Source organism: Alloyangia pacifica (genome assembly GCF_900116195.1).
Lineage (GTDB): Bacteria > Pseudomonadota > Alphaproteobacteria > Rhodobacterales > Rhodobacteraceae > Salipiger > Salipiger pacificus.
Genome location: NZ_FOZW01000009.1, coordinates 57,300 through 114,648, shown reverse-complemented (window position 1 = coordinate 114,648; position 57,349 = coordinate 57,300). Strand labels below are relative to the sequence as shown.

The following is a 57,349-nucleotide window of genomic DNA, read 5'->3' as shown; positions in this document are numbered from 1 at the left end:
CGAAGGCATAGATTGTGTCGGCGCGCAGGATATGCGCGATCGCCTCGTCGAGGACGCTGTCCGGTATACTCATGGCCTGGGCAATAGCATCATGTGCCCGCGCGGCGGTCTGATCGCGCAGCCCGGTGATCGAAGTGACGGGTTCCTGCGTCTTCAGGTAGCGTGCCCCTACTCGGATCGCACCCATGATCTGAAGCTTCAGATCCCTCAGGCCGTCGCATCCGACCCGGCGGCAGAAGCGGGTCACGGTCGGCGCGGATACCCCGATCCACGGCACGATTTCCTCGATGGGCTTTTCGACAAACCCGCTTGGGTCCTGGAGGATTGCATCGGCAATTCGCCTTTGAGTCCTCGAAAGTTCCGGCAAGAGATTGTGGATCCTTCCGAAAATATCCGGGATCTTCTTGCTGTCCTTCGAAGATGTCATCATCCGGAACTCCGTTATGCCGTGATCGCCCCGGGCAGGGCTTCCAATACCGCTATCACACCAAGAGGAGAGCTCCCAACCTGCGAATGGTTGAGTGAACTCGCGCTGGGTATTCGTTGCCACGGTGAGCCTTCGGAGCCATTGCCCGCGCTTCTGCCGGGCCTCACGCTCCGCCGGGAGCAGTCGATAAAGACTATTCTTTTTGGCCAACCGGCGCGCAACAGGCGCACCTTTGGCCTTCATTCTGGAGAGCCGTGGCCATCCTCGCGTCGGCGACAGGCGCGTCGCAGGCGGGGTTTTCTTCACAACCGCGGAAGTGCCGGAGCGAGAAGGGCGCATCTGCCCAGATGTTCGAAAGGCTGTTCGTGGACACACCTAAGAGGACGGCCCAGAATTTTGTAGATGCGGATTACATAATTCGACCTTGTCCGCCTCGAACTCGTGCCCAATTGCTGAACGCCCATCACCCCGCATGTGCCATGATGCGATCGCCGGGCGTGGAGCCCACGCCGTCATCCCGCTCCGTAAGAGCGCGAAGCCCTGGAGGGCCATCACCGCCGGAGCGCTCGCCACTGTCCCCGGACCAAGGGCGGGCAAAGGCTTGCCGCGAAGCGACGCCCTGCGTGCGGTCAAATACCTTGGCCGGGTGCTCTGGCGACGACCGAGCGGATACCACCGCCGAAGCCGCGTCGAGAGGAAGAAGCATTGCATGAAACTGCTGGGCCAGCGGCTCATGGCGCGGGGCTTGGGCCGTCAGGTCGCCGAACTTTAGGTCCGCATCGCCGTCCTGAACGGCTACGCCGCGCTCGGCATGGCTGTCACGGCAGCCGCGGGATAAGCCCGTCCGGGGAAAGCGGAGCCTTGGTCATCAGCCGAATTGTGCAACCGAGCCATCGACCACCCCGGCTCGCTTGAAAGCGCGCAGCGCGCAGCGAGCTAAACCACCTCTCGGTACGTCACTCAGTATCGCTGGGTTCGCGAAATGATTTTCCTCAAAATTTGACCAACAATGCCCTGTGTGCGCTGAAAACTTAGGCGCCCCGAGTTGAGGTCCAATGAATCTTGTGTCGGTCTACATTTTTCATTTGTGCTGTATACAGATCGACATTCAGAAATGTAGGCAGACAAAAATGCAGTACGGGCGCCCGCTCATGCTCCGCCTCACAAGCAGAACCTGGAGTACATTGATATGACAGAGACCAACCTGCGCAGCTCGCGTCGCGCATTCATGATGGGTGCCGCGGCCTCCGGCGTCGCCCTTGCCGCTCCCCGCGGGGTGCGCGCCGCCGGCAACGTCACGGTGACCCAGTTCATCTGGACCGGTGCTCAGGAGCCCGTGCCCCGCCGCATCGCCGAGGAGTTCATGGCGCAGAATCCGCAGGTGACGATCGAGATGATCGCGGGCACAAATGGCGCGACCTACCCCAAGCTTGAAGCCTCGCGCGACATCGATCCCGACAGCCCGCTGCTGAACCTCGGCTTCTTCAACATGGATGCCAGCGAGCGCGGCCGCGCCCGCGACCTCTGGCTGCCGATCACGGCCGAGACCGTGCCCAACGCCGGGCATATCCTTCCGGCCTACCGGCAGGCGGATGACCTTGGTGCCTTCTTCTGCATGGATGTTGGAGGTCTGGCTTACAACACCGAAGCCTTCGACAGCGCCCCGGACAGCTGGGAGATGATGTTCGCGCCCGAGTTCAAGGGCAAGGTCGCTTTCTTCGACAGCTTCTGGGCGGGCAACGGCTTTGCCGTGATGGCGCATCTGCACGGCGGCGCCGAGGCGGCGATGGAGATCTACGAGAAGGCCGCGCGCGATGGCCATATCCATTCGCTGGTGACCTCCAATGCGCAGCTGCAGCAGCTGCTCGTGTCGGGTGAGGTGGTTCTGGCGCCGCACTTCCGCGGCGTGGTCCTGCCCTGGGCGAACGAGGGCGCGCCGGTGGCCTACGCGGTGCCGAAAGAAGGTCAGGTGGCCTTCCCCGAGGGCTTCCAGCTGGTGAACGGCACGTCCGACGATCAGCTGGCCGTGTGCCACGAGCTGCTGAACCAGTCGCTGTCGCCCGAAAACGTGCTCGACTACTGCGAGACCGCCTGTGTCGTGCCGCTGATGGACAACGTCACCCTGCAGGGCGCGCTGGCCGAGGATCCCGCGATCCAGCCCGAGGCCATCGAGAAGGCCATCCAGCTCGACTACGCCGACATCGCCGCCAACGCGAAGTCCTGGGCGAACGAGTGGAACCGCCGCGTGAAGGCGAACCTCTGACAATACCTCGGGTGGGCCGTCACCGGCCTGCCCGCCCCAAATTCCTAGGAGACACCATGTCCGATGTCGCCCTTCGCGGGGTCGAGAAGTCCTATGGCGGCGAGCTTGCCGTGAAGGGCATTGACCTCGAGATCGAACGCGGAGAATTCTTCTCGCTGCTGGGGCCCTCGGGCTGCGGCAAGACCACCACGCTTCGGATGATCGCGGGCCTCGAGATGCCGACCGCGGGCGAGGTGCAGATCCGCGGTGCGCGGATGAACGAAGTGCCGATCAACCGGCGCCCGACCAACCTAGTTTTCCAGAAGATGGCGCTGTTCCCACACCTCGATGTCTTCGAGAACGTGGCATTCGGTCTGCGGATCAAGGGGATGTCGGAGGGTCAAATTCGTCGCCGGGTGGGCGAGATGCTCGAGGTGGTCAGCCTCGAAGGCTTCGAGAAGCGCCCCGCCCCGGCGCTTTCCGGCGGTCAGCAGCAGCGTGTGGCGATTGCGCGCGCGCTGGTGAACGAGCCGGCGGTGCTGCTGCTCGACGAGCCGCTCGGCGCGCTCGACCTGAAGCTGCAACTACGCCTGCAGCGGGAACTGCGACAAATCCAGAAGGCGACGGGGACCACCTTCGTCTACGTGACCCACAACCAAGCCGAGGCGCTGACCATGTCGGATCGGCTGGCGGTGATGAACGGCGGACTGATAGAGCAGATGGGCACCCCTGCCGACATGTATCTCAAGCCCGCGACGAGCTTCGTGGCGAGCTTCATCGGACGCACCAACCTCCTGTCCGGACGTGTCACCTCGGTCGAGGGCGGCACTGCCCGCGTCGATGCCGCCGGGCTGGAGCTGCTGCTGCCCGCCGAAGGGCGCAACATCGGCGAGCGGCTGGACCTGTCGCTGCGGCCCGAGCGCATCGAGATCGGCGCTGCCGGTGCCCCGGCGATCGTGCGCGAGGTGGAATTCCTCGGCGCGACCGTCCTTTACCGCTTCGAGACGAGCGGCGATCAGCGGCTGCTGGTGCAGACCCTCGCCGACCGCGCGCCGCTCGCGGTCGGCGAGAGCACCTGCCTGAGTTGGGCTCCCGGTGCGGCGGTGCCGATCGCCGCGACAACCGTGTCGGAGGAGCTCGCATGACCACGGCGGATCTCGGCGGCGCGCCGGGCCGGACGATGCCGCGCTGGCTGCGCCTGTCCTGGCTGATGGGGCCCGGTTTCGTGCTGGTGGTGCTGCCCTTCCTCGGGGCGATGATCATGCTTGCGGCCTACAGCCTGAATTATCGCGACGACAACGGCATGGGATTGGGCGGCTCGATCTGGCGCGAGTTCCTGACCGACCCGTTTAGCTGGCAGGTGCTGTGGAACTCGGTCCGGATCGCCGGGCTGGCAACGATCTTCACCCTGATCGTCGCCTATCCCACCGCGGCGGCGCTGCTGAAGGTGCGCAACCGTACCTGGCGCACCCTGGCCTATGTGGCGCTGTTCTCGCCGCTGCTGATGAGCGTCGTGTCGCGCTCCTACGGCTGGCTGCTGCTGCTCTCGGACAACGGCTTCGTCAACCAAATGTTCGGCGCGCTCGGCCTTGGGCCGTACCGGCTGATCTTCAACGAAACCGGGGTGATCATCGCCATCGTGCACGTCATCCTGCCCTACGCGGTGCTGCCGATCCTCAACATCATGACGCAGGTCCCGCCGATCTACGGCGAGGCCGCGAAGGACCTGGGGGCCGGGGGCTGGGCACTGTTCCGCCGCGTGACGCTGCCGCTGACCCTCCCCGGGGTGATTGTTGCCGCCGAGATCGTCTTTGCCCTGTCGATCAGCGCCTTCGTCACGCCCAGCCTGCTTGGCGGCGGGCGTGTGCTGACCCTCTCGCGACTGGTCTACGACAACATCGGCCTGGTCGAATGGGGGCTCGCGGCCGTGCAGGCCATCGTGCTTCTGGCCACGGCGCTGGCCGCGCTTTTCGTGCTGGAACGCATGAACCGCGCCACCCATGCCGGAAAGGGAGACTAAGACATGCAGGATTCCGCTCTCAAGCTCTGGGCGCTGCGCCTCCTGCTGGTGGCCGTGGTGCTGTTCATGATGGCGCCGATCGGCATCGTCATCGTCAACTCCTTCAACGCCTCGGCGTTCAATGCCTGGCCGCCGACCGGCTTCACGCTGGATTGGTACGCCAAGGTGCTGAGTGACCCGAACTTCCGCGCCGGTGCGGTGAACTCGCTGATCGTCGGCGTCGCCTCGACAGTGCTGGTTCTGCTGCTCGGCATGCCGATCGCCTACGCGCTGGCGCGGTTCCGCATGCGCGGTGCCGGGCTGCTGCGGGCGACGCTCTTCGCGCCCCTCGTGGTGCCCCGTGTGGCCATCGGTTTCGCCCTCTTCGTGCTCTTCGTGGTGGTGGGCGGAGGGCTCTACGGCAGCTATCTCGGCATCACCCTCGCGCATGCGATCCTGATGCTGCCCTTCGTGGTAACGATCCTCGCCTCGACGATCGGCGAGATCGACCCGCTGCTCGAGGAAGCTGCCCGCGATCTGGGCGCGACGCCGCTTCAGGCCTTCCGCCGCGCGGTGCTACCGCAACTCGGCGGTGCGCTGGTGGTATCGGGCATCTTCGCCTTCATCACCTCGTTCGATGAGGTCGAGACCACGATCTTCATCGTCAAGCCGGCGGTCAACACGCTGCCGGTCGAGATGTATCACTACATGGAACAATATCAGGACCCCACGCTCGCGGCGCTTTCGACGCTGCTGATCCTCTTCACCCTGCTCATCGCCCTTGTCGTGCCCTTCGCGGTGCGGGGCAACGTGCTGCTGAAGATGATGGGTTCCGGGAGACAGGTATGACCAAGACCCCAGCCTACCGCCTCGGCATTGACATCGGCGGAACCTTCACCGACCTCGCACTGGTCGACGAGGCCACCGGCGAGACGATGTCCTTCAAGACCCCATCGGTGCCCTCCGACCCGGCGCAGGCCGTGCTGAACGGCGTCACCATCCTGCGCGACGAGCACGGGATCGATCCGGCCTCGATCCGCTACTTCGTGCATGGTACCACGCTTGGCCTCAACACGCTGCTGCAGCGCAACGGCGATCGCACCGGGCTACTGGTGACCGAGGGATTCCGGGATCTGCTGGAGATCGGCCGCCTGCGCCTGCCCGATCCCACCAACTACTACGTCGAACGCATCCGGCCGCTGGTGCAGCGCCGCGACGTCCGCGAGATCCGCGAGCGCCTCGACGTCACCGGGCGCGTGCTGACGCCGCTCGACCTGCCGGCCGCGGAGGCGCAGGTCGCGGCGATGGAGGCCGAGGGGGTCCACTCCTTCGCCATCGTGCTGATGCATTCCTACCGCAACAGCGCGCACGAGGCCGCCCTCGTGGCGCATCTGCGCGCGCGTTTCCCCGGGCTCTACTTCTGCGCGAGCCACGAGGTGTGGCCGCAGCAGCGTGAGTACGAGCGCGGACTGGTCACCGCGATCAACGCCTATATCGGACAGCGAATGAAGGTCTACTTCGACCGGCTGCACGCCGGCATGGAAGGCATCGGCATGACCGCGCGGCTGATGACCACCAAATCGAACGGCGGCATCATGACCGCCGCCAGCGCCGGGGCCGCGCCGGTCGAGACTCTTCTGTCGGGGCCGGCCTCGGGAGCCATGGGCGCGCTCGCCTGCGGGCGGCAGGCCGGCTACGACCGGCTCATCGGGTTCGACATGGGCGGCACCTCGGTGGATGTGGCCATCGTCGAGGGCGACGTGCTCTATTCCAACGAAAGCCAGATCGGCGACTTCCCGATCATCATGCCGACCGTCGACATCTCGTCGATCGGGGCAGGGGGCGGCTCGATCGCCTGGCAGGACGCCTCGGGCATCCTGAAGGTGGGGCCGCAGAGCGCCGGGGCGCGTCCGGGTCCCGCAGCCTACGGCTTCGGCGGCACCGCGCCTACCGTGACCGACGCCTACGTGCGCATTGGCCTCTATGCGCCCGATCGGGTGCTCGGCGGCGGGCTGAAGCTCGACCACGCCAAGGCCGAGGCGGCGCTGGCCAGCCTCGCAGGCCCGCTCGGCATTTCGACGGCGGAGCTGGCGCAGGGCATTCTCGACGTCACGACAGCCAACATGTACGCGCAGTTCATGCCGCTGATGGCGCGCAAGGGTCTCGATCCACGCGATTTCAAGCTGCTCGCCTACGGCGGGGCCGGGGCGCAGCACGCCTTCCTGCTGGCCCGGGAGGTCGGCGTCGAGGCGGTGCTGGTGCCCGCCTCGCCGGGAACGCTATGCGCGCAGGGATCGCTCAGCGCAGACCTGCGGCAGGACTTCATCCGGACCATGCCGAGCGGTCAGCACGACATAGCGGCCGCGCTCGGCACTGCCTTCGAGGAGCTGTCGAAGGACGCCCGCGTCTGGCTCGACGAGCAGCCGGTCGAGGTGACCGAAACGCAGCTGCGACTTGCCGCGGACATGCGCTACCGGGGCCAGTCGTTCGATCTGACGGTGCAGCTCCCGGGAGACGGCAGCTTCTCCGAGGAGGCGATGGCGGCGCTGCATGACGCCTTCCACGAGGCCTACCGGACGATCTACGGCTTTGCCGACGAGAAGGGGGCGGTCGAGATCACCAACGCCCGAGTCACCGTGCTGGGCCTGACCCCGCGCGCCGCGAGCCCACAGGAGATCGCCCGGGTCGCCCCGGGCACCCGCCCCACGCCGCGGCTGACCGGCACGCTGATCGAGGACGGCGCGGCGGTCCCAGCGAGCTTCTACGATCGCACCACGCTTTGCGCAGGGCATGTGATCGACGGTCCGGCGGTGATCGAGGCGGCGGACACGACGATCTACCTCCCCGGCGACTTCACCGCCGAGATCGACGCGCATGGCAACCTCATCGGCCGGCTGCACGGCCGCGCCACCCAAAGCGAACAGGAGACAGCGGCATGAAGACCTCCGCCGTTCAGCTGGAAATCTTCCGCAACCGGTTCCAGGCCATCGTCGAGGAGATGGCCTCGGTGACGCTGCGCACCGGGTTCACCGTCTTCGTCAAGGAGACCTCGGACTTCGGGGCCTGCCTCGTCGCGCCCACGGGCGAGGTGCTCGCCGCACCCACCGAGGCCTCGGTCAGCCTGATGGTCGGCCTGCCGGGCTGGGAGGCGATCGGCGCCTTCGACAGTTACGAAGAGGGCGATGTCTGCATCGCCAACGATCCGGACACCACCCGCGGGCTGTCGACGCACCTGCCGGATCTCTGGGTCTGGCGGCCGATCTTCGTCGATGGCGAGATCATCGCCTTCGCGTTCAATTTCATCCATTCGTCCGATGTCGGCGGGCGTGTTCCGGGATCGATCTCGCCGGTCGCCAGCGACGTCTGGCAGGAGGGACTGCGCATCCCGCCGATGAAGCTGGTGCGCGCCGGCAAACTCGATGAGGACCTGGTCCGGCTGATCCTGCTCAACTGCCGCATTCCCGACGGCAACTGGGGGGACATCAAGGCCGAGCTCGCCTCGCTCGCGACCGCCGACCGCCGCGTGCGCGAACTTGCCGCCCGCTATGGCCGCGAAGAGGTCGCCACGGGGATCACCGACCTGCTGTGCAGCGCCGAGCAGCGGGCGCGGGCGATCATCCGCTCGATCCCCGATGGGCGCTACGCGGCCAGCGACTACATGGAGATCGAGGCCGGTGTGAGCCGCCCGGTGCGCATTGCCCTCGCCATGGAGGTGGACGGCGAGGAGATCCGGCTCGACTTCACCGGCACCGACCTGCAGGTGCGCGCAGCCTTCAACCTGCCGACCTACGGCCAGCCCGGGCACTACATGCTGTCGCTGGCGATGCTGAACTACTTCCGCACTCTGGACCCGGAGATTCCCTATAATTCCGGCCTGATCCGGCCCGTCGCCATGACGCTGCCGCAGGGCACCATCGTCAACCCCGACCCCGGCCGCGCCTATGGCGTGCGTGCGGCGACCTTCATCCGGGTGATGGACTGCATCATGGCCTGCCTCGCGCAGGCGCTTCCCGAAGCGACGCCGGCCGCCTCGGCCGGGGCGATCTCGATCGTCTCGCTGGCCAACACCGACCCCGAGAGCGGCGCTCGGCGCATCACCGTCGCGCAGCCGCTATCGGGCGGCTCGGGCGGGCGACCGCAGAAGGACGGCATCGACGGTACCAGCTTCACCGGCGGCTGGCTGCGCAACGTCCCGAACGAGGTTCTCGAAGCGGAGATGCCGGTCATCGTAGAGGAATACGGCTACGTTACCGACAGCGCCGCCCCGGGCCTGCGCCGGGGCGGGGCGGGCATCCGCTTCCGTCTGCGCAATCTGCAGGCCGGTACGGTGCTGACTGCGCGGGGCCTTGAGCGCTTCCGGTTCAACGCGCCCGGCAGCCAGGGCGGGCATCCCGGTAGCAACACCGAAGTGGTGCTCAATCCCGGCACCGGCGCGCAGCGGGACCTAGGGCAGATCGACTTGGTGGAATTGGCCCGCGGCGACGTCGTGTGCTTCACCTCGCCCACCGGCGGCGGCTTCGGCGACCCGCGGGTGCGCGATCCCGAAGCCGTGGTCGATGACGTCCTCGATGGCTATGTCAGCGCCGAGAAGGCGCAGGAGTACTACGGGGTGGTGATCTCCGGGAATGGGCTGGACATTGCAGCGACCGCTTCCCGGCGGCAGCAGATGCCGCCGCGCAGCGGAACGGACTGGGGCGCTCTGCGTCAGGAATATGAAGCCCGCTGGCCGGAGCCGGTCCAGTCAGCGCTCATCGCCGCTCTTCTCGCACGTCCGGCGGCGGTGCGCGACACGCTGAGGGGGCCGCTCGAGCAAGTCATTGCAGACCGCACGGCCGCGGGCGAACTCCTCGGAGGAGCTGAGATCGACGCCCTCATCACCGACATGCTGAAAGGAGACGCGGCATGACCCTGACAGAGCCGACGCTGAACCGCCTGCGGACGCTGATGCAGGAGCGGGGACTCGATGCGGTGATCGCCTGGGGCGGTGCCAACTTCCGCTACCTCACGGACTATCCGATCTATTTCGACAACCCCGGCGCGGCGCTGGCCCTCGTGCCCGCCGATCCGGCGCTGGAGCCGATGATCCTCGTCGCCGAATGGATGGCCGATGCTGCCGCCTCTGCGAGCCGTATACGCGACATCCGGACCTTTCCGCTGTGGCTCGAGATCGGCGACCGGGAGGCAATCCTCGCCGGGACCCAGCCGCAGGTGGACAAGCCCACGCCGCGCTACGACCTTGCCGGCAACATGCGCCTTCTGGCGGATGCGCTGGCTGAACGCGGCTTGTCGGGCGGGCGCATCGGCATCGAGAGGGGGCTGGTCTCGCTGACCGCTTTCGAGGCGCTGTCCGCGGCGGCCCCCGAGGTGCGCTTCGCCGAGGCGGCAGCGGTGTTCGCCGACTTGCGCTCGATAAAGACGCCCTGGGAGATTGATTGTCTCAAGGAGGCGACGCGGATCGCCGAGCACGGCCTGCGCACCCTCGCAACGACGCCGCTGCGCGGCCTCGACACCGCCGGGCTGAAGCGGATCTACGATGCGGCCTGTGCCGACTACGCCGCCACGCAGAGCCCCGACGGCTTTTCCGATGGCTATCTGGGCACCCGCGTCACCGCCTCTGTCGGCGGTGCCATCTCGCCCACGGTGGCGGGGGGGCCAAAGGTGACGGGCGAGGAGATGGTGTTCTTTGATTGCGCCGCCTCGGTCCATGGCTACGGCTCCGACACCGGGCGCACGCTCTGCTTCGGCCCGCCGTCGGATGAAGCACGGCGGATCCTCGATGCGGTCTGCGCGGGCATGGAGGCGGCCGAGCCGCTGCTCCGACCGGGCACTCCGATGTCGGAGATCTTCCATGCCGGACAGGATGCCGTGCGCCGCTGCGGGCTGCCCTGGTTCACCCGCGGTCACGTTGGTCACACCATGGGCCTCGGGATGGGCGAGCAGGGCCCCTATCTTGGCCCGACCGAGCACCGGCCGCTGCAGGCGGGCATGGTCGTTGCCGTCGAGACACCCCTTTACATCCGTGGGCTGGGCGGATTTCAGGTCGAGGACTGCTACGTGATCACCGAGACCGGCGCGGAAAAATTCACTACGCTGCCCCGTGATTTTCTCGATGCAATCCTATGAGGGTCAGCACAGTGACCGATGAAAGCACCGAAGAGCCAGCCCAGTCCAACGTCGAAAGAGTCTATGACCTTGTTCGCGATCTTGCGATCCGGTTCGAACTACGGCCCGGAGAGCGCGTGAACGAGGTTGCGCTGGCGCGCCAGTTGCAGGTCTCGCGCACGCCCCTGCGTGAAGCGCTGAACCGGCTTACCGCGGATGGCTTTCTCGACTGCCGTACCGGCAAGGGGTTCTTCCGGCGCAATCTGGAGGTGAAGGAAATCTTCGACCTCTATGAGTTTCGCCAGAAGATCGAGATTGCGGGCAGCGAGCTTGCCGCCGAGCGGGCCGACCCGACAAAGGTGCAGGAGCTGCGCGACTTCCTTGAGATCAGCCGCCGGGACGATCCGGAGCGGACGGTCGAGGACCTCGTGGCGCTCGACGAGCAATTCCACGAGATGCTGGCCGCGCTTTCCGGGAATGGCGAGATTGTCGAGACGTTGCGCCGCATCAACGCCCGCATCCGTTTCGTGCGCTGGGTGGCGATGGAAAACGACCGCCGCAGCCACACGCAATGCGAGCACGTGGCCATCCTCGACGCCGTTGCGTCCGGGCGGCCCGCGGAGGCGCGCCAAATTCTGCAGCACCATATCGATGCGCGGCTAGAGCAGATCACCGAGGCGATCCGCAACAGCTACGCGCAAATCTACATGAACGGGACCCGGGCGGAGGCCCAATGAACATCCACGCCAATCCCATAGGGCCAGAATAAGACGACCCAATCTGTGCGCGCGACTTGAAGCGCTACTCTCATGACCTGCGATGGTAGGGGCGGCGGCCCATCTCCTCCATCATCTTTTCTCGGAAGACCTCGGTCGGGGTCCTCCATCCGAGGCATTTGCGAGGTGTGTTGTTGAGCTCGTCGCAGAGTTGCTTCAGCTCGAGCTCTGTCATGGCAGCGACGTCACGCCGCCCTGGAAGCCAGAGCCGGAGCCGACGGTTGGTGTTCAGGGCTGTGCCATTCTGCCAGGGCGAGGAGGGGTCGCGGAGCCACGTTTGGGTTCCGAACTGGGCCTGCAGGTGCGGCCAGCGAACGAACCCCTTCCATCCGGTATCTTCTGTCAGGTGGCGGACATTAATATGTCTTCACGACATACCAAATTGCAAACTACTCATTTTGCCCACGGGCCGAGCTCGGCCATCCTCGATGTATTGGGGTCAACCCAGCATCCAAAGCGGCAATAAGGCCGCAGTTCATCCAACGGAGAGAAAAAATGAGGAAACTGGTGTCCACCCTTTGCAGTGGCGTCCTTTCTGCCGTCTTGTCTGCGGGTCTTCTCGCGGTTCCGGCCCATGCCAGCGGCGATCATATGAAAGAGGTTTTGGACCGCGGCACGATCCGCATCGGCGTCTTGGGAGCGTTGAAGCCATGGGCCTATCGGTCCGAAGACGGCAACATGCAGGGCTTCGACATCGACCTTGCATCGCGTATCGCGGAAAGTCTGGGCGTCGATCTGGAACTGGTCGAGGTCACTTCAGTCAACCGGATGGAATTTCTCCAACAGGGGCGCGTAGACATGCTGCTGGCCGGCATGTACGACAAGGCCGAGCGCCGCAAGATCATCGGCATCGTCGAGCCGGCGTATGGCGCTTCGGGGCCCTCCCTGATGGCGAAGAAGGGTCTCATCAGCTCTTGGGACGACATCAAGGGCAAGCCAGTCTGCGCGAAGCAAGGCGTGATCTACAATTCGATCGCAGAGACCGAATTCGGTGCAACCGTGGTGGCCTTCACTGGCAACGCCGAGGCCAAGGAAGGTCTTCGGTCGGGCAAGTGCGTCGCATGGTTCTATGACGATACGATCATCCTGCCGGAGCTCGCCTCGGGTGAATGGGACGGCTATGAGATGCCGGTCGAGGCGCTCAATTCCAATCCTATCGGCGCAGCAGTTGCGATCGAGGAGCAAGATGGCGCCTTGGGTGTCTTTCTGTCCGGCATGATCTACCGTTGGCACTCTGACGGGACATTCCTGGAACTGGAAGAAAAATGGAAGGTCGGCCCTTCGTCGTGGTACGCCAAGGAGCATGAGAAGCTTCACTGGGACACTTCGTATCTCGTCTCAGAGTAACATCCATCTGTTGCGGTCTGCCAGACGGGTGGGCCGCAACATCACGCCACTTTCGAAAAGACCGCCATGGATGCCATTCTCACCTTGATCGCTCCCTTCTTTCGGGATCTCTACGAAACGACCGGAATAAACTTCAACGTCTTCTACGACCCCTATCAGTTCAAGCGTTTCCTGATTGGCGCCGAGAATTCCATCCTGCTGATCCTGGCGGCAATCCTGTTGTCGGTTATCGTTGGTGTCGCGGGTGCTGCAATCCAACAATCGCGTTCGACCTGGTTGCGGTGGCTTGTCGGTGGCTACATCCAGCTTTTCCGCAACACGCCGCCAATGGTGCAGTTGCTTTTCTTCTATTTCGGGCTCGGGGCCTATGCGCCCCAGGTCGATATGGGCGGATACTACCAACCGATGGTCTCGGCGTTTGGCTGGGCGGTCATCGCACTGGGGATCTTCGGCGGGGCCTTCAACGTCGAGATATTCAGGTCCGGCATCGAGGCGGTGCCAAAGGCAACCCTCGAGGCGGCAGAGAGCCTGGGCTTCAAGCCGTGGCAGACCTTCGTATATTTTACTTTGCCGCTGGCGTTCAGGATATGCCTGCCCGCTCTAACAACCAATCTGGTCAGCCTGGCAAAGACGACATCGCTTGCCTATGTCATCTCGGTTCCCGAAATGGCCAATATGCTGAACCAGGTGTGGTCTAGCACATTCAATATTCCGGAAATGATGGCTGTCCTGTTCTGCTTCTATGTTGGCGTCGTCTGGCTGCTGGCCGCGTTTTTGCATTGGCTCGAACGCCGACTGCGGTTGAGAGGTTACAGCAAATGAAATCCTTCGCTCGTAGCGGCGTCCTTGGACTTGTCTGCGCCTTCATTGCGGCTCCTGCATATGCTGCAGACGTGTCTACCGGACCCTGTGGGTTCTGCGTCCTGTGGGACTGGATTCCGTTCATCCTCAACGGTTTTGCCCTGAACGTGGTGATAAGCATCCTGGCAATGATGCTTGCGCTGGTTCTTGGGATTGGCCTTGGGCTGATGCAGATAAGCGAAAGCAAGCTTGCCAGCGTACCTGCAAGGTTCGTGACACAACTTCTGCGTAATGCGCCCTGGATTGTCATCCTGTTCATGATCATGAGCCTGATCCCCTATCGGATCGAAGTGCAGGGATGGGGTAACTTCATCCTGTCTGACTGGATCAAGGCGACGTTCGCATTTTCACTTCCGGTGATGGCCAATGTGAGCGAAATCCTCAGGGGGGCCGTCGCATCCGTTCCTAAGGGGCAGTGGGAGTCTGCGGAAAGCCTTGCCTTCAGTCGCGGTCAGTCGCTCCGCTGGATTATCCTTCCGCAATGCGTGAAACAGATGATCCCGCATTTGATGAACTGGTTCGCGCTTCTGGTCCTGGCGACGCCGCTTGCATCCATAATCGGGGTTCGTGAGGCCGTCGGTAGTGCTCAGGCCGCGATGGAGAGCGCTGGATCCAGCCCAACGCTCCTGATCCCGTTTTACTTCTTCTTAATGATGATCTTCTTCATCTTTATCTATCCCGTCGCGATCTGGTCACGTCGGTTGGAGCGAAACTATGCAATCAATTCCTGACAATTCGGCGGTTTCCCTTGCTGCCAGCCCTTCCATGGTCACTGTTTCGATCCGGGACCTGCACCTGTCCTATGGCAAGCTTGAAGTCATCAAAGGCGTAAGCCTCGACATTCGGCGCGGCGAGGTCGTTTGTATAATCGGGCCATCCGGTTCGGGCAAGTCGACCTTGATACGCTGTATCAACGGGCTGACGCCTTTCCAGAGCGGCTCGATCACCGTTGGTGATCAGCAGGTGGGAGACGCAAAGCTGGATAAGATCCGCTTGCGCCGCAAAGTTGGGATCGTCTTCCAGCAGTACAACCTGTTTCCACACAAGACTGCCCTGCAGAATGTGATGATGGCCCCTCTCAAGGTCTTGAAGGAGCCGAGGGCCGAAGTCGAACGACGCGCCAGAGAATTGTTGGCCAAGGTACGGTTGGCGGGCAAGGAGGATTCCTTTCCCGGCGAACTGTCGGGAGGCCAGCAGCAGCGGGTTGCGATAGCACGCAGTCTGGCAATGAGGCCGGAGATCATGTTGTTCGACGAAGTGACTGCCGCGCTTGATCCGGAGACCGTGCAGGAAGTGCTGCTGACAATCCGTGAACTGGCCGAAGACGGTATGACATGTGTCTTGGTCACCCATGAAATGGCCTTCGCCCGAGAGGTCGCGGATCATGTCTATTTCACCGATGGCGGTAAGATCGTCGAGCATGGGCCGCCCGAAGAGATCTTCGGTAGCCCGCAGGATGAACGGACCCAGAGGTTCCTGAGCCGCCTGCTCTAACCCGTCTAAACTTTCTCAATTTGCCGCAGTCGTGTCCCAGCCGGGCACGAGCAGGTACCTGTTTGTCCGACGAAAGGTTCAAAATGCAGTCTGACATCGAAAAGACGCCATCCGATAAGATCAAGTCCGACCCACTCCTTCAGCCCTTGCGCGTCGGAAAACTCCTGCTGCGCAATCGGATCATGAGCACCAGTCATGCCTGTGGGCTGGAGGAAGGTGGAATGCCGGGTAGGGCCTATCAGCTCTATCATCGTGAAAAGGCGCGTGGTGGGCTGGCTCTTACGATGTTCGGCGGCTCGTCGAACGTTGACAGGGACTCCCCGTCAATCTTTCATCAACTTAACCTCGGCAGTGACAGGGTTATCCCGTATCTGCAACAATTCAGCAGCCTTATTCATGATGAGGGTGCCGGGCTCATGTGCCAAATCACGCATCTGGGGCGGCGCGGGGATCCCTATGCGGCCGATCGACTGCCGACAATCGCTCCGTCTGTTGTGCGCGAAACCCTCCACAGGTCAATTCCGAAAGAGATGGACGACCACGACATTCACCGGGTCGTCTCCGCTTTCGCCGCTGCTGCTTTGCGGTGCAAGGAGGGCGGACTGGATGGGCTGGAGGTGATCACCGGCAGTCACCTTCTCGGGCAGTTCCTGTCGCCCCAAACGAACCGCAGAACAGACCGTTTTGGCGGGACGCTAGAAAAGCGGATACACTTTCCGTTGATGGTCTTTGACGCGATCCGCAAGGCGGTGGGTGACGATTTCCTTGTGGGCATCCGCATGACGATAGACGAGGGGGCTGAAGGCGGCATTCCGTTGGAGGACGCCATAGTCACCGCACAGCAGCTTGAGAGCGCAGGCGTCGTCGATTTCTTCAATGCGGTCTACGGGACGACGGATACACCCAGGGGCATGGTCGAAGAGAACATGCCAACCATGGGGTCCCCGATTGCGCCCTGGGTCGAGAGGGTAGGGCAATTCAAGGCGGAGGTTGGCCTGCCTGTATTTCATGCCACCCGGATTTCGGATCTGGCGAGCGCACGCTACGCAATCTCTTCCGGCAAGATGGATATGGCGGCGATGACCCGGGCTCATATTGCAGATCCTCATATCGTGAAGAAGCTCATGGCGGGTCAGGAGGAGCGGATCCGTCCTTGCGTGGGCGCGACGCATTGTCAGTCGCAGAACCGGCCGGCCTGTCTGCACAATCCGGCCACAGGGCGCGAGGGGATGATGGATCACGCGATCCCGCGCACCACCGGGCCCGCAAAGTCGGCGCTTGTGGTAGGTGGTGGTCCAGCCGGACTGGAAGCTGCGCGGGTGCTGGCCGAGCGCGGCCACAAGGTTGAACTGCACGAAGCCGCAAGCGAGCTTGGTGGACAGCTTATGCTTGGCATGCGGTCATGGCGCAAAGATCTGAACGGCATCATCGATTGGCGTGTCGCCGAACTTGAGCGGATGGGCGTCCCGATCCACACTAATAGCTACCTGGATGCAGAGGATATCCTGGCAAAGACGCCGGATGTGGTCGTACTGGCGACAGGCGGGATTCCCCTTGTCGACATGGAAGCGGGGGCGGACCTTTGCACCACGCCCTGGGATCTCCTGACGGGTCAGGTCCAACCTGCACGTCGGGTCTTGGTCTACGATGGAACTGGTCGGCACGGCGCGCCGCTAGTGGCCGAACTTGCGGCAGGGCAGGGCGCCGAGGTGCAACTGGCCTGCCTCGACCCTGTCGTGGGTGAAGAGCTCACCTATGCCGAGCGATTCAGGTGGAAGAAGCGTCTCATGCAGTTGGGTATCACCCCGATTCCGGAACTTCGCCTGCTGTCTGTTGAACGCCATGGCAACGCCTTGCGAGCAATCTTTCGCAGCGAGATAGTGAGCGAACCCGTCATAATCGACGCGGACCAAGTGATCGTCGAACAGGGTACGATCCCGCTAGATGATCCATTCGCCACACTTCGTCCCATGTCAGCGAACGATGGGCAGATCGATCTCGAAGCCTTCGTCGCGTTGAAGGACCAACCCGTCGTCAGTGACGGACGCCCGCTCGTGTATCGAATTGGGGATGCTGTTGCGAGTCGCAATGTGCACTCCGCAATTTACGACGCGCTCCGTATGTGCCTCAATATCTGACCCGTTGGATCAGCGAGTGGACGCTCCAGGCAGAGCCGAAAAAAGTTCTGCTTGGAGTTCCGTCATCAGCTTGACCAAGACATCTACATGCGGCCCCGGCTGACGGTATTCCGGCCAGAGCAATGCAACATTGCAAGGGGCCTCGGGCCTGAAAGGTAGAATTCTTACTTCGGTGTCATTGCGAAGTGCTGCGCTGTATGGATCCAACAGGGCTACGCCCAGTCCCTGCTTGACCATCTCATAAGCGGCCGCGGACATGGTGGTTTCGTACATCGGTTCAATATGCACACCGGCAAGCTGTAAGGCTTGATCGGCGAACACCCGCGCTCCGATGTCGCGGCTCCACGAAATGAAGGGCCCATCGTTCAAATCGGTAGGGCCGATCTCGCTCCGCGAGGCGAGGGGGTGGTTCGCCGGTACAGCAGCAACGAAAGGATGATTGCCGAAGATGCGGCTCCTGAACCCTGTGCGAGAGAAAGGAAGCTCGGCAATGCCGATGTCAATTTGCTGAGTGGCGGCCCAGTCCTCAATCACGTGTGACATATGAACCTTCAATATGACCCGGACCTCTGGATAAAGGCTGCGGAAGCGTGCAATCACCTTTGGAAGGAAACTGGTTCCCAGTGCAGGCATCGCGCCGACGGTCAATTTGCCTACCGTGCCGTCTGCAAGACGGTCGGCAAAATTGGTGAGCGATCCAAACGAAGCCCACGTGCGCTCAAATTCGTCGAATAGCATGTGGGCATGAGCCGTAGGGGTGATAAGGCCGCGCCGACGGTCGAACAGGGTAAGCTGCAACTGATCTTCGAGGCTATCCAGTAGACGGCTCACGGCAGGCTGCGTTCGTCCCAATGCCTCTGCGGCGCCACTAACCGTACCGCTCAACATGACCGCACGGAAGGCAGCAAGGTGTTTCATGTCAATGCCGACCATGACGGCCTCCCTTCGCCTTCGGTATCATGCTGTCTGGTCCACCAAGCAGACTGATCGGCCCCTCTCGGGTGGTCCGGTTTGAAAGTTAGTGAATGATCGGCCTGCGGTCCATCAGGATGGTGGTCCCCGAGGGTCCGTTGCATGAACCGGCGGGAAATCAGAGACATAGATGCCGCAAATTGAGGAGTGAGCGATGTCCCGAGGCAATCCGTCCAAGCGGCATTGGTTTCCACGCGATGTCATGCTGCTGGCGGTAAGGTGGTACTGCCGCCACCCGCTTTCGTGCAGAGACGTACAAGATATGCTTGCTGAGCGGGGCATTGCTGTTGGTGCCTCGATTGTGCACCGCTGGGTGCGAAAATTTGGCCCCGAAATCCGGAAGAGAGGCCAGCCCGGCATCGCTCTTGGAGAGGGATGCAGTGCATGTCGATGGGACCTACGTTCACGTGGGCGGGCGCTGGCGCGACCTTTGGCGGGCCGTGGATCAGTTCGGCCAGTTGATCGATTTCCGCCTCACAGCGCGGCGGGATGCCAGGGCAGAAGGGCATTTCTGCGCCAGGCGCGAGAGACCGTGCGGTGCTATCCGTCCCTTGCGATCATCACCGACAAGGCGCGGTGCTATGCAAAGGTGATCGGTGAGATCAACGGCCAGCGCGGGCCTGAGGACGCTATCCGCCACATTGACCGCAAGTATCTGAACAATCGGATCGAGAGTGTTCATGCCGCACTGAAGCAGCGGTTGCGTTCCATACGGAGGTTCTAGACACTGGCCGGAGCCAAGGCCGCGCTCGCCGGCATCGAAACCTTCCGCACATTTCGGAAAGGCCAATTCGAGAATTGTGATACCGGGGTGATCAACGAGATCGCCTTCGTCGCCAATCTGTTCCCGGTGGCTGCATGATCGGAGCGCGACAACGACGACCGCAGCGACGCTCAGATGTCAATGCAAGGAGCCCCATCAGGCTCCTGTCCAGCGTAGTACTACGCAATTGCGAGGCCTATCCGTAGATAGTTATGACTTTGGCGGATTTTTCCGGCGCGATCGGTTTTTCTTCAAGAACGTTTCTATCGTGATCGCCGGTGGTGGGAAGCTCATGAAGAGGGACGGGAGAAACGCGTTATCACGAAGCCGTAGGGATCGGGTTTCCGAAATTGATCTGGATGACCCCCGTTCATACCTGACCTGATGAAGAATTTCGGGTGAACGATCAGCGAGGTCTGCAGGATGGACGTGAACAAGCTTCTCGAAGGGTTTCTCGGCGCGAAAGGTGGCGCAGGTGCGAGAGTGGGCGCCCCGGACAGGGCTGCCGGATCGGGCCTGCCCTCGGGGCTCATCGGGGGCGCTGCTGCGGGAGGGCTTATCGCGCTGCTGGCCGGCTCGAAGAAGGGCCGCAAGCTCGGCGGCAAGGCGATCAAGTACGGCGGGCTCGCAGCCGTCGGCGGGCTGGCGTATAAGGCCTATTCAGACTGGCAGGCGCAGAAGACCTCGGGCACCGAGCCCGATCCTCTCGGGCTTCCAAAACCCTCACCCGAGAGCGGCTTCGATCCCGAGAACGACCGCGACGCGCGGGGGGACGATTTTCGGCTGGTCCTCATGCGCGCGATGATCTCCGCGGCGCAGAGCGACGACCACGTAGACCAGGAAGAGCATGGTCGCATCCGGGAGCAGGTCGCGGCTTTTGATCTGGGACCGACCGAGAAGGCGGCGCTCTACGATTACTTCTCGGAACCGGCGGAACCGGCGGCCATCGCAGCGCTGGCCCGGACCGAGGCGCAGAAGGCGGAAATCTACCTTGCCTCGGCGCTCTGCATTGACCCCGACACTCCCGAAGAACAGCAGTACATGCGCGCATTGGCGACAGAGCTGCGGCTGCCGGACGGGCTGCGGGGACATCTCGACGCCGAGGCCGCCGCCGCCCGGCAGCAGATGGCCTGAGCGTAAAGCGCGGCATCGCCGGGCAGGCAGCGTTTTCCACGTCTGCCCGGGCAGGGGTCAATCGGGCGCGTGCAGCTCGACGCTGGCGCCGCGCAGGTTGAACGCCTCGAGCCGCACCTCGCGGCCGGTATGCGCAAGGATCGTCATGCTGGCCGGGCCGACGGGGATGATCTTCGAGGGCCTTAGCCCCAGCGCGACGTCCAGTGCGGCGCGGATCACCCCGCCGTGGCAAACGACGAGCGCGGTTTCGGAGGAAGCCTCGAAGGCCTTGGTCAGCGCACCTTCGACCCGCTGCCGGAAGTCGGCCCAGGGCTCGGCACCGGGCGGCGTGTGGGTGCCCGCTCGCCAGCCAAGATACGCCTCGGGGGCCTCGGCACGGATCTCCGCGATCTGCCGCCCCTCCCAATCGCCAAGCGCTTGCTCGCGCAGGGCGGAAATCGGCTCGGCTCCGGCATGGCCGAGCAATGCCGCCGTCTGCTGCGCCCGGCTGAGAGTGGACGTCCATGCGCGGTCCGGCCCCAGCGAGGTGACCAGAGGCGCAAGCGCGCGCGCCTGTGTCTCGCCAGCGGCGGTCAGCGCGATGTCGGTCTGCCCCTGCAGGCGTCGCATCGCGTTCCATTCGGTTTCGCCGTGGCGGACGAGTAGCAAGCGTTTCAAGGTCAACGGTCTCCTTGCGGGAAAATGGTCGGGATGTGTTGGGGAAGAACAAAGCAGAAGCTCTCGGGCAGCTTCGCGTCACGCGGGACGGAGGCGGTCAGCCTCAGGCTGTCATCGACCTGACCGGTCACCAGCAGCCGCCCCGCCATCGGGATGACCTCGAGCCGCTGTGCCTTGACGCAGGCGCGGTCGCGCAACGGTGCCGTCGCGATTTCGAGGTTCTCGGCGCGGACCAGCGCCTCTCCACTGCGTCCGGCGAGGGCCGGGTCGGGAAGTCGTCCGAACCAGGCACCGGCGCGCACCGGGATGAGGTTCGCCGCCGGAGTGCCGACGAAGCGCGCGACAAAGGCGCTGGCCGGATGGTCGAGAAGCTCCATCGGCGGGCTGAACTGCTCGATCCGGCCGCGGTTCAGCACCGCGACATGGCTGGCGAGTGTCACCGCCTCGACCTGATCGTGGGTGACATAGACCGAGGTCGCGCCGGTCTCGGCGTGCAGCCGCGCCAGTTCGTGCCGCATTTCGACCCGGAGCGCGGCATCGAGGTTTGACAGCGGCTCGTCGAAGAGCATGACCCTGGGCCGGGGCGCGATCATCCGTGCCAGGGCCACGCGCTGCTGCTGCCCGCCCGAGATCTCGGCGGTGTAGCGCCCCGCGAGATCGCCTATCCCCATCATCTCGAGCGCCTCGGAGACGCGCTTGCCGCGCTCCGAGGCGGCCATGCCGGCCACCTTCAGCGGCCAGTCGACATTGCCCGCCACGGTCATGTGCGGCCATAGTGCGTAGGACTGGAACACCAGCCCCGCGCCGCGTTTCTCGGCGGGCAGAGACAGGCGCGCACCGTCGGCGACCAGCGTGTCGCCGAAGCGGATCGTTCCGCCGCTCGGCTGTTCGAGCCCGGCCAGCATCCGCAGCATGGTGGACTTGCCGCAGCCCGAGGGGCCGAGCAACACCAGGAAGGCGCCCTCCGGCACCGCGAGCGAGACGTCGCGAACCACCGGGCCGGAGCCGTAGTCCTTGCAAAGTGCGTCGATGGAGATCATGGGCGTCGTCCCTTGAGAAGCTGGGCCAGCGCCGTTGCTGCAATCGACACGGCGAGGATTATGAGCGTGATGGCGTTGGCGAATTGCTGGAACCCGTCCGAGGCGTAGCGGTAGGACAGCACCGAGAGCACCGGCGTGTCGGGGGTGTAGAGCAGCGCGACGATGGCCAGATCGCCGACCACGTTGACGAAGACCAGCAGCGCGCCGGCAATGATCCCCTTGGCCGCAAGCGGCAGGGTGATCGCGCCGATCCGGTGCAGGAAGCCGGCGCCGGTCATCCGGGCGGCCTCGTCGATGTCCCCCGAGATCTGCGCCACCGTCGCGCGCCCGGTCTGCACCGCGAAGGGCAGCGAGGCGGCGGTGAGCGCCAGTCCCAGCAGAAGCGGCGTGCCGTAGAGACCGGGCAGTGGGCCGATCCCGGCGCCGTAGATGGCGATGAAAGCAGCACCGAAGGCGATCCCGGGCAGCAGCATCGGCAGGAAGGACAGCTGGCTCACCGCCTCGGTCAGCACCCGCAGCCGCGGGCCGGTCAGCACGACGGCGGCCAGAAGGCCGATGGCCACGGCGGCGATGGCGACGGCAAGGCCGAGCCCAAGGGTGATCCACAGCGCCTTGACGATCTGCGGGTTGCGCAGGATCCCCTCCTGCCCGCGGGCAAAGCCCGGGTCCGCGGCGCCGATCCAGAAATGCAGTGTCCAGTCCGAAAAGAGCGCGCTGCTCTGCGGCGCGAGGCTGGCGGCCACCAACAGCAGGATCGGCCCCAGCGTGGTGATGAAGCAGATGCCGAGAGCCGCCCAGCACAGCGGCCAGCGCGCCCGGCCCAGCTTCATGCGGTGCCGCCGCGCGCCCTTGCCCGAGATCGTGGCGAAGCGGCGGCGCCCGGCAAGTAGCCGGTTGCCCGCCGCGAGGAAGGCGGCGGAGACAAGGATCAGCAGCAGCGCCAGCACGTAGCCGCGCTCGGTCTGGCCGATCTCGATCATGCCGAAGAGCCTTGTCGAGAGGGTCTGCATCCGCACCGGCAGGCCCATCAGCGCGGGCGCCGCGAAGTTCGACACGGCGGCGGCGAAGGCCAGCGAGGCCCCGGCCAGCAGCGCCGGCGTCACCATCGGCAGCACAATCCCCGCGAGGATGCGGCGGCGTGGCGCCCCGGTCATCACGGCCGCCTCGAGCGCATCGCCGCTGAGCGCGGCCAGCGCGGCGCTGAGGACAGTGAACACCAGCGCGTAGTATTGCGCGATCAGCACGAAGAGGGTGGGGATCATCCCCCAGGCCAGCCAGTCGGGACTGTCGACCCCGAGCCCGGCCAGCAGCCCGGTGCTGCCGCCAGTGCGGCTGTTGCGAAAGAGGCTCGACCAGGCCAGCGCCGTGGCGAAACTGGGGATCATGAAGGGCAGGGTGGCCAGCACCGCCAGCGTGCGGCGCAGTGGCACATCGGTCAGCACCACCAGCCAGGCGAGAAAGCCGCCGATCAGCACCGAGCCGAGCGCGGTGCCGAGCCCCAGCAACAGCGTGTTGCCGAGCGGAATCCACGTCAGGTTGCGCGACAGCCGGCTGAACAGCGCGTCGTGCCAGGCGGGGCTGCCGAGAGTGTCGGCGGCGATCGCCAGCAGCGGTGCGGCGACGAGCAGGGTCAGCACGAGCAGGACCACGAGGGTCGGGGCGAGGCCCTTGGGAAAGGTCATGGAAAGCTCCGGCAAGAAGCGGGCCCGAGCTGCATCCTGCAGGGGCCCGCTTCGCTGGTTTGGAAGGAGGGAGTTACTGCAGCGTCAGGATCAGGTCAGCAACGGCGGCACGGATTTCCGCCGTGGCCTCCGGGTTGATCCGCCAGCCGGTGAAGTCTTCGAGCGCGATCGCTTCGGGGTGCGGGGTGATGTCGCTGCGCGTGGCCCAGTCGCCGGCCACGTAGAAGGGCGCGAAGCCCGCGCCGCCGGTCTCGCTGTCGTCGCCCATCAGGAAGTCGATGGCGAGACGCGCCGCGGCAGGGTGCTGCGGCGCTGCGGTGAGCGCCAGAACGGCGGGGAAGACGATGCCGTTCGACGGCGCGACCTCGTTCGCCACCTGCAGGGCCCAGCCTTCGTCGGCGTTGTCGCGGCGGTCCGAGTAGCTGGTGAAGCCGAGCGGTGCGTTTTCCTGCCCCACCGCGCCGATGGCGGCGTTGACATCATCGGTCGAGCCGACCAGCACCACATCGTTGGCGAAGAGGTCGGCGATGAATTGCTCGCCAGCATTGGCCAGCCCGTCCTCAACGGTGATCGCGGTGCCGAACTCGGCCTCGTAGGCCGCAGCCATCTCGTCGGCGCGCAGCACGATCTCGGTCATCAGGTCAAGGTAGTCGCCGCGCTGCAGCGGATCGACCATCACAACCTTGCCGGCCCATTCGGGGCGCGTGAGATCCCACAGGCTGTCGACGGGCGCGCCCTCAGGATAGCTCTCCTCGTTGTACATCAGCACCTTGGTCGAAAGGCGCTGCGCGAGGAGAGGCGACTTGAACTCTGTAGGCACGCGGTCCGCCACGCGCGGCGGCACATAGTCGGCGAGCAGGTCCTTTTGCAGCAGCTCGGTCATCACCACCGGCGTGTCGGACACGTAGATGACATCGGCGACGGTCTGGCCTGCCTCGGCCTCAGCCTTCAGCCGGGCGATCTGTTCGGTCGAGGACAGGTCGTAGCCGATCATGTCGATGCCCGGATAGGCGGCCTCGAAGGCCTCTTCCACGCGGCCGATCCGGCTGGTGAAAGAATAGACAATCACGCTGCCCTCGGCCTCGGCGTGCGGCAGCAGCTCTGCCACGGTGAGGCCGTCAAGGTCCTGTGCCGCGGCGGGCAGGGCGAGCGTGCTGGCGGCGACGGCCGACAAGGTCAGTACGGGGAGGGAAATTCGCATTTGGAGCCTCTGAGTGGGTGCGTCTCAAAGGCCTTGTAGGATTATCGTGCAAAGAAAATATGACATGCAAGAAAACTTGCAGAGATTTTCGCGCCTCTTATTTTTCGCCATCCTGTTCAAAGGCGGCAATCAGACGGCTGAGATCGGACAGCGAGGACAGGGCTTCGCTACGCCTGCCGAGTGCGAGGATCAGGGCATTGAGGATCAGCATCGGCACGGTGAGCGTCTGGAAACCCTCGGGAACGCCGGTGCGCGGCGCGGCGAGGATCTGGTCTGCGGCGGGGCGCAGCACCGGGCCGATCTCGTCGGCCAGCACCAGCGTCCGAGCCCCAACCTCGGCGGCACGACCCATCAGCGCCGCATATCCGGGTGGCTGGCGGCGAAAGGCAAAGAGGATCACCGCATCCGAGCCGCGCAGGGCGAGCGCCCCCTCGGCAAGGTCGCGGGCGCTGCCTTGCAGACGCCGGGCATCGAGCGACATGCGGCGCAGCCGGCGCTCGGCCTGCTCGGCCAGCACGCAGGCATTGCCATGGGCGAAGAGGAACACCCGCCGGCCGGTGAGCAGGTCGGCGGCATCGGCAATCTGCGCAGCGCTTATGTGATCGGTGAGCCCGCTCAGCGAGGCGATCTCGAGCCCGATGAGGTGGTGCAGCGGGTCGGCTCCGGCCTCCTTGAGCGTGCTGGCCATGCGTGCCGCCGGCTCGCCGCCGAGATAGGTGTGCTGAAGGGCACGACGGAAGGCAGCATAGCTGTCGTAGCCCAGCTTGCGGGCGAGCCTCGAGCACGTCGCCTCGTGCAGCCCGGCGCGGTCGGCAAAGGCGGCGGCCGAGAGCAGGGCGACGTCGCGCGGCGCCTTGATGAGCTCGGCCACCAGCCGTTCCTCGGATTGGGTCAGATCGACCGCACGGTCCTGGATGCGGGACATCAGATCGGACGATTGCGACACGGCCGCGCTCCTTCAGGCTGGCTTCACAAGGCGCACGCTCCGGCACCCCTGAATGGCCCTAGCGCAAATCCGGCGGCGATCACAGCCCGAGCGCAGCGGGGGATACAGATGCCGGATCCGCGCGCCACTATATCGCGCAATCTCAGGATCGTTCCACGCATTCGCTCTTGGAATGAAAACCTGATGCCGGTCCCCGGCGGGCCCGGCATTCGTTGGTTTCCTGCGCCTAACTCAATCAGACGGCAGAGGCTCAACTGCGTGACCAGAGGCCATCTTCGGTCTCCAGTGGGTCGCCGGGTCAGTAGAGACCGAGCAAGTATCCCACCGCCATCAGGATCAGCGAATACACCCACATGGTCACGATCGAGTAGCGGATGTGTCGTCCGATCTCTGCTCGGGCAAGGCCGAGCGCCAGCCACATTGCGGGAGAGAACGGGCTGATGAAAGTGCCGACGATATTTCCGATGACCAGCGCGTGGACCGTCGATGCGGGGTCGATCCCTGCTGGTTCGGTAATCTGCAGCACGATGGGAAGCAGGCCGAAATAGTATGCATCGGTCGAGAGGATGAGCTCGATCGGCAAGGCGACGAGGCCGAGCAGCAGGTGCAGAATACCGACCGCGCCTTCCGGCAACACACCGACCAGCGCCTCTGCCATCGCACGCAGCATACCGCTGCCATCGACAATGCCAAGGAAGCTGCCCGCTGCGAGAATGATCGCCCCCATGAGCAGGGCCGAGTCCGCGTGGGCGCGGATGCGGTCCATTTGCATCGACACGTCAGGGTAGTTGATGACCATCAGCACCCCGAGGCCGATCATGAACACATAGGCCGCCGGCAGAATGCCGCTGACCAGCGTGGCGATCACGCACATGAAGATCACCGCGTTGACCCACAGGAGCTTCGGACGCAGCAGGCCCGCTTCCTGTTCGGTGAGTTCGTGTCCGTCCTCGAAAGCGCCAAGTTCGGTTCGGCTGTGATGGGCTTGCTCAAGGGAGGTGCCGTCCGCGGCGGCCATGGCGGCTTCTGCAGAGCCCGCGGCGGCAATGCGTTTCCGCTCGCGCAGCCCGTAGAGCGCGGCAATCACCAGCAGCACCACAAGCCCGGTCAGCTGCACCGGGATCAGCGGGCGCCAGAGGTCGGTGACCTCAAGGCCAGTGACGGCTGCGGCCCGGCCGAGCGGGCCGGCCCAGGGCAGCATGTTTGCCATGCCGGCGCCGGTGGCGAGCAGCATGAGCATCAGGTACCGGCTCATCCCGAGACGCGCGTAGAGCGGCAGCAGCGCCGGGACGGTCAGCAGGAAAGTGGTGGCCCCGGCACCGTCGAGATGCGCACAGACGCCGATCAGCGCCGTGCCGATGGCGACATAGACAACGTTGCCGCCGGTGAGCCGGATCAGCCCGTTGATGATTGGCCGGAACAGCCCGGTGTCCTGCATTACCCCGAAGAAGACGATGGCGAAGACGAACATCGTCGCCACCTGCATGACCCGCCCGATGCCGGTCTGGAAGAACTCGCTGATCTCGGCGGGCCCGAAGCCGGCGACAAATGCACCGATCAGGGGCACGAGGGTCAAGGCGACGATGGGCGATGCGCGGCGTGACAGCAGCAGCGCGACCACGGCCACGACGATGACAAGTCCGAGAACTGCGAGCATTCCTTCTCCTCCTCAGGATACCATTGGATACCGTTGCGGAGGACTGGGGCCGGAACGCCGGATATGTCCAGAGAGCCGGTAGGGATCGGGGCCATTGGTCAGGCTGGAGTCAGGTGTCAGTCAGGACTTGGTCAGGAAACTCTCTTCTGGGTTGAATCCGACCTATGGCGTGATGGACCTAACCCAGTCGGCGAGAAAGCCTTGGCGTTTCATCCGGTCCTGCCAGAGCAGCATCCCCGGGCCGGGCTGGAGAGTCAGAAGGCTCGCGCGTTCGGTGGAGCTCAGCCAGTCGGGGCCGGTGAGCGGGGCGAGCCCCGGGGCACGGGCAAGCGCGGCTTGCCCGGCAGGGGCCAGCAGGAATTCGATGAAGCGCGCCGCGGCCTCGGGCTGGGTGGCATCACGGCTGATGAAGGCGGTCCGCGGAACGGCAAGATTGTAGTCCTCGAGCAGCAGTATCTCGGCCCGCTCGTCCGCTGAGACGAGGGCCGCCGCGTAGGAGCCCAGCACACCGGTCGCGAGGAGGATCTCACCCTCGGCCACGGCGCGGACCATGTCGGCGGTGGTCTCGAAGAGCTGTGTGCCGGTATGGCCCATGATCTCGGTCAGCCGGGCGTGGTCCGGCCCCAGGGTCGCGGCCTGCGCCGACAGCAGGTAGCCGATCCCCGAGCGGCGGATGTCGTAGGTGCCCAGCCGGCCCGCGAAAACCGCCGGGTTGTCGCGGATCAGGTCGGCGAGCCCGGCGTGGCTGCGTGGGCGCGGCAGCGCCGCGAAGGCCGCAGGGTTCAGCACGATCACCTCCGGCTCGAGGGTGAAACCGAAGAGCTCGCCGCGCCAGTTGGCGGCGCTCTCTGCCTGCACAGCGCGGCGGGGGAGGGGCCTTGCAAGCCCTTCGTTGACCAGTTGTACCTGCAGGTCGAGCGCCGGGCTGATGACCACATCGGGCGCCGCTCCTCCCGGCCCGCTCGCAAGGACAGCGCTGTAGAGCGCCTGCGTGTCGAAATCGCGGTACCGGAAGGAGATGTCGGGATGCGCATCGCGGAACGCGTCGAGGATCGGCGCGATGATCTGGGCATCTGTGGCAGACCAGATGGTCAGCGTTGCATCGGCACGGGCGGCGCCGGGAAGAGCTGCGCCCAGGACGAGCGGCGCAGCGGCAAGGAGGAGGAGCGCATCCCTCCGCGACGGCCCGCCTTGCGGTGCCGGTGATGCTCCGGGGAAGGTCACCGTCACGGCCAGCCCGCCCGAAGCTGCCGTGTCGATGGTCAGTTCGGCGTCGTGCGCCTGAGCCACCTCGGCGACGATGGCCAGGCCGAGACCCGAGCCTCCGGTTGCGCCGCTGGCGCGGAAGCGCTCCAGCACCCGGAGCCGCTCCTCCTCCGCCAGTCCGGGGCCGGTGTCGGAAACCCGAAGCGCGATGCTGTCTGCGGAGACCAACGCGAGAGTGACGGTCACCCCGACGTTGGCTCCACCGTGCTGGACCGCGTTCTCCAACAGGTTGCGCAGGGCCTCGCGCAGGCTGACCGGATCGCCCAGGATCGTCGGGGCGGGCTCCGGCAGAGCGTCTTCGAAGGACAGGTCCATCGCGGCGAACTGCGGCGCGGCGAGCACCTCGACCAGTACCTCCCGTACCAGAGCGCGCAAATCGAGCGCCTGTGCCGGCTGTGCCTCGGCGCGGTGGATCACCATGGCGTGCGACAACAGCTGGTTTGTGAGCCGCATCGTTCGGGCTGACTGGGACCGGGCGCGTGCCAACCGCTCGCGGACATCCGCCAAGCTCGCCGCTTCGCTGGCCATTTGCACTTCCGCGTCCACCGCGTTGATCCCCGTGCGCATCTGATGCGCCACATCGGCGATGAAACGCTCGCTCCGCCTCTGCATGGCAGTGAGCCGCGACATGAAGCCATTGAGCGCTTTGACCAGCCCCGCCACTTCCCTCGGAGAGGGCCCGTCGAGCGGGCCGAGATCGTCAGGGTGCCGGGCCTCAAGGTCGTGGCTCAGACCGCGCAGGGGGGCAAGTGCCCGCCGCGCGGCCAGCGGAACCAAGGCGAGGCAGAGCACCGCCACAGCGGTCAGCGTGAGGGCACTCCAGCCAAAGGCGCGCAGCGCATCTGCGTCCCGCGCGAGACGGGTCTGGCCGAGTTGCAAGGTGACCCATATCTCGCCCTGTTCGGTCAGCAAGGCCCTCGACTGGACGAGGAACCGCACGGGCTCGCCGGACCATGTGGCGGTGTATAGGTAAGGTTCGGACGACATTGTCCTCTTGGGCATCGGCAGTCGCGGGTTTCCGGTCAGTTCCTCTCCGGCCCTGCTGTGCACGCGGTAGAAAACCCGGTCGTCAGGCGCGAAGGCCAAGGTGTCGAAGGCCGCCGCCGGCAGATCGACCCAGAGCCGCGGGTCGCCGGTTTCGTCCGGGCGCATCTGTACCCGCTCCAGCATGGAAAGCGCCGCGCTCCGCAGCAGCCGGTCGTAGGTCTGGTCAGCCCGCAGCCCGCTTTCGGCGTAGGAAAATGCGAGGAGCAAGAGGTAAACGGCCCCGACCCCCGCGCAGAGCAGGCCGAACAGGCGGCGCGAGAGTGACCCGCGCGCGGGGTGCCGGACATGTCCCGGCTCAGGCCTCATCATCGAGGCGCGCCATATAGCCGAGGCCGCGGAAGGTCTGGAGCCGGACCGGCGTGCCCTCCAGCTTGCGCCGGAGCCGCGCCACGAATTGTTCGATGGAGTTGAGATTGGGCGCTTCGTCGAAGGTGTAGAGACGGTGCGCGACCTCTTCCTTGGTCAGAACCTTGCCGAGGTGATCGAGGAAGATCTCCAGAAGCTGCAACTCCCGGGCTGGCATCACGATGTCGCGGCCCTCGAAGGTGGCGCGGCGCGCGGCGCGGTCGTAGGAAAACCCCCGGCACGTGACGACGTTCTGCGCGCGCCCCGCACGGCGGCGTCCGAGCATCCTGCAGCGCGCCGCCAGTTCACCGAGATCCACCGGCTTGACGAGAAAATCGTCTGCGCCGGTGTCAAGCCCGAGGATGCGGTCATCAACCTCGCTCCGGGCGGTGAGGATCAGCACCGGCGTGTCGTCGCCGGAGAGCCGCATCTCGCGCAAGACCTCGAAGCCACTGCGGCCCGGTAGGTTGACGTCGAGCAGGACGAGGTCGAATTCCTTGTGTCCCAGCAGCGCATAGGCGCGGCCACCGTCGGATTCGACGTCGACGCTGTGACCATCTCGGCCCAGCCGCACCGCGACGGTGGCGGCGAAATCCTCGTGATCTTCGACAAGCAGAATGCGCATGAGGCGACATAGCCACATGCATCTGCCGGGAACAATGATCCGCGCGCGGCGACGGGGTCACTTCGGCGTTTGATCGAGAAACCGCAGCTGTCTCGGCTCGCGTCGATTTCCGATCGTATCGCAGGCCGCTCAGACCTCTCCGAAGGGCCACGGCCCCGGCACGTGCCCGACCGGGACCTGCATCGAGGTGAAGCCCTGTTCGCTCGAGTGGGAAATCAGGGTCAGCGCGCCCGGTTCGAGCGCGAGGCAGTTCTCGGCACCCGGGCGACGATCCAGATGCACGGCGTGGCACGGGGCCGGGACGATTTGGCACGGCACGCGGCCGATCTGTGCGAAGGCAGTGCGATGCACGTGGCCCGAGATCATCCGAACCGGCCCGGGGTGCGCCTCGAGCCGCGCCATAAGCGCTGCGCCGTCGTGCAAATTGTCGGCGTCCATCGCCGCGATGCCCGAGGCCATCCACGGGTGGTGCGTCGCGACCAGCGCTGGCCGCGTGCCGATCCGCGACAGCGCGGCGTCTAGGAAGGCGAGGCCCTCGTCACCCAGCTCTCCATGATGCGCACCTTCGCGCAGGGTATCGAGCGCGATCAGCTCCCAGTCGCCGAAGCTGCGCTGCCAGTTCACCTCGCCGCTTGCCGGAAGCCAGTCAGCCCCCGCGAAGACCGAGCGCATCGGCCCGCGACGGTCGTGATTGCCGGGGATCGCCCACCAGGGCAGGGCGAGCCGCTGCATCATGGTGGCGAAGCGGCGATACTCTTCCTCGGTGCCGAAATCGGTCAGGTCGCCGGTCACCAGAACGCCCTCGACCGGACCGAGTTCGGGCAGGCGCGTGTTGATCGTAGTGATCGCGGACATCAGGGCGGCGGCGGTGTCGGAATGGCCGTAGGCGAGGGCACCCTCGGCCACGATATGCGTGTCGGACAGGATGATGATGGAGGTCATGGGGGGTCTTTCGATCAGGCCGCGGCGGGCAGGGTCAGGATCGCGTGCGGCGGAATGGACAGCCGTACGGTCTCGCCGGGGCGGGGGGCGCTGTGGCCGTGGTGCAGGGCGAACAGCGGCGCGGGGCCGGTGGTGGTCAGCTTGATGCGATAGTGGGTGCCAAGGAAGGTGACCGCGTCGACGGTGGCGGGCAGGGGCCCCGCATCGTCGAGCGCGATGTCTTCGCCGCGGACCCAGGCGGTGTTTCCGTCAGCCGGCCGCGCCAGGGGCAGGACCGCCCCGTCGAGGAGCAGCCGGTCTCCTGCGATCTCCCCGCCGAGCGGCATCGCGTTGCCGACGAAGCGGGCGACAAAGGCGTCGGCGGGTTGGCGGTAGAGCGCCTCGGGCGCGCCGACCTGCAGCACGTTTCCCATGCACATGACAGCGACACGGTCAGCGATGGCCATGGCCTCGTCCTGGTCGTGGGTGACGAAGACGGCGGTGATGCCGACGGCGCGCAGCAAGTCCGCCAGTTCGTCGCGCAAGTCGGTGCGGAGAGCCGCGTCCAGTGCCGAGAGCGGCTCGTCGAGCAACAGGACCCGCGGGCGTGGCGCGACGGCGCGGGCCAGGGCCACGCGCTGGCGCTGGCCGCCGGAGAGCGCGGTGATCGCGCGCTCGGCGTAGGGCTGCAGGCGGCACAGGGCGATCACCTCCTCGACCCGCGCGGTGATCTCGGCGCGCGGCAGCCCGGCCATCTTCAGCCCGTAGCCGATGTTGCCGCGCACCGACATGTTGGGAAACAGCGCGTAGTTCTGGAAAACCATGCCGATCTTGCGCCGCTCGACCGGAAGCCGCGTCACATCCTCGCCGTTGAAGCTGAGCGTGCCGCCCGCATCGGCGGCCTCGAGTCCGGCGATGATCCGCAGAAGCGTGGTCTTGCCGCAGCCGGAGGGGCCGAGCAGCGAGAGGATCTCGCCCTCGGCGATCTCCAGCGACGTGGGGTTGAGGGCACGGGTGCCGTCCGGAAAGGTCTTGGCAACCTGTGAAAGCGTCAGGGTCATCGGAACATCCTCTGGGCGCGGGAACTGGCCCATTGCATTGCCAGCAGCAGCGGCACGATCATCACGAAGAAGACCAGCGTGTAGGCCGAGGCGATCTCGAGCCGCATGGAGGCGTAGCTGTCGGCCAGCCCCACCGGCAGGGTTTTCAGGAACGGGGTGTGCAGCATCCACGTGAGGTTGAACTCGCCGATCGACAGGGTGACCACCGTCAGTCCGCCTGCAAGGATGCCGGGCAGCGCATTGGGCACGACCACATCCACGAAGCGACGCCACGGGCCAGCGCCCAGCGTGGCGGCGCTTTCCTCGAGGCTCTTGAGGTCGATCGCCGCCAGAACGGCGAGCACGGCACGCAACATGAAGGGCAGCGTGTAGAGCACGTGGCCGACGAGAATGAAGCTCCAATGGGCGCGGAACCCCTGCAGGCTGCCGTAGAGCTGCAGCAGCGCCAGCGCCAGCGCGAGGCCGGGGATGGCGAGGGGCAGCGAGACGAATTCCTCGATCACCCGCGACCAGCGGCCGGGCCTGCGCGCCAGCGCATAGGCGGCCGGCACGCCGATCACGGCGGTCACCACGAGGCAGGCCAGCGCCAGCCAGATCGACAGGAAGATGCTGCCGGAATAGAGCGACCAGACCTCGGCCACCCATTTCAGCGTCAGCCCCGAAGAGAGCCCGCGGAAGTAGTTCGCGGTGACCCCGGCCAGCACCGACTGGATCGTCGGGACCAGCAGGAAGGTGCAGGCCAGAAGGGTGACGGAGAGCTGCAATAGCTTGGTGATCCGCATCTCAGCCCCCTGCCGCGATGGTGCCGCCGGAGAGGCTGCGCGCGGCGAGCAGAAGTCCCCAGGTGACAAGGCCGAGCACCACTGAAAGCGCTGAGGCCATGGCGAAATTCGCCGACAGGGTGAACTCGGTGTAGATCACCATCGGCAGCACATCGATGTCGGTGGCCAGCGTGAAGGCGGTGCCAAAGGCCCCCATGGCGGTGGCAAAGGCGATCGCCCCGGAGGCGATCAGCGCCGGGCGCAGCGCCGGCAGCAGCACGTCCCATGTCACCCGCCATGCGGGCGCGCCGAGGGTGCGGGCGGCCTCTTCGAGCGCGGGGTCGAGCTTTTCCGCGGCGGCCATGACCGTCAGCAGGACGCGCGGAATGGAGAAGTAGAGATAGCCGAGAAAGAGCCCGAAGGACGAATAGGCGAACACCGTGTGTCCGGGGGTGAGCTGGTTGACCAGCCCCTGACGCCCGGCGAGCAGGATGATCATGAAGCCGACGACGACCCCCGGGAAGGCCAGCGGCAGGGTCAGCACCGACAGCAGCAGGCTGCGGCCGGGGAAGCGGTTGCGTTGCAGGAAGAGTGCCGCCGTGGTGGAGATCGCCAGCGCCGCGAGGGTCACCGCCGCCGAGATCCAGATTGTCTGCAAAAGGGCCGAGATATAGCGCGGCGTCTGCAGGATCTGCCAGTAGACCCCCCAGCCGGCCTCGCCCGAGGCGGCGCCAAGGATCAGCCGTACGAGCGGCAGCGCCAGAAAGGCCAGCGCAAAACTGATCAGCGGCAGCAGGCAGGCGAAAGTGAAGAAGCGTATGGACATGTGGGACTTTCGGGCCATTGGCCCGCTTGGGAACGTTTCGGGCCTTCGGCCCGCTCGGGGAAAATTCGGAGCCGCCCGGGAGCGGCTCCTGCGGTATGTCGGCCCGGAGGAGCTGATCTCCCCCGGGCGCGGCATCACTTCACGTCCGACAGGTAGCGCTCGCCAAAGGCCTGCTGGACCGCCTCCATCTTTGCGTAGTCGACCGCGACCGCGCGCTCGTATTCGGAGGCGGGCAGGAACTTCGCGGCGACTTCTGCGGGCAGCTCGACCGGGCGGGCGGGCTGCAGGTAGGCGTTGGTCCAGATCGCCTGACCCTCGTCCGAAAGGATGAAGTCGAGGACCTTCTTGCCGGTCTCGGCGTGGGGCGCATCGGCCACGAGGCCCATCACATAGGGCACGCGAACCGAGCCTTCGCAGGGCAGGACGAACTCGAAGTTGCCGTCTTCCTGGTATTTGGCGCGATAGGCGTTGAAGTCATAGTCGAAGAGGATCGGGATCTCGCCCGAGACGACGCGCGCGTAGGAGGTCTGCTTGGGCACCATCGGATCGTTCTGAGCCAGCTCGGAGAAGTACTTGATGGCCGGGTCGAAGTTGTCGAGGTCACCGTCGAAGGCGAGATTGGCGGCCACGGCGGCCGCATAGCCGACAAAGGCCGACGACGGGTCGAGATAGCCCACCATTCCGCGATACTCGGGCTTGGTCAGATCGGCGAAGCACTGCGGCACGGGCGCGCCGCCGAGCGCGTCGACGTTCACGAAAAAGCCGATGGTGCCGTAGTGGACGGCAACCCACTTGCCCTCGGGATCCTTGAGCCCCTCGGGGACGTCATCGAAGCCCTCGGGCTTGTAAGGCTGCACCAGCCCCTCGACAGCGGCCTTGATGCCGGTGGTGACGCCGTAATAGGCCACGTCCGCCACCGGGTTGTCGCGCTCGGCGACCAGCTGCGCGAAGGTCTGGCCGGAGTTCTTGTTGTCATGCGGCATCTGCACGCCGATCTCGCTGTCCAGCGCGTCCAGCATCGAGGACCAGTCCGCCCACTCCGGCGGGCAGTTGTAGCACACGGCGTCTTCGGCCGCGGCAGGGTTCGCGAGGAAGGGCGTCGCAAGAGCAATTGCCACCATGGCAACACGGGCGGTATGAGACATCTGTTCGTCCTGTCAGGTTCGTTTGAGAGATGGATTTTGGTCGGGATGGGCTGACGGCGATCGGGTGGCTGCCCGGTCGTCGTCGCGATCCTCCGCCGGTGCGGCAAGCGTCGCGCCGGGACGGAAGGTGAAGGGCAGGGGGGCCGGCTGCTCCGGCGTTTCTCCCCGCAGCATGGCAAGAAGCAGGCGGGCTGCTTGACGGCCCATGGCTTCAGGATCGGTCTCGACCGTTGTGAGCGGCCGGTCCAGGTGACGCCCGATCTCGATCCCGTCGAATCCGACCACCGACAAATCCCGCGGCACCCGCAGCCCCAGCTCGCGCGCAGCGCGCTGCAGCGCGATCGCGAGGAAGTCGTTGGAGGCGAAGATCGCGGTGAGATCGGGGTGGGCCGCAAGCGTCCGGGCGAGGGCATCCGGGCTGGCGGCCTCGGCTTCCGAGACCTCGACGAGCACCGGCGCGGCCATGCCGAGCTCGGCGCAGCCCTGGGTGAAGCCGGTGAACCGCGCGCGGGAGCGGTCCGAGGTCGAGAACCTGAGCGCGAGAAAGCCGGTGGCACGGTGACCGGCGGCGGCGCATTGGCGCGCGACCTCGCGGGCGGCGGCGGCATTGTCGACATGTGCCGACAGCAGGCCGGCGCGCGGGTCGTGAAACATCAGGACGGCGGGAATGTCCCTTGTGCGCGCGGCCCCCAGGGCGGGGCTCTCCTCGGGGGCAACCATGGTGACGATCAGCCCGTCCACCTGCTTGGCGGTCAGCACCCCGAGCGCCTCGGCGTCGCGGGCCGGATCGTAGGTCGAACTGGCGATGAGGCATTGGTAGCCAGCATCGCGCAGCTCTTCCTGCGTGCCCTGCACGGCCTCGGCAAATACCGGGTTCGCAAGCGACGGCACCAGCACGCCTACCGTCATCGACCGGCTGCTCTGCAGTGCGCGCCCGATCGCGGAAAAGGAAAACCCCAGCTCTGCGGCGGCGCGCTCGACCCGTTCCCGGCTGTCGGCGCTGGTGGCGCCGGAGCGGTTCAGCACGCGGCTGGCGGTGGCCACACCGCAGCCCGCGCGCGCCGCGACGTCCCTGATCGTGATCTTGCTGCTCCGCGCCATGTCGGCCCTCGATGGAAACGTTTCCAGCGCGAAGTATCGAGGATTCGTAACGTCCGCATGACGGCATGGAATTTTGTCTGGTGTCGTCACCAGGCTCGCCGAAGAGTGGCCCTCTCAGAGTGGAGAGGAGGCGATATCATCGCAGTGAAGGCACCATTTTCGGCTGGCTGGAGGAGCCGACGGACGATGCGCAGACCTCAAGTCTCGATCGGGTCATGCGAACGCGAATTGCGCCATCCGCCAGAAAGGAGCTCGCGTTCCGCTCCGGCAAACTTCCTGGGTGAGCGACACAGCTCCGGGCCCTTCGCGGCGGCACCCGAGCTCCACACACCGGCGGTTCACCCGTCTGCCGCCGGAGAACGGGCCGCAGACCTGACCGGGCTCGCGCCAAAGCGCGCGACAGCGGTGTGTTGCGGGGGCACTCGAACCATCGCCGGAGGACAGCGCGCCCCGCGGCATGTCCTGTTCCAGCGCCCCCGCCCTCGTCGCTGCAAATCACGATCCCGCCCTGGAAGCCTTCGCGCAGCGACTGCGCGACGCCGGAAAACCGCACGAGGGCATCGTTACCGTGATCGCACAAGCTCGAGATACAGATGTGGACCCGTTCCGCAGATCACCATCCGGCCAGCCTTCTGGAAATGCCGCACGAACAGGCCTGACAGAAGACCGCACTCGATCACCTTGCTCAGAAGTCAAAGGCACTTGCGCAACGGTCGGCAACCTCAGGAGTTGCTAGCCTGTCAGACTGGAAATTCCGGGCAAGCCAAAGCGCATAGCGTCAGGGCCGACGTGGAGGGACGGAATCCCGAGCTCCTGGGCGCCGGCGATGTCGGTATCGCGATTGTCGCCGATCATGACGGCCTTCCGGGGCGGAACCGGCCCAAGGGCCGTCTGGAAAAGATACGCCGAGGGCTTGCCCACCACGTGGGTTACCTGCGGCCGAACGCAGGCCCGCAAGAGGGCCGCGAGCGCGCCGGTCTCGATGACCGGTCCATGTTCGCCGGGGTGAGTAAGATCAGGGTTGGCCACGATCAGTGGCACACCTTTCGACAGTAGCGGCAGCGCGCGTTCCAACTGGCCGCGCGTTGCATCCCGGCAAAGTATGACTGCCTCTGGCGAAGCGGTGTCCGGACGCAGACCGAGTTCTTGGGCACGTTGCTGAATCGTGGCTCCCGCCAAGAGAAGAACCTTGCCTGAGGACGCGGTCTTGCATGCGAATCCGAGCGCCGCCTCGCCCGCCAGCCTGATGCGGTCAGCGGAAATCGGCAGCCCCATTGCAGCAAGTCTTCCCGCGAGGGTCTTGGCCGTGTCCGTCGAATTGTTGCTCACCAGAACGAGGCGCGAAGCATAGTGCCGCACGAAGGCCTCCGCACCCGGAAGAACCCGGGCACCGGAGATCAGGCAACCGTCGAGATCGCACAGAATGCGTTCAGCGCGGTCCAGAAGTTTTCGCGCTTGCGCGGCACGCTGATCAGTCACACCGTGCGGTGTGTCGCAGTTGGTTCCGAGGTTCATAGATCGCGAAAGCCCGGATGCACCATCGAGGTCGCATACTGCTCACCGAACTCATGCTCCGACGCGTTCAACGGAAACCGGGGTGCTCGGCTGGCAAACTCGTGCAGGTGGACGGTCACGCAATCGGTGTCACACAGCACCACACCGTATGCGGGCTCGGCCAGATCGCCGGGAATGCTGGCGGCGTCGGAGACCAGATCGAGCGCCACTTGGTGGTTCAGCCCACGCATGCACGAATAAGAGATGCCGCGCCAATTGCCGAAGATCGCCCGGTGTACATGGCCGAAGAACAGGTGCCGGATGCGTGCGCGGTGCGGCTCGATCACCTGCCAGAATGCTTCGTGGTCCTGCATCATGATCGCGTCCATCGACTTGATGCCATGGCGGAAGGGCGGGTGATGCATGAACAGGAAGACCGGACCGTCGGTGGCTTCGAGTTGCCGTTTCAGCCAGGCGAGGCGCTGCGCACAATAGCCACCCGCGTGAGTGCCTGGCTGCTTGGTGTCGAGAAAGAGGCAGGTGCCCTGCGGCGTCTCGCGGCGCGACTGCACGAAGCCGTGCTCGTCGCGCGCCACCTCGGGAAAACGATCAGCGAACGCGGCGGAGTCGTCGTGGTTTCCCACCATCAGCACCAGAGGCATTGCCAGGCGGCGGATCTGCGCCTCGAAGGCAGCATAGGCATCCGCGTCTCCCCAGTGGGTCAGATCGCCGGTGACAACGGTGAAGGCGGCATCGCCATGCTCGGCATTGATGCTGTCGACCGCCAGTGCGAGGCGGCGGGCCGGGTTGGCACCATACAGTGTGCGGTTGCCGCCGATGACGTGGGTATCGGTGAGGTGGATAAATTTCATGAGTGTCACGCTGTGAGAGGGGATGGAGAAGGGGTGGCACGCAGCGCGCCACCCCTCGTGTCAGGCAACGTTCAGCCGCGCGGCAGAAGGTCCTCGATTTCTTCGGTGAGCTCCTGCTGCAGCTCTTCCATGTCCTGCGCGTCGCCCGTGACGATGCGCTCGAGCCCGTCGTAGATCACCTGGGTGATCGCCAGACCGTTGTCGCCCGGATAGGCCTGCCAGTCCCGCAGCAGGGGCAGCTGTTCGACGGCGGTCGCCTTCTGCGGGTTCTGCGCGTAGAAATCCGCAAGAATGATGTCGTTGGCGGCCTGGTTCGGCGGCATGTAGCCGGTGGTGCGGGCGACTTCCGCCGCGCCTTCGCCGGAGGTGATGAACTTGATCCACTGCCAGGCCGCCTCGCGCACGGCGGGGTCTTCGGAGGTCGAGGTCATGACCGCAGCGTTGCCGCCTGCGGGCAGGCCGTCCGGCGTGCCGTCGAGGCCCGGGAACGCGCCAGTGTCGAAGTCGAAGTCGGCCTTGATGGTCATCATCCGCCCGACGTTCGAGGTCGAGGTATACATCAGCGGCAGCTCGCCTGCGGCAAAGGCCGAGACCGCCTCGTCACCCGTCAGGTTGCGCATGTTGCAGCCGTCCACGATCGCCTTGACCGTTTCCAGCGTGCGCAGCGCCTCGGGGGTGTCCATGTTGATGTGGCCATCCTCGACCGGGGCGACGCCCTGGGTCCACATCAGCGCCTGGAAGAACCAGTTGCCGGTGATCGCCCAGTCCCAATAGATCGGGTTGCTGACGCCCGAGTCGATCAGCGCCTTGCAGGTGCCGATGACCTCGTCCCAAGTGGTCGGCAGCTCCTCGACGCCAGCCGCGGCGAGCGTGTCGAGGTTGTAGTAGCCCACCGGCAGCGAGACCGAGAAGGGCAGGCCGTAGACATCGCCGTCGAAGGTCGAGAGCGACAGCATTGCCTGATGGTATCCGTCCTTCTGGAAGTCGGCCTCTTCGGCGATGAACGGCTCGAGCGACCGTGCGATGCCGCGATCCACGAGGATCTGCTGGCGGTTGAGGCCCTGCATGGTCACATCCGGCAGATTGCCCGAGACCGCCTCGCGCAGGACGGTGTTGGAGGCATCCTCGTATTCCTCGTAAGAGGCGCGGATGTTGACGGTGATGTTGGGATGCGCCGCTTTGAAGGCGGGCATGATCGCCTCGTAAGTGACGTCGAACAGCGACGCGTAGGGGTAGACGAAATCGATGGTGACCTCGTCCTGCGCGAGGGCGGGCAGGGCGGAGGTGGCGAGCAGCAGCGCGCCGAGGGTGAGCTTGGTCATGTCGGAATGCTCCGGAGTGATGGGTGACGTTGAAAGGGAGGAGAGAGGCTGCCGGACCGGAGGCCCGGCAGGGTGGTCTTCGGGCCCCGGCGGGGCGGTGAGGGTCAGCGCGCCGGGAGCCTTGCCGGTCACTTCATGCCCGAAAGGGTGATCCCCTCGATGAAGCGACGCTGGGCCAGCATGAAGGCGACGATCAGCGGAATGACGATCACCGTCGCCGTCGCCATCATCGGCCCGTAGAGGTTGCCGTCTGCACCCGCCTGGAACTCGCGCAGGCCGAGCGGCGGCGTGAAGAGGTTGCGGTCGCCGGTGACGACGATGCGCGGCCAGAAGTAGTCGTTCCAATGCGCCACAACCGAGAAGATGGCGAAGGCGAGCAGCGCCGGGATCGCGGTCGGCAGCATCACCCGCCAGACGATGGCGAACTCGCTCATCCCGTCCATCCGCGCGGCATCGACCAGGTCGTCGGGGACAGTCATGAAGAACTGCCGCATCAGGAAGATGCCGAAGGCCGAGACGATCCAGGGCACCACCAGCGCCGCGTAGGTATTCGTGAGGCCAATCTTCGCGAGGCCGAGATAGAGCGGCAGCGCAATGGCATGCACCGGGATCAGCAGGCAGAAGAGCACCAACCCGAACACCGCCTCGCGGCCCCAGAACTTCAACTTCGACAGCGCATAGGCAGCGGGCAGCGCGATCACCATCTGCAGCAGGAAGATCGAGGCGGTGACGATCACGCCGTTGGCGAGGTAGCGCAGCAGCGGCGCGTCCTGAAACGCCGAGCGGTAGTTGAAGACGACAGGGCGGACCTCGCAGGCCGCTCGGGCCTCGTTGGTGAGCGTCGCGAGGATCGTGCCGTCGTCAGCGCCGGGAAAGCGCGCCCGCGCGGCTTCGACATCCTCGCGGCGCGGCGCGCTGCGCAGGGCGCATTTGGGATCGACCATCATTTCCTGTGCGCCGAACAGCCCGCCGGTGCCGCGCTCGATCTCGGCGGGGGACTTCAGCGAGTAGCTCAGCATCACCACGAAGGGGGCCAGCACCACGGCGGCGCCAATGAGCAGGATGAAGTGGCGGATCATCAGGGAGGGGGAAAGGCGGCTCATGCGTAGTGCACCTTGCGTTCGGTGATCCGGCGCTGGATCACGGTCAGGATCATCACGAAGACGAGGAACAGCACGGTGATCGCGGCTCCGATGCCCACGAGGTTCTGGGTGACCCCCTTTTCGTAGATGGCGAACATCATCACGTAGGCGGACTTGCCGGGGCCGCCGCCGGGCGAGAACAGTGCCTCGACCGTGTCGAAGGCCTGAAAGGCGCGGATGCAGGTGATGGTCACGACGAACACGGTGGTTGGCCCCAGTGCAGGCCATGTCACCAGCCGGAAGCGCTCCCAGCTGGAGCGCGCGCCATCCATCTCGGCAGCAGCATAGAGCTCGCGGGAGACGCCGGTGAGCCCTGCCAGATAGAGCACCATGTTGAAGCCGAAGCCCTGCCAGATCCCGACGAAGCAGACCACCCAGATGGCGTAGTCCCGGTCGCCGAGCCAGAGCGGCGTGCCCTCGGTGCATACCCGGCCAAACCATGTCGCCTCGGGGGAAAGGCCGAGGAACGACAGGCTGAAAAGGCCGCGCGTGACCGGCATGGCGCAGAGCGCCTCGAGGCCGCGGTTGATCACCCCGATGGAGGGATGCAACATGAGCTGCCAGACGATGGTCATCGCCAGCAGCGTCGCCATCACCGGCAGGAAATAGATCGCCTTGTAGATTGCCGCGCCGCGGGTCAGCGACTGGATCAGCAGCGCCGCGCCGAGCCCGAACCCTACCGACAGCGGCACCACCGTCAGCACATAGGTGAAGGTGGCGCTGAGCATCTTCGCGTAGGTCGAGCGGGTGAAGATGCGCTCGTAATTCTCGAAGCCCACCCAGTTGAAGCCCGGGTTGCCCAGCGAATAGTCGGTGAAGCTGAGCACCAGTGCCAGCACCACAGGGGCGATGAGAATGGTCAGCATCAGGGCCAGCGCCGGAGCGCTCATCAGCCAGCCCGTCCCCGCCTGCCTGCGGTCGACGCTGGGAGCAGCGCGCTCGCGGGGCACGGCGGTGAAAGTGTCGGCGGTGGTCATGCCGGGACCTCCTGCAGGGCGGAGACCACGTTGCGCATCCGGCGGCCCTCGGCGTCGAAGATCAGGGCGCGGGCGGGATCGAAGGTCAGACCGACCTCGGCGCCGAGGTGCAGCTGCGCCTGCAGCGCCGGGTCGGCCCGCAGCACGACACGCTGCTCTGCGCCATCCAGCGTTACCTGCACGTAGATCTCGTGGCCGAGGTTCTCGGCGTGAGCGACACAGCCGTGCAGCAGCGGGTCGATGCGGGTCAGGGTCAGTGCCTCGGGGCGCAGCGCCAGTTGCAAGGTCTGCCGCCCGCCGGGCAGGGCCAGCGGCAGGCCGGCTCCCAGCACCGAGATCCGGCCCGTCGCGTCGCTCTCGGCGGGCAGCACGTTGATGCGGGGTGAGCCGATGAACTCGGCGACGCGCAGGTCGGCGGGGTCCTCGTAGATGCGTGCGGGCGCGTCGCACTGCAGGATCTCGCCGCCCATCATCACCGCGATGCGGTCCGACATGGTCATCGCCTCGACCTGATCGTGGGTGACATAGATGAAGGTCGCCGCAAGGCTGCGGTGTAGTTCAGCGATCTCGGTCCGTGTGTGAACGCGCAGCTTGGCGTCCAGGTTCGACAGCGGCTCGTCCAGCAGGAAGGCCGCAGGCGAGCGCACCAGTGCCCGTCCGAGCGCCACCCGCTGTCGCTGGCCACCCGAGAGCTGCCCCGGCTTGCGCTCAAGCAACCCATCGATTTCCAGCGTCCGCGCGGCCTCCATCACGCGGGCGTCGATCTCGCGGTTCTGTTCCGCCGCCCCCGGCATCGCGCGTCCGATCAGCGGCAGCCGCTGCGCCGCGCTCAGCTGCCGCATGCGCAGCGGTACGGCGATGTTCTCGGCCACGGTCAGATGCGGGTAGAGCGCGTAGGACTGGAACACCATCGACAGGTTGCGGTCTGCGGCGCGAAGGCCGTCCACCGGCGCGCCGCCGATCTCGATCGCCCCGGCGCTGGCGCTTTCCAAACCGGCAATGATCCGCAGCAAGGTCGACTTGCCGCAGCCCGAGGGGCCGACCAGAGACACGAACTCACCATCGGCGATCGCCAGATCGATGCCGCGCAGCACCTCGGTTTCCTTGAAATTTTTCTGAATGCCCCGAAGGGTCACTGTCGCCAATGTCCTGTCCTCTTGTGCAATGCCCGGTCTGTCGGGCCGCGGTCGAGGCGGGAGCTACAGGAGGTTCTTGTAGCTTGGATGACACATTATCAATTTAGGTTATGGCCTCGAAAACCTCGCGAGGCCCTCATGAAACGACCCACCGCCGCCCAGATCAGGGCGTTCAATGAAGTTGCTGCCACGGGCAGTTTTTCTGCCGCCGGCCGCGCGCTGGGGTTGTCGCAGCCGGCGATCACCGCGCAAGTCAAGACTCTGGAAGAGAGCTTTGCGGTAAGGCTTTTCGAGCGCACGGCACATGGTTCTGAGCTGACCGCGGTGGGGCACCGGCTGTTCCACTGCACCGCGGCGCAGCGCGATGTGGAGCGCGATGCTACAGAGATCCTGCTGACGGCCCGCGCGCTGGAGATCGGAGAGCTGTCGATCGCCGCCGGCGCACCAGGCCCGGCGATGCAGCAGGTTGCCCGCTTCCGTCAGCGGTATCCGGGGATCAAGATCGACATTTCCTTCGGCAATTGGCAGGAGGTTGTGACCGCTATCCGCGATAGGCGGGCCGACCTTGGTGTTCTCACAGCGGCTCCTTCGGGGTCAGAGATGTACCGGGAGCCACTGCTCTATCAGTCACTTGTCGCGCTGGTGCCGCAGTCGCATCCTTACGCCAAGCGTGCGAGCTTGCGCCTGTCCGACCTTGCGGGGCAATCGCTGCTGTTCCGCAGTGGCCGCTCCCAGACCCAGCGCGAGCTGAATCTCGCTCTGCGGGCGCAGGACCTATCGCTGACGCCGCTGCTCTGGCTGGAATCACGCGAGGCGGTGTTCGAGGCGGCGGCCCAGGGCCTGGGGATCGGCTTCATGTTCGATGCGGCGTCCCGACGCGAGGGGGGCATCGTGCGCGTTCCGTTGTCGGATATTCCGCAGACCTTCCCAGAGCACGTCTTCTGCCTGCGCACGAAGATGGGCAGCCCGACGATCAATGCGTTTCTGGAGACGGCGGGCGCTCACCGGTGCGACGGGGAGGATGCTCTCCAACCCTCCCTGAACGCGAAAGTCTGAAGTCGCATGGCGCGAGCGACTTGCCGGAATCACGGGGCACCCCAGGAAGCTGAGTTTTCGAGGTGGGCTGATGCTTTCGGCAAAATACGCAAAGATTGCCAATGTACGTCATCCAGTATTTGGGGCCCGGAATGCGTCCGGCGTCGGGTCAGGATGCATTGATTTCGCGCGACCTAGCATGCTCCACGGCTTCGAAAACGCAGCGGTGACATGAGCGATCTCCTTTGGCGGGCCGACGCGCAGATGGCGCGCCTGGCCCCTTTCTTCCGCAAGCCTCATGGTACGTCTCGGGTCGATGACAGGCGGGTATGGAGCGGGATTATCTTCATCAATCGCAATGGCTTGCGTTGGCCGGATGCGCCGAAGGAGTATGGTCCGCACAAGACGTTCTACAGCCGGTGCAAGCGGTGGAGCGAGAAAGGCATCTTCGCCCGGGGGATGGCAGGTCTGGCCGCAGAGCACGGCGAAGGGACGGAGGTTTAGCAAAGAGTTCAAGACCTAAGCCCTCGGCCGAAGCTTCCTGGGGAATGTGTTCGTCAGGCTCAAAGCCCATTTCCGCACCACGCCCCCCCTTGGAATGGCCCTTGACCTGGGCAACGTGCATGCGCTGAGCGCGTAGTCTTTTGTTCCCTGCGAGCGACAGGTTTGATCAGAGTGCCTTTCCGATCTACTGCGTGCGGAGCTTGCCGACGATGGCCTTCTTCGTCGCGCCAGATCAATAGGGCGGCAGCGCGGTTCAGGTCTCTGACGTGCTCAGTGACTTGCCCTGCCGTGCCAGGCTTCGGCGCTCGGTGACCTGACGCGTTACCGCGGTGCCGAACAGGGCCACCGAGGCCACCAGCATCGGCCATTCCAGCGGAAGGTGTGCGATCTGCCTGAAGGTCATGAAACCGAAGGCGCAGAGCGCGGAAGCGCCGGTCAACATACGTTCGGCCCGAGTGAGCCGGGTCAGGAGATAACCATAGAGTGTCGCCGAGAGCGCGATCAGCGAGAGCGGCATTGCGATGATGGCGCCGAGCGCAAGGTCGAGCTGTTCCACCTGCAGCCGGGCCACGGGATTGAAGACGATGAAGAATGGGATGATGAATCCCGAGATCGCCAGCTTGAATCCCTTCATCGAGGTGGCCATGTAGCTGCCGCGCGACAGCGCCGAGGCCGCCAGCGCGCCCATCGCCACGGGCGGGGTCACCGCTGACATGATGGCGAAGTAGAAGGCGAAGAAATGCGCCGCCAGCGGGTCGAGCCCCATGCGGATGAGCGAGGGCGCGGCTGTGATCGCCACGAGGCTGTAGGCGGCGGCAGGCGGGACACCGCACCCCAGGATGATCGCCACGATCATGGTCAGCAGCAGCGCGAGGACGATGTTGCCCATGCTCAGCAGCTCGATCAGCCCGGCGATCTTGGAGCCGAGCCCGGTGGTGATGAGGGTCTGTGCGATCAGGCCGACCACGGCGAGCGACACGGCGATCTTGGCGCCGATGAGCGCCCCGCCTGCCATACAGTGCAGCAGGTCGGACAGCTTTGGCCGGTCGGAACGCAGCATCGAAAGCGCCAGCGCCGCGATGATCGCCCAGAACGCGGCCACGTCCGGCGCGTAGCTGCGGATCAGCAGCACGATGATGATGCCGAGCGGAATCAGGAAGGACGGCGCGCCCTTGGCGATGGCCCGCATGTCGGCGCGCTCGGTGGGCGCGTCGATGTTCTCGGACAGCGAGGCGCAATGCACCGAGAACAGCACGCCGATGTAGAAGAGCACCGCCGGCACGATGCCCACCAGCATGACATCGACGTAGGGAATGCCGATGAAGAAGGCCATGAGGAAGGCGGCGGCGCCCATGACCGGGGGCATGATCTGCCCGCCTGTCGAGGCCGTGGCCTCGATGGCGCCCGCAAGTTCCGGCGAGTAGCCGCGCTTCTTCATGTAGGGAATGGTGAAGGCCCCGGTCACCGCGACGTTTGCGACGGAGGCGCCGGTGATCATGCCGACGAGCGAGCTCGAGACCACCGACATCTGTCCCGGACCACTGCGCAGCCGGCGCCCTGCGAGCTTGCCGAGTTCGCTCAGCAGCGCATCGATGCCGAGCACGCCGAACAGCGCGCCGAAGACGACGAAGAGGTAGATCTGGTTCGCCGAGATCGACAGGAACTGGCCGTAAATCCCGGTGAGGCCGACCGAGAGGTAGGAGATCACGTAGTCGAAGCTGAAAGCGCGGTGATAGAGCGGGCCGGGAACCAGATGGCCGAAGAAGAAATAGGCCAGGAAAACCATCGCGACGATGGGTAAGGGCAGGCCCCAGCTGCGACGTGTAGCCTCGATCACCAGCAGGATCAGCACGACCCCGACCGCGACGTCGATGGGTTCGGGAAAGCCCAGCACCATTTGCAGATGGTCGATGCTGAAGCCGACATAGAGTGTACCGCCGATGCCCGCGACCAGCAGGACGAGAGCGACGATGCGCGAGACACGGGATCCCCCGGCCAGGCCCGGCAGGAAGGCAAGCACCAGCGCGAAGAAGAGATGGACGTTCTGCAGCTCATAGGTCGAACCCATGAGGACCTGCGTGTTGATCATGTGGAACGCGACCATTGCAAGCGCAGTGGCGGTGACGGCCCATTGAACGAAGCGGTCCCGGCGTGACATGGAAAATCCCGTGTTGAGCATGGTGCGCCTATTTGATCAGGCCGGCTTCGCGGTAGGCGCGCAGCGCGCCCGGGTGAATGTCTTCCGCATCCCAGCCATAAAGCAGCGCCGACGGCGACATCAGCTTGCCGAGCGCGTGGTATTCGCTGAACTTCCCGACATTGGCGATGATTGCCTTGGTGACCTTGTAGGCCGTCTCCTCGTCGAGGTCGGGATAGGCCTGCCAGCCGATGGCGTCGTAGAAGGTGTCGAGCTCGGTCTCGAGACCCTCGACCGCGCCGGCCGGCACCTTGGCACTGATCAGCGGCATGCCACTGGCGTCCCGGGCCTTGGCCACGGCGTCGGGCCCCCAGGAGATGTGGTAGAGCGTCCGGCCCGAGGCCTGAAGCTCAACGGTCTGCGGGCTTGGCAGGAACTGGCCGGTCTCGGGATTGGCGTAACCGCCGATGATCGCCACATCGACGGTGCCGTTCAGCAGGGCCTGCGCCGCCTCCTTGGTGCCGATGGTCTCGATCTTTAGATCCCCCTCCATGCCCCATCCGTCGCGGATGATCGCCAGCGGCTCGATGGTCCACAGGATCTGCGGCGGGGTGCCGAGCGCCACGCGCTTTCCCTTGAGATCCTCAAGCGTCTTGATGTCGGGATCGAAGGTCGCAAGCCAGACCGCGCCAAGGTTGTAGTTGGCGATCAGCTTGGCCGAGGGCAGCGCCTCGGGAAAGGGTGCCAACCCTTCGACGGCAAGGTAATTGATGCCGCTGGTGAACGACATGATGGTGTTGACCTGCCGGCCCGGGTCTTTGATCAGGCTGCGCGCGTTGAAGGTCAGCCCCGGGGTTTCCGAGGCGGTCAGGGACAGCCCGTCATCCTCGCCGTTGACGATCTGTTCGAGCGCGGTGCTGAGCACGTAAGAACCGGTGCCGAACGGTCCGCTGATCAGTTCGACCTGCTGTTGCGCCTGCGCGGTTCCGGTTCCGGTTCCTCCAAGCCCCATAAGGGCCACCGTACCCGCTATCGCTGCGATTCTCCGAAGGTGTAGCGACATCATGTCCTCCCGATTGGTGTCACTATGTGTACCCAAGTTGGTATTAATAAACCCTAAGTCGGCTCCGTCACGCCTGTAAAGCTTAATTCTCGAAAAACAGCTTTTTGTTGACGCATTCAAAAGCGCATGAAATACAAATAAGGAACCTATAGTACAAATAGTGATACCAATGGCGATAAAGACCCTGCAAACCGTCAGCCGTGCCATCGCGGTGCTGCGCGCCTTCGAGGGCGGCACCCGCACGATGACGCTGACAGAGCTCTGCAAGGCACTTGAGCTCGACAAGGCCAACGTGATGCGCCTGACGCGAACTCTCGTCCACGAAGGCTTGCTGGTACATGATGCGCAGAGCCGCCGCTACGGCATCTCGGCCGGATGCCTGTCCTTGTGCCGCGGCCTGATCGGCAAGGACAGCCTCGCCGATTTCGCGCGCCCGCATCTAGAGCATGCCCGCGACACGACGGGCGAATCCGCGAGCCTGCTGATCCGCGAAGGCTGGTCGCGGGTCGTGGTCGAGACCGCGCCGAGCCGGCAACATGTCCGCTTCGTTCTCGAGCCCGGCGAGCGGCGACCGCTCTTTGTCGGAGCCGCCGGTCAATGCCTCGTCTCGGGGATCGAGGACAGCGAGCTCCCGGATCTCTGGCGCGTGCTGGCCGAGGAGCGCGAGGCCGGTCGCTTCGATCTGACCGACGAGATGGTCGAGCAGCGCTCACGCCGGGTGCGTGAACAGGGCTGGACCTATGCGCGCGGTGAATGGGCGACAGATGTCGCGGGGGCCGCAGCGCCGGTGCGCAACTCGCAGGGAAGGACCGTCGGCGCGATCTCGATCACCGTGCCGCTGACCCGCGCCACCGACCAGCTTCTCGAAATGTGCGGTCGCATGGCGATGGCCGCGGCAGAGAACGTCTCTGCCGATCTTCTCAAAGCAAGGATCTAGACCGATGACCGACGCTTCGACACTGCCGCTTGCCGGGCTGCGCATTCTCGACCTCTCGACGATGATTGCAGCCCCGGTCGCGAGCACCTTTCTCGCCGACTTCGGTGCCGAAGTGTACAAGGTCGAGTTGCCGGGGGGCGGTGACGGAATGCGCGACCTGGCGCCGCACAAGGACGGAGAGCCGCTCTGGTGGAAGGTCACCAATCGCAACAAGAAGGCGATCACGCTGGACGTGCGCACCCCCGAGGGCCGCGATCTGCTTCTGCGGATCCTGCCGAAGTTCGACGTTCTGGTGGAGAACTTCCGCCCCGGGACGCTCGAGCGCTACGGGCTCGATTGCGAGACTCTGCAATCGGTCAACCCGACGCTGATCATCCTGCGGGTCTCGGGCTACGGCCAGACCGGACCGCTGGCCCAGCAGCCCGGCTTCGCCCGCATCGCCGAGGCCTATTCCGGCCTGACCTACATCTGCGGTGAACCCGACACGGCTCCGATGCACCTCGGCTATCCAATCGCGGATGCGGTGACCGGCCAATTCGGGGCCATCGGGATCCTGATCGCCTGCTATCGCAAGCTGACCCACCCCGATGCGCCGGGCGAGATTGTCGACGTCTCGTTGGTTGAATCGACCTTTCGGCTGCTCGAGTTCCTGCCCATCGAATACGATCAGCTTGGCGAGGTGCGGGAGCGCTCGGGCAACCGCAGCCAATATGCCGGGCCGAGCAACGTCTACCGGTCGCGCGACGGCCATTGGATCTCGATGAGCGCCTCGGCGCAGCGGGTCTTCGAACGGCTGGCAGAGATGATTGGCCGGCCCGACCTGATCATCGACGACCGCTTTGCCACCAACGCGGCGCGGGTGCGCAATGCCGAGACGCTGGACACCTACATCTCTGCATGGTTCGCCGACCGCGATGCCTCGGATATCCTCGAGACGCTGGCGCGCAGCCATGTCTCCGGAGGAAAGGTCAATTCGATCGCGGACATCTTCGAGTCAGAGCAGATGCGCGCTCGTGAGGCGATCGTCTATGCCGAGGACGAGGCGCTCGGGCCGGTGGCCATGTCGAATGTCGTCCCGCGGATGGTGCGAGCACCGGGCGCCGTGCGTACCTCGGGCCCGAGCCGGGGCCGCCACAGCGAGGAGTTCTGGACCGGTTTCGCGGGCCTCAACCCTGCGCATTTCGAAGAATTGCGTCAGAAGCAGGTGATCTAGCATTCCGCTGAAAAAGGTTTTGAGTACGGACTTCTCGTGCTGCTCGTCGGCCCCCGACGCGATCCATTTTTCGTCGGCTAAGCGAGAGAGTCCGAAAAGTGACGCTCTTTCGCGTCGAAACGTCTTTGACTAGAGTTTTTCAGCGGCCCGCGAGATCGCCGATCGGGTGATCTTCATGCACGGCGGCAAGATCGTCGAGCAAGGGGCGCCTGAACAGATCTTCGGCGCACCCAAGGACGAGCGGCTGTAGCGGTTCCTCAAGGGCCTGTCGCACCAGGGTCTGACGGACGGCAGGAGCGGGCTCTTTTGGAGGGGTGTCGGACAGGCGGCATTCACGGCACCGCTTTGCCCAGTGCCCGGTCAAGCATTCGTAAAGATTGTGGTCTTGTCTCAATTAAAAGGGAGACCGGCATCCACCGCGGGCTGTCGCCGCCGCCATGACCTCAATCTATTGTCCAGCCCGCCTTGTCCTTGGGTCAACATGCGGCTATTCCGCGCTGCGACTGCCCGAGTGTCATTGATCTGACACATGAGGCCGCGCCGCAGACCCTGAGGAGGAACAGGTTCATGCTCGACCAGACGACCATCGCCGAAACGCTCGGCCAGCACTATGACCTCGCGCCGTCGCTGGAGGCCGCCGAGCGCCTGAGCGATGTCTATGCGACCATGAGCCGGGTCGTGACCCCGGCGGACTGGGCGATCCACGCACCCTATGTCGAGGCGATCAACCGCCTGAAGAAAGAGCGCAACGCGGTCATCCTCGCGCACAATTACATGACGCCGCAGATCTACCACGGCATCGCCGATGTCGTCGGCGACAGCCTGCAGCTGGCGATCGAGGCGACCAAGGTGAAGGCCGAGGTGATCGTGCAATGCGGCGTGCATTTCATGGCCGAGACCTCGAAGATCCTGAGCCCCGAGAAGACCGTGCTGATCCCCGACATGGAGGCAGGCTGCTCGCTCGCCGAAAGCATCACCCCCGAGGGCATCGCGGAAATGCGCCGCCGCTACCCGGGCGCGCCGGTGGTCACCTACGTCAACACCTCGGCGGCGGTGAAGGCGGCCTCGGACATCTGCTGCACTTCCTCGAACGCCGCGCAGATCGTCGCCGCGCTGGACGCTGAGACGGTCATCATGACGCCGGACAAGTACCTTGCGCAGAACGTCGCCAGGCAGGTGCCGCAGAAGACCATCGTCTGGTACGACGGGTCGTGCATCGTGCACGAGCGTTTCACCGCCGCCGAGCTGCGCGACTTCCGCAGCTGGCAGCCCGACACCCGCATTATCGCGCACCCCGAATGCCCGCCCGACGTGGTGGCCGAGGCGGATTTCTCCGGCTCCACCGCCGGGATCATCGACTACGTGACCCGCGAGCAGCCCGGCAAGGCGATGCTGGTCACCGAATGCTCGATGGCCTCGAACATCTCGGATGCTTTGCCGGGGGTCGAATTCGTCGGGCCCTGCAACATGTGCCCCTACATGAAGATGATCACCCTCGAGAAGGTGCTCTGGTCGCTGCACAGCATGGAAGGCGCGGTCGAGGTCGATCCGTCGGTGGCCGAGGGTGCACGCCTCGCGGTGCAACGGATGATCGACCTGTCGAAACCCAAGGCAGCCTGAGCCTTGCACGAGGTTTCGACCGGCCGCGTGGTCATCCTCGGCGCGGGCCTGGCCGCGCTCTACGCCGCCTTGGCTCTGGCGCCGCGCCCGGTGCTGCTGGTCTCGCCCGATCCCTTGGGCACGGGCGCAAGCTCGGCCTGGGCGCAGGGCGGGGTCGCCGCTGCGATGGCCGAGTCCGACAGCCCCGAGTCACATGCCGCCGACACGCTGCGCGCGGGTGCGGGGATCGTCGATCCCGAGGTGGCCCGCTCGGTCACTCGCGAGGCGCGTGACCATATCCTGACGCTGACCAACCTTGGCGCACCCTTCGATCGCGACGCGGAGGGCGGATATCTGCTCTCGCGGGAGGCTGCGCATGCCTTTGCCCGCGTGGTGCGGGTGCGTGGCGATCAGGCCGGGGCCGAGATCATGCGTGCTCTGGTGGCGCAGGTCCGGCAGGCCGCCTCGGTGCAGGTGCTCGAGGGCTGGGCCGCCACCGCGCTGCGCAGCGCAGCGGGCCGTGTCAGCGCGGTCGAGCTTGCGCCCGCCGAGGGCGGAACGCCGGTTGCCGTGAAGACGCCCGCTGTGCTGCTGGCAGGCGGCGGCTCGGGTGGCCTCTATGCGCTGACCACCAACCCGGCACGGATCCGCGGGCAGGTCGCGGGGCTCGCGGCGCGGGCCGGCGCGGTGATGGCGGACATGGAGTTCGTACAGTTCCACCCGACCGCGATGGACCTCGGCCTCGATCCCGCGCCATTGGCCACCGAGGCGCTGCGCGGCGAAGGCGCCGTGCTGGTCAACCGGATCGGGCAGCGCTTCATGGAGGGCAAGCACCCTGACCTAGAGCTGGCGCCGCGCGACGTGGTGGCACGCGCAGTCTATGCGCAGAGCCAGGGCGGCATGCGGCCGATGCTCGACACGCGCGCGGCGCTCGGGCGCAGGATTTCAGAGGAATTTCCCGGAGTTGCCTCGGCTTGTGAACGCGCCGGGTTCGACCCGGTCACCAAGCCTATCCCCGTTGCCGCCGCCGCGCATTACCACATGGGCGGCGTCGAGACCGATGCCGCCGGGCGCAGCTCGCTGGCCGGTCTCTGGGCCTGCGGCGAGGTCGCCTCGACCGGGCTTCACGGGGCCAACCGGCTGGCCTCCAACGGGCTGCTCGAGGCGCTGGTCTACGCCCGCCGATGCGCCGCCGATATCGCCGGCAGCCTCGGTGCGACGTCGGAGGCGCCGCGCCTCGAACTGCCACAGCCCGAAGTTGCCGCCGCCCCCGATCCCGATCTGGTCGCGCGACTGCGCGCGGCGATGACGGCGGGGGCAGGGGTGATCCGCGATGCCGAAGGCCTGCGTGCCTGTCTGCGAGAGATCGCCGCCGTGGAAGCCGCGCAGCCCCACTGCGCACCGCTGCTCAACATGACCGCGACCGCGACGCTGATCGCTGCTGCCGCGCTGACCCGTCGCGAGAACCGCGGCGCGCATTTCCGCTCGGATGCCAGCGAAGAGACGCCCGAAACCGGATGCCGCAGCCGCATGACCCTGGCGGAGGCGCTGACCCTCCGCGACACGCTCCAGAAGGAAATCGCCTGATGTCCCTGCCTCCGCTGCCCGACATGATCCTCGACCCGCTGGTGCGGGGCGCGCTGATGGAGGATCTCGGCACCTACGGCGATCTCACCACCCGCACGGTGATCCCGGCAGGCACCCGCTACATTGCGCGGCTGCGCGCGCGCGAGGCCGGGGTGGTCTCGGGCATGCAGATCGCGCGAATGGCGTTTCACATGGTCGATCCAGGCCTGGAACTGACCCTGCACCGGCCCGACGGCAGCACCATCGCGCCGGGCGATGTGCTGCTGGAGATCGAGGGCGAGGCGGCCTCGATCCTCACCGCCGAACGGGTGGCGCTGAACTTCGCCGGGCGGCTGTCGGGGATCGCCACGATCACTGCCGCCTTCGTGGCCGAGACCGCGGGCACCAAGGCGCGCATCACCTGCACCCGCAAGACCACGCCGGGCCTGCGCCTCGTCGAGAAGCAGGCGGTGCTGCACGGCGGCGGCTTCAACCATCGTTTCTCACTGTCCGACGCCATCCTGGTGAAGGACAACCACATCGCCGCAGCGGGGGGCATCCGCCCGGTGCTGCAGGCGATCAAGGGGCAGGCCTCGCACATGGTGCGGGTCGAGATCGAGGTCGACACGCTGGCGCAGCTCGCCGAGGTGCTGGACGAGGGCGGCGCCGATGTGGTGCTGCTCGACAATATGGACAACGAGACCCTGCGCGAGGCGGTGGCGATGACCGACGGGCGGCTGGTGCTCGAAGCCTCGGGCAACATGAAGCTCGAGCGCATCGCCGAGGTCGCCGCGACAGGGGTCGACTACATTTCGGCAGGGGCGCTGACCCATTCGGCCCGCACGCTGGACCTCGGCCTGGACTTCTGAGAGCGGTTCAACCGCGGTTCGAAGAGGCCGGGTCTGGGCGAACGCCACTCCGGCATGGAGCGCTGTTCAGCGCCCCTCCCGGCGCAGGTCTCGGCGGCGGCATTTCCCGGCCAGTGGCGCGCATAGCGTACTGGGGATAGCCCCAGCTCAGCCGCTAGTCGCGGCGCGGTACCATTGCACGATTTCGCGGCGCGCGGCGTCGTCCATCTGGATGGCGTTGGGCGGCGGCATGGCGTGGCTGGCCCCGGCCTGCAGGAAGATCAACTTCGCGTGGCGCGCGACGTCGGATTCGGTCTCCAGCACCACGCCCTTGGGCGGGTGGTGCAGCCCGTCCCACGAGGGCTCGCGCGCATGGCACATCGAGCAATTGCCGATCACCGCGTAATAGGCGTCCTCGAAGCCGGTCGCCGCCGCGAACTTCTGCTCGGTCGCGGTGAGGGGCCGGGCCTCGGCCTCCTCGTAGCTGTCCATCATCGGCGCGGTCGAGAGCCAGGCGATGGCGATGAACAGCAGCGCGGTGACCGCCCAGGTCCAGTAGGGCGTGCCCTTGCGGGCGTGCATCGAGTTGAAGAAGTGCCGGATCGTCACGCCCATCAGGAACACCAGGCAGGGGATGATCCAGGCGTTGGCGGTGGCAAAGGCCAGCGGGTAGTGGTTCGACAGCATCAGGAAGACGACGGGCAGCGTCAGGTAGTTGTTGTGCGTCGAGCGCAGCTTGGCGATCTTGCCGTACTTGGGATCGGGCGTGCGGCCGTTCTTCAGGTCGTCCACCACGATGCGCTGGTTCGGCATGATGATGAAGAAGACGTTGGCGGTCATGATGGTGGCGGTGAAGGCGCCGAGGTGCAGCAGCGCGGCGCGGCCGGTGAAGATCTGGTTGTAGCCCCAGGACATCACCACCAGCATCCCGAAGAGCAGCAGCATCAGCAGCGTCGGTGTCTCGCCGAGCTTGGACTTGCACAGCCGGTCGTAGATCAGCCAGCCGATGGTCAGCGACAGCGCAGAGATCACGATGCCGACGAAGAGCGAGATGTCGGCCTTGGTCGGATCGAGCAGGAAGAGCTCGCCGCCGGCCCAGTAGACGATCATCAGCAGCGCCGCGCCCGACAGCCAGGTCGCGTAGCTCTCCCATTTGAACCAGGTCAGGTGGTCGGGCATGGTCTCGGGCGCCACGAGGTACTTCTGGATGTGGTAGAAGCCGCCGCCGTGGACCTGCCATTCCTCGCCGCTGGCACCGGGGGGCAGGTGCGGCACCTTGCGCAGTCCGAGGTCGAGCGCGATGAAATAGAAGGACGAGCCGATCCAGGCGATCGCGGTGATCACGTGCAGCCAGCGCACGGCGAAGCCGAGCCAATCCCAGATGATGGCAAGATCATACATGCCCGTCTCTCCCTGATGTGGTCTTTTGCGGCACCCTAGGCCGGGACCGATTATTCTGCTATCTCCGGGGTAAACCAAGCAGTTTCAAGATTTCCCAGAGAATGTCCTACCTCGACAATATCCGCACCTTCGTCCGTGTCTACGAGTTGGGCAGCATGTCCGCCGCGGGGCGGGATTTGCGCATCTCGCCGGCGGTCACCTCGGCACGAATCTCGCAGCTCGAAGAGCATCTCAACGTCCGGTTGTTCCAGCGCACCACGCGCAATCTTACCCCGACCGAGCAGGGGCGGGCCTTCTACGGCGGTGCGCGCGAGGTGCTCGAGGCGCTGGAGGTGGCCGAGGCACAGGTGGCGCAGCTCACCGACAACCCGAAAGGCTCACTCTACGTCGCGGCACCGCTCGGCGTCGGTCGGCGGTTGATCGCGCCGCATGTGCCGGGCTTCCTCAAGGAATATCCGGAGGTGCAGATCCGTCTGCGCCTGTCGGACCGGAAGGTGGACCTGACGACCGAGGGGCTGGATCTGGCCTTCTTCCTCGGCACCCCCGAGGACAGCACGCTGCGCCTGCGCAAGATCGCCGATGTGACGCGGGTGCTCTGCGCCGCGCCCGACTACATCGCGCGGCGCGGCAATCCGGCATCCGGCGAGGCGCTCGTCGCGCATCGCCACGAGTGCCTCAACCTGCGCTTTCCCGGCGCCACCGAGTTCCAGTGGCGGCTGCGCACCCCCGAGGGGCCGAAGCGCTTTGCCGTGTCGGGGCGTTACGAATCCGATGACGGTGACGTGCTGACCGATTGGGCCCTGGCGGGGGAGGGGATCGCGCTGAAGCCGGTCTTCGAGGTGGCCGAATACCTGCGCAGCGGACGGCTGGTGCCGGTAGCCGAGGCCACGCCCCCCGAGCCGATCCAGATGGCCTGCCTCTTCACCCACCGAAAGGGACAGGACCCCAAGACGCGCCTGTTCATGGATTACGTCACCGACCGCGTCGGCGCAGCGATCCGGCAGGCGGAGCAGCGCGCGGCGGAAAGCGGTCGCTAGGAATGCGCCGCGCGCGGCGCGAGGTGGTTGAGGCAGCTTCAAACAGAAATTGAAAATCATCCGGCATTATCCGGATTACACGTGGGGGATGACCCGGAGGCAACACCGAAGGAGCCCGTCCCCCATGACGCTGCACAGCCCGATCACCGCCCGCCGCTACCCCCGTGACATGACCGGATACGGCGAGACCCCGCCCGCCGCCAACTGGCCGAACGGCGCGAAGATCGCGGTGCAGATCGTCCTCAACTACGAAGAGGGCGGCGAGAACAACATCCTGCACGGCGATGCCGCCTCCGAGGCCTTTCTGTCGGAAATCGTCGGGGCGGCGCAGTGGCCCGGCCAACGCCACTGGAACATGGAGTCGATCTACGAATACGGCGCCCGCGCCGGCTTCTGGCGGCTGCACCGGCTGCTGAAGGGGATCCCCGTCACGGTCTACGGCGTCGCCACCGCGCTGGCACGCGCCCCCGAGCAGGTCGCGGCCATGCAACGCGCCGGGTGGGAGATCGCCTCGCACGGGCTGAAGTGGG

The 57,349-nt window shown here is 65.5% G+C and carries 47 protein-coding genes and 6 pseudogenes (2 of these 53 only partly in view); 26 read left to right on the top strand and 27 right to left on the bottom strand.

Annotation, left to right across the window (positions count from 1 at the left end):
* Window positions 1-430 carry the 5' end (the start) of a MurR/RpiR family transcriptional regulator gene (locus BM397_RS18535; RefSeq protein WP_176806824.1) on the bottom strand. 464 nt of this gene lie to the left of the window's left edge, so only the first 430 of its 894 coding nucleotides appear in the window; it begins with the start codon at window positions 428-430; its stop codon lies beyond the left edge, outside the window.
* A 466-nt stretch (window positions 431-896) separates the two neighbouring features.
* Between BM397_RS18535 and BM397_RS18530 the strand changes: the two are divergent.
* The 9 genes and pseudogenes from BM397_RS18530 to BM397_RS18490 form a co-directional block, all read left to right on the top strand.
* Window positions 897-1,265: pseudogene (locus BM397_RS18530) on the top strand (transposase); the annotation flags it as partial.
* A gap of 351 nt (window positions 1,266-1,616) precedes the next feature.
* The gene (locus BM397_RS18525; RefSeq protein WP_092429323.1) at window positions 1,617-2,690 is read left to right on the top strand and encodes an ABC transporter substrate-binding protein; all 1,074 of its coding nucleotides are present in this window, start codon (window positions 1,617-1,619) and stop codon (window positions 2,688-2,690) included.
* Window positions 2,691-2,746: 56 nt separating this feature from the next.
* Window positions 2,747-3,814: an ABC transporter ATP-binding protein gene (locus tag BM397_RS18520; RefSeq protein WP_092429321.1), complete on the top strand. Its 1,068-nt coding sequence runs from the start codon at window positions 2,747-2,749 to the stop codon at window positions 3,812-3,814.
* Window positions 3,811-4,689, top strand: coding sequence for an ABC transporter permease (locus BM397_RS18515; RefSeq protein WP_092429319.1), 879 nt, complete (start codon window positions 3,811-3,813; stop codon window positions 4,687-4,689). The genes BM397_RS18520 and BM397_RS18515 overlap by 4 nt, the downstream gene beginning before the upstream one ends.
* A 3-nt stretch (window positions 4,690-4,692) precedes the next feature.
* Entirely contained in the window at window positions 4,693-5,517 is an 825-nt protein-coding gene (locus BM397_RS18510) for an ABC transporter permease (RefSeq protein ID WP_092429317.1), read from the top strand.
* Window positions 5,514-7,607, top strand: a complete 2,094-nt coding sequence (locus BM397_RS18505; protein WP_092429315.1) for a hydantoinase/oxoprolinase family protein — start codon at window positions 5,514-5,516, stop codon at window positions 7,605-7,607. The genes BM397_RS18510 and BM397_RS18505 overlap by 4 nt, the downstream gene beginning before the upstream one ends.
* The gene (locus BM397_RS18500; RefSeq protein ID WP_092429313.1) at window positions 7,604-9,574 is read left to right on the top strand and encodes a hydantoinase B/oxoprolinase family protein; all 1,971 of its coding nucleotides are present in this window, start codon (window positions 7,604-7,606) and stop codon (window positions 9,572-9,574) included. Before BM397_RS18505 ends, BM397_RS18500 begins: the two co-directional genes overlap by 4 nt.
* A complete protein-coding gene (locus BM397_RS18495; RefSeq protein WP_092429311.1) occupies window positions 9,571-10,791 on the top strand; it encodes a M24 family metallopeptidase in 1,221 nt (406 codons plus the stop codon). Before BM397_RS18500 ends, BM397_RS18495 begins: the two co-directional genes overlap by 4 nt.
* A gap of 11 nt (window positions 10,792-10,802) precedes the next feature.
* Window positions 10,803-11,507 carry a GntR family transcriptional regulator gene (locus tag BM397_RS18490; RefSeq protein ID WP_218124917.1) on the top strand — a complete coding sequence of 235 codons (705 nt, stop codon included), beginning with the start codon at window positions 10,803-10,805 and terminating at the stop codon, window positions 11,505-11,507.
* 70 nt (window positions 11,508-11,577) lie between these two features.
* Here BM397_RS18490 and BM397_RS30080 read toward each other — a convergent pair.
* Window positions 11,578-11,910, bottom strand: a pseudogene (locus BM397_RS30080) (transposase); the annotation flags it as partial.
* Window positions 11,911-12,041: 131 nt separating this feature from the next.
* On the opposite strand from BM397_RS30080, the gene BM397_RS18485 reads away from it, so the two are divergent.
* From BM397_RS18485 to BM397_RS18465, 5 genes are all read left to right on the top strand, one after another.
* Window positions 12,042-12,893 (top strand): transporter substrate-binding domain-containing protein, encoded by an 852-nt coding sequence (locus BM397_RS18485; RefSeq protein WP_092429307.1) that lies wholly within the window; start codon window positions 12,042-12,044, stop codon window positions 12,891-12,893.
* Between the two features lie 66 nt (window positions 12,894-12,959).
* Complete coding sequence (locus BM397_RS18480) at window positions 12,960-13,715, top strand: amino acid ABC transporter permease (protein ID WP_245696199.1); 756 nt, start codon at window positions 12,960-12,962, stop codon at window positions 13,713-13,715.
* Window positions 13,712-14,485 (top strand): amino acid ABC transporter permease, encoded by a 774-nt coding sequence (locus tag BM397_RS18475; RefSeq protein ID WP_092429306.1) that lies wholly within the window; start codon window positions 13,712-13,714, stop codon window positions 14,483-14,485. Before BM397_RS18480 ends, BM397_RS18475 begins: the two co-directional genes overlap by 4 nt.
* Window positions 14,469-15,248 carry an amino acid ABC transporter ATP-binding protein gene (locus BM397_RS18470; protein WP_281241974.1) on the top strand — a complete coding sequence of 260 codons (780 nt, stop codon included), beginning with the start codon at window positions 14,469-14,471 and terminating at the stop codon, window positions 15,246-15,248. The genes BM397_RS18475 and BM397_RS18470 overlap by 17 nt, the downstream gene beginning before the upstream one ends.
* Before the next feature lie 83 nt (window positions 15,249-15,331).
* The gene (locus BM397_RS18465; RefSeq protein WP_092429303.1) at window positions 15,332-17,386 is read left to right on the top strand and encodes an NADH:flavin oxidoreductase; all 2,055 of its coding nucleotides are present in this window, start codon (window positions 15,332-15,334) and stop codon (window positions 17,384-17,386) included.
* 9 nt (window positions 17,387-17,395) lie between these two features.
* On the opposite strand, the gene BM397_RS18460 is transcribed toward BM397_RS18465, so the two are convergent.
* On the bottom strand, window positions 17,396-18,319 hold the full coding sequence (locus tag BM397_RS18460; protein ID WP_218124916.1) for a LysR substrate-binding domain-containing protein: 924 nt from the start codon (window positions 18,317-18,319) through the stop codon (window positions 17,396-17,398).
* Window positions 18,320-18,648: 329 nt separating this feature from the next.
* On the opposite strand from BM397_RS18460, the pseudogene BM397_RS29970 reads away from it, so the two are divergent.
* Both BM397_RS29970 and BM397_RS18450 read left to right on the top strand, forming a co-directional pair.
* Window positions 18,649-19,082, top strand: a pseudogene (locus BM397_RS29970) (DDE-type integrase/transposase/recombinase).
* A gap of 468 nt (window positions 19,083-19,550) precedes the next feature.
* Entirely contained in the window at window positions 19,551-20,255 is a 705-nt protein-coding gene (locus BM397_RS18450; RefSeq protein WP_218124915.1) for a tellurite resistance TerB family protein, read from the top strand.
* Window positions 20,256-20,312: 57 nt separating this feature from the next.
* Here the strand turns inward: BM397_RS18450 and BM397_RS18445 are convergent, their stop codons facing one another.
* The 21 genes and pseudogenes from BM397_RS18445 to BM397_RS18350 form a co-directional block, all read right to left on the bottom strand.
* Entirely contained in the window at window positions 20,313-20,912 is a 600-nt protein-coding gene (locus tag BM397_RS18445) for a histidine phosphatase family protein (RefSeq protein ID WP_092429299.1), read from the bottom strand.
* 2 nt (window positions 20,913-20,914) lie between these two features.
* A complete protein-coding gene (locus BM397_RS18440; protein WP_092429297.1) occupies window positions 20,915-21,952 on the bottom strand; it encodes an ABC transporter ATP-binding protein in 1,038 nt (345 codons plus the stop codon).
* Window positions 21,949-23,634 carry an ABC transporter permease gene (locus BM397_RS18435; RefSeq protein WP_092429295.1) on the bottom strand — a complete coding sequence of 562 codons (1,686 nt, stop codon included), beginning with the start codon at window positions 23,632-23,634 and terminating at the stop codon, window positions 21,949-21,951. The genes BM397_RS18440 and BM397_RS18435 overlap by 4 nt, the downstream gene beginning before the upstream one ends.
* Before the next feature lie 73 nt (window positions 23,635-23,707).
* Window positions 23,708-24,835: an ABC transporter substrate-binding protein gene (locus BM397_RS18430; protein ID WP_092429293.1), complete on the bottom strand. Its 1,128-nt coding sequence runs from the start codon at window positions 24,833-24,835 to the stop codon at window positions 23,708-23,710.
* 97 nt (window positions 24,836-24,932) lie between these two features.
* Entirely contained in the window at window positions 24,933-25,781 is an 849-nt protein-coding gene (locus BM397_RS18425; RefSeq protein ID WP_218124914.1) for a MurR/RpiR family transcriptional regulator, read from the bottom strand.
* A gap of 298 nt (window positions 25,782-26,079) precedes the next feature.
* Window positions 26,080-27,438, bottom strand: coding sequence for a CitMHS family transporter (locus BM397_RS18420; RefSeq protein WP_092429291.1), 1,359 nt, complete (start codon window positions 27,436-27,438; stop codon window positions 26,080-26,082).
* Window positions 27,439-27,600: 162 nt separating this feature from the next.
* On the bottom strand, window positions 27,601-29,232 hold the full coding sequence (locus BM397_RS18415; protein WP_425425977.1) for an extracellular solute-binding protein: 1,632 nt from the start codon (window positions 29,230-29,232) through the stop codon (window positions 27,601-27,603).
* 102 nt (window positions 29,233-29,334) lie between these two features.
* Window positions 29,335-30,057: pseudogene (locus BM397_RS30075) on the bottom strand (sensor histidine kinase N-terminal domain-containing protein); the annotation flags it as partial.
* Window positions 30,047-30,721 (bottom strand): response regulator transcription factor, encoded by a 675-nt coding sequence (locus BM397_RS18410; protein WP_092429287.1) that lies wholly within the window; start codon window positions 30,719-30,721, stop codon window positions 30,047-30,049. The pseudogene BM397_RS30075 and the gene BM397_RS18410, both read right to left, overlap by 11 nt.
* A gap of 129 nt (window positions 30,722-30,850) precedes the next feature.
* Entirely contained in the window at window positions 30,851-31,663 is an 813-nt protein-coding gene (locus BM397_RS18405; RefSeq protein WP_092429285.1) for a phosphodiesterase, read from the bottom strand.
* Window positions 31,664-31,677: 14 nt separating this feature from the next.
* Window positions 31,678-32,703 (bottom strand): ABC transporter ATP-binding protein, encoded by a 1,026-nt coding sequence (locus tag BM397_RS18400; RefSeq protein ID WP_092429283.1) that lies wholly within the window; start codon window positions 32,701-32,703, stop codon window positions 31,678-31,680.
* Window positions 32,700-33,485 carry an ABC transporter permease gene (locus BM397_RS18395; RefSeq protein WP_092429281.1) on the bottom strand — a complete coding sequence of 262 codons (786 nt, stop codon included), beginning with the start codon at window positions 33,483-33,485 and terminating at the stop codon, window positions 32,700-32,702. Before BM397_RS18395 ends, BM397_RS18400 begins: the two co-directional genes overlap by 4 nt.
* Before the next feature lies 1 nt (window position 33,486).
* Complete coding sequence (locus tag BM397_RS18390; protein ID WP_092429279.1) at window positions 33,487-34,290, bottom strand: ABC transporter permease; 804 nt, start codon at window positions 34,288-34,290, stop codon at window positions 33,487-33,489.
* A gap of 134 nt (window positions 34,291-34,424) precedes the next feature.
* Entirely contained in the window at window positions 34,425-35,435 is a 1,011-nt protein-coding gene (locus BM397_RS18385) for an extracellular solute-binding protein (RefSeq protein ID WP_092429277.1), read from the bottom strand.
* Window positions 35,436-35,447: 12 nt separating this feature from the next.
* A complete protein-coding gene (locus BM397_RS18380; protein WP_092429275.1) occupies window positions 35,448-36,536 on the bottom strand; it encodes a substrate-binding domain-containing protein in 1,089 nt (362 codons plus the stop codon).
* A 732-nt stretch (window positions 36,537-37,268) separates the two neighbouring features.
* Window positions 37,269-38,051, bottom strand: coding sequence for an HAD-IIA family hydrolase (locus tag BM397_RS18375; RefSeq protein WP_092429273.1), 783 nt, complete (start codon window positions 38,049-38,051; stop codon window positions 37,269-37,271).
* Window positions 38,048-38,902: a phosphodiesterase gene (locus BM397_RS18370; protein WP_092429271.1), complete on the bottom strand. Its 855-nt coding sequence runs from the start codon at window positions 38,900-38,902 to the stop codon at window positions 38,048-38,050. Before BM397_RS18370 ends, BM397_RS18375 begins: the two co-directional genes overlap by 4 nt.
* 71 nt (window positions 38,903-38,973) lie before the next feature.
* Complete coding sequence (locus BM397_RS18365; RefSeq protein ID WP_092429269.1) at window positions 38,974-40,224, bottom strand: extracellular solute-binding protein; 1,251 nt, start codon at window positions 40,222-40,224, stop codon at window positions 38,974-38,976.
* A 128-nt stretch (window positions 40,225-40,352) separates the two neighbouring features.
* Entirely contained in the window at window positions 40,353-41,327 is a 975-nt protein-coding gene (locus BM397_RS18360; RefSeq protein WP_092429267.1) for a carbohydrate ABC transporter permease, read from the bottom strand.
* Entirely contained in the window at window positions 41,324-42,343 is a 1,020-nt protein-coding gene (locus BM397_RS18355; protein ID WP_092429265.1) for a carbohydrate ABC transporter permease, read from the bottom strand. The genes BM397_RS18360 and BM397_RS18355 overlap by 4 nt, the downstream gene beginning before the upstream one ends.
* Window positions 42,340-43,488, bottom strand: a complete 1,149-nt coding sequence (locus BM397_RS18350; protein ID WP_092429263.1) for an ABC transporter ATP-binding protein — start codon at window positions 43,486-43,488, stop codon at window positions 42,340-42,342. Before BM397_RS18350 ends, BM397_RS18355 begins: the two co-directional genes overlap by 4 nt.
* Before the next feature lie 129 nt (window positions 43,489-43,617).
* Between BM397_RS18350 and BM397_RS18345 the strand changes: the two genes are divergently transcribed.
* Window positions 43,618-44,535: a LysR substrate-binding domain-containing protein gene (locus BM397_RS18345; protein ID WP_092429261.1), complete on the top strand. Its 918-nt coding sequence runs from the start codon at window positions 43,618-43,620 to the stop codon at window positions 44,533-44,535.
* Window positions 44,536-44,745: 210 nt separating this feature from the next.
* Window positions 44,746-45,003: pseudogene (locus BM397_RS18340) on the top strand (transposase); the annotation flags it as partial.
* Between the two features lie 268 nt (window positions 45,004-45,271).
* Here the strand turns inward: BM397_RS18340 and BM397_RS18335 are convergent.
* Together BM397_RS18335 and BM397_RS18330 are read right to left on the bottom strand one after the other, a co-directional pair.
* Window positions 45,272-47,176 carry a TRAP transporter permease gene (locus BM397_RS18335; RefSeq protein ID WP_176806820.1) on the bottom strand — a complete coding sequence of 635 codons (1,905 nt, stop codon included), beginning with the start codon at window positions 47,174-47,176 and terminating at the stop codon, window positions 45,272-45,274.
* 28 nt (window positions 47,177-47,204) lie between these two features.
* Complete coding sequence (locus BM397_RS18330) at window positions 47,205-48,218, bottom strand: TAXI family TRAP transporter solute-binding subunit (RefSeq protein ID WP_256218765.1); 1,014 nt, start codon at window positions 48,216-48,218, stop codon at window positions 47,205-47,207.
* Between the two features lie 169 nt (window positions 48,219-48,387).
* Between BM397_RS18330 and BM397_RS18325 the strand changes: the two genes are divergently transcribed.
* From BM397_RS18325 to nadC, 6 genes and pseudogenes are all read left to right on the top strand, one after another.
* Window positions 48,388-49,155, top strand: a complete 768-nt coding sequence (locus BM397_RS18325; RefSeq protein ID WP_143015418.1) for an IclR family transcriptional regulator — start codon at window positions 48,388-48,390, stop codon at window positions 49,153-49,155.
* A 4-nt stretch (window positions 49,156-49,159) separates the two neighbouring features.
* On the top strand, window positions 49,160-50,368 hold the full coding sequence (locus tag BM397_RS18320) for a CaiB/BaiF CoA transferase family protein (RefSeq protein ID WP_092429254.1): 1,209 nt from the start codon (window positions 49,160-49,162) through the stop codon (window positions 50,366-50,368).
* A gap of 145 nt (window positions 50,369-50,513) precedes the next feature.
* A pseudogene (locus tag BM397_RS29015) lies at window positions 50,514-50,618 on the top strand (amino acid ABC transporter ATP-binding protein); the annotation flags it as partial.
* 317 nt (window positions 50,619-50,935) lie between these two features.
* Window positions 50,936-51,988, top strand: a complete 1,053-nt coding sequence (gene nadA / locus BM397_RS18315; RefSeq protein WP_092429252.1) for a quinolinate synthase NadA — start codon at window positions 50,936-50,938, stop codon at window positions 51,986-51,988.
* A 3-nt stretch (window positions 51,989-51,991) separates the two neighbouring features.
* Window positions 51,992-53,554 carry an L-aspartate oxidase gene (locus BM397_RS18310; RefSeq protein ID WP_092429250.1) on the top strand — a complete coding sequence of 521 codons (1,563 nt, stop codon included), beginning with the start codon at window positions 51,992-51,994 and terminating at the stop codon, window positions 53,552-53,554.
* Window positions 53,554-54,402, top strand: a complete 849-nt coding sequence (nadC, locus tag BM397_RS18305; protein ID WP_092429248.1) for a carboxylating nicotinate-nucleotide diphosphorylase — start codon at window positions 53,554-53,556, stop codon at window positions 54,400-54,402. The genes BM397_RS18310 and nadC overlap by 1 nt, the downstream gene beginning before the upstream one ends.
* 147 nt (window positions 54,403-54,549) lie before the next feature.
* Here nadC and BM397_RS18300 read toward each other — a convergent pair whose 3' ends face one another.
* A complete protein-coding gene (locus BM397_RS18300; protein ID WP_092429246.1) occupies window positions 54,550-55,782 on the bottom strand; it encodes a urate hydroxylase PuuD in 1,233 nt (410 codons plus the stop codon).
* Window positions 55,783-55,883: 101 nt separating this feature from the next.
* Between BM397_RS18300 and BM397_RS18295 the strand changes: the two genes are divergently transcribed.
* Entirely contained in the window at window positions 55,884-56,819 is a 936-nt protein-coding gene (locus tag BM397_RS18295) for a LysR family transcriptional regulator (protein WP_092431457.1), read from the top strand.
* 124 nt (window positions 56,820-56,943) lie between these two features.
* Window positions 56,944-57,349, top strand: the start of a protein-coding gene (gene puuE, locus BM397_RS18290; protein WP_245696282.1) for an allantoinase PuuE. The gene runs 1,031 nt beyond the window's last position; only the first 406 of its 1,437 coding nucleotides appear in the window; its start codon is at window positions 56,944-56,946; the stop codon falls past the right edge of the window.

What these genes read in the sequence shown, in the direction of transcription:
- BM397_RS18525 (WP_092429323.1), top strand. Translation starts at nt 1,617, where the DNA reads ATGACAGAGACCAACCTGCGCAGCTCGCGTCGCGCATTCATGATGGGT.
- BM397_RS18520 (WP_092429321.1), top strand. Translation starts at nt 2,747, where the DNA reads ATGTCCGATGTCGCCCTTCGCGGGGTCGAGAAGTCCTATGGCGGCGAG.
- BM397_RS18515 (WP_092429319.1), top strand. Translation starts at nt 3,811, where the DNA reads ATGACCACGGCGGATCTCGGCGGCGCGCCGGGCCGGACGATGCCGCGC.
- BM397_RS18510 (WP_092429317.1), top strand. Translation starts at nt 4,693, where the DNA reads ATGCAGGATTCCGCTCTCAAGCTCTGGGCGCTGCGCCTCCTGCTGGTG.
- BM397_RS18505 (WP_092429315.1), top strand. Translation starts at nt 5,514, where the DNA reads ATGACCAAGACCCCAGCCTACCGCCTCGGCATTGACATCGGCGGAACC.
- BM397_RS18500 (WP_092429313.1), top strand. Translation starts at nt 7,604, where the DNA reads ATGAAGACCTCCGCCGTTCAGCTGGAAATCTTCCGCAACCGGTTCCAG.
- BM397_RS18495 (WP_092429311.1), top strand. Translation starts at nt 9,571, where the DNA reads ATGACCCTGACAGAGCCGACGCTGAACCGCCTGCGGACGCTGATGCAG.
- BM397_RS18485 (WP_092429307.1), top strand. Translation starts at nt 12,042, where the DNA reads ATGAGGAAACTGGTGTCCACCCTTTGCAGTGGCGTCCTTTCTGCCGTC.
- BM397_RS18480 (WP_245696199.1), top strand. Translation starts at nt 12,960, where the DNA reads ATGGATGCCATTCTCACCTTGATCGCTCCCTTCTTTCGGGATCTCTAC.
- BM397_RS18475 (WP_092429306.1), top strand. Translation starts at nt 13,712, where the DNA reads ATGAAATCCTTCGCTCGTAGCGGCGTCCTTGGACTTGTCTGCGCCTTC.
- BM397_RS18470 (WP_281241974.1), top strand. Translation starts at nt 14,469, where the DNA reads ATGCAATCAATTCCTGACAATTCGGCGGTTTCCCTTGCTGCCAGCCCT.
- BM397_RS18465 (WP_092429303.1), top strand. Translation starts at nt 15,332, where the DNA reads ATGCAGTCTGACATCGAAAAGACGCCATCCGATAAGATCAAGTCCGAC.
- BM397_RS18460 (WP_218124916.1), bottom strand. Translation starts at nt 18,319, where the DNA reads ATGGTCGGCATTGACATGAAACACCTTGCTGCCTTCCGTGCGGTCATG.
- BM397_RS18440 (WP_092429297.1), bottom strand. Translation starts at nt 21,952, where the DNA reads ATGATCTCCATCGACGCACTTTGCAAGGACTACGGCTCCGGCCCGGTG.
- BM397_RS18435 (WP_092429295.1), bottom strand. Translation starts at nt 23,634, where the DNA reads ATGACCTTTCCCAAGGGCCTCGCCCCGACCCTCGTGGTCCTGCTCGTG.
- BM397_RS18430 (WP_092429293.1), bottom strand. Translation starts at nt 24,835, where the DNA reads ATGCGAATTTCCCTCCCCGTACTGACCTTGTCGGCCGTCGCCGCCAGC.
- BM397_RS18420 (WP_092429291.1), bottom strand. Translation starts at nt 27,438, where the DNA reads ATGCTCGCAGTTCTCGGACTTGTCATCGTCGTGGCCGTGGTCGCGCTG.
- BM397_RS18415 (WP_425425977.1), bottom strand. Translation starts at nt 29,232, where the DNA reads ATGGCCAGCGAAGCGGCGAGCTTGGCGGATGTCCGCGAGCGGTTGGCA.
- BM397_RS18410 (WP_092429287.1), bottom strand. Translation starts at nt 30,721, where the DNA reads ATGCGCATTCTGCTTGTCGAAGATCACGAGGATTTCGCCGCCACCGTC.
- BM397_RS18405 (WP_092429285.1), bottom strand. Translation starts at nt 31,663, where the DNA reads ATGACCTCCATCATCATCCTGTCCGACACGCATATCGTGGCCGAGGGT.
- BM397_RS18400 (WP_092429283.1), bottom strand. Translation starts at nt 32,703, where the DNA reads ATGACCCTGACGCTTTCACAGGTTGCCAAGACCTTTCCGGACGGCACC.
- BM397_RS18395 (WP_092429281.1), bottom strand. Translation starts at nt 33,485, where the DNA reads ATGCGGATCACCAAGCTATTGCAGCTCTCCGTCACCCTTCTGGCCTGC.
- BM397_RS18390 (WP_092429279.1), bottom strand. Translation starts at nt 34,290, where the DNA reads ATGTCCATACGCTTCTTCACTTTCGCCTGCCTGCTGCCGCTGATCAGT.
- BM397_RS18385 (WP_092429277.1), bottom strand. Translation starts at nt 35,435, where the DNA reads ATGTCTCATACCGCCCGTGTTGCCATGGTGGCAATTGCTCTTGCGACG.
- BM397_RS18380 (WP_092429275.1), bottom strand. Translation starts at nt 36,536, where the DNA reads ATGGCGCGGAGCAGCAAGATCACGATCAGGGACGTCGCGGCGCGCGCG.
- BM397_RS18375 (WP_092429273.1), bottom strand. Translation starts at nt 38,051, where the DNA reads ATGAACCTCGGAACCAACTGCGACACACCGCACGGTGTGACTGATCAG.
- BM397_RS18370 (WP_092429271.1), bottom strand. Translation starts at nt 38,902, where the DNA reads ATGAAATTTATCCACCTCACCGATACCCACGTCATCGGCGGCAACCGC.
- BM397_RS18365 (WP_092429269.1), bottom strand. Translation starts at nt 40,224, where the DNA reads ATGACCAAGCTCACCCTCGGCGCGCTGCTGCTCGCCACCTCCGCCCTG.
- BM397_RS18360 (WP_092429267.1), bottom strand. Translation starts at nt 41,327, where the DNA reads ATGAGCCGCCTTTCCCCCTCCCTGATGATCCGCCACTTCATCCTGCTC.
- BM397_RS18355 (WP_092429265.1), bottom strand. Translation starts at nt 42,343, where the DNA reads ATGACCACCGCCGACACTTTCACCGCCGTGCCCCGCGAGCGCGCTGCT.
- BM397_RS18345 (WP_092429261.1), top strand. Translation starts at nt 43,618, where the DNA reads ATGAAACGACCCACCGCCGCCCAGATCAGGGCGTTCAATGAAGTTGCT.
- BM397_RS18335 (WP_176806820.1), bottom strand. Translation starts at nt 47,176, where the DNA reads ATGTCACGCCGGGACCGCTTCGTTCAATGGGCCGTCACCGCCACTGCG.
- BM397_RS18330 (WP_256218765.1), bottom strand. Translation starts at nt 48,218, where the DNA reads ATGTCGCTACACCTTCGGAGAATCGCAGCGATAGCGGGTACGGTGGCC.
- BM397_RS18325 (WP_143015418.1), top strand. Translation starts at nt 48,388, where the DNA reads ATGGCGATAAAGACCCTGCAAACCGTCAGCCGTGCCATCGCGGTGCTG.
- BM397_RS18320 (WP_092429254.1), top strand. Translation starts at nt 49,160, where the DNA reads ATGACCGACGCTTCGACACTGCCGCTTGCCGGGCTGCGCATTCTCGAC.
- nadA (WP_092429252.1), top strand. Translation starts at nt 50,936, where the DNA reads ATGCTCGACCAGACGACCATCGCCGAAACGCTCGGCCAGCACTATGAC.
- nadC (WP_092429248.1), top strand. Translation starts at nt 53,554, where the DNA reads ATGTCCCTGCCTCCGCTGCCCGACATGATCCTCGACCCGCTGGTGCGG.
- BM397_RS18300 (WP_092429246.1), bottom strand. Translation starts at nt 55,782, where the DNA reads ATGTATGATCTTGCCATCATCTGGGATTGGCTCGGCTTCGCCGTGCGC.
- BM397_RS18295 (WP_092431457.1), top strand. Translation starts at nt 55,884, where the DNA reads ATGTCCTACCTCGACAATATCCGCACCTTCGTCCGTGTCTACGAGTTG.